Source organism: Paraburkholderia sp. RL17-373-BIF-A, from assembly GCF_046030175.1.
GTDB lineage: Bacteria > Pseudomonadota > Gammaproteobacteria > Burkholderiales > Burkholderiaceae > Paraburkholderia.
Window position 1 is genome coordinate 1 of record NZ_JARESO010000060.1, and the last position, 50745, is coordinate 50745.

At 59.7% G+C, this 50745-nt stretch carries 42 protein-coding genes and 3 pseudogenes; 23 read left to right on the forward strand and 22 right to left on the reverse strand.

Features of this window, described 5'->3' with window-relative positions; translation table 11 throughout:
• From P0D80_RS40240 to P0D80_RS40255, 4 genes are all read right to left on the reverse strand, one after another.
• A partial coding sequence (locus P0D80_RS40240) for a hypothetical protein (protein WP_408292049.1) occupies positions 1–216 on the reverse strand: 216 nt, incomplete at its 3' end.
• An 84-nt stretch (positions 217–300) separates the two neighbouring features.
• Positions 301–441, reverse strand: a complete 141-nt coding sequence (locus tag P0D80_RS40245; RefSeq protein WP_408178741.1) for a hypothetical protein — start codon at positions 439–441, stop codon at positions 301–303.
• Positions 434–2545: an acetate--CoA ligase family protein gene (locus P0D80_RS40250; RefSeq protein WP_408292051.1), complete on the reverse strand. Its 2112-nt coding sequence runs from the start codon at positions 2543–2545 to the stop codon at positions 434–436. The genes P0D80_RS40245 and P0D80_RS40250 overlap by 8 nt, the downstream gene beginning before the upstream one ends.
• 17 nt (positions 2546–2562) lie before the next feature.
• Positions 2563–3345, reverse strand: a complete 783-nt coding sequence (locus tag P0D80_RS40255) for an enoyl-CoA hydratase/isomerase family protein (RefSeq protein WP_408292053.1) — start codon at positions 3343–3345, stop codon at positions 2563–2565.
• Between the two features lie 249 nt (positions 3346–3594).
• On the opposite strand from P0D80_RS40255, the gene P0D80_RS40260 reads away from it, so the two are divergent.
• Entirely contained in the window at positions 3595–4929 is a 1335-nt protein-coding gene (locus P0D80_RS40260; RefSeq protein WP_408178738.1) for an MFS transporter, read from the forward strand.
• An 18-nt stretch (positions 4930–4947) separates the two neighbouring features.
• Here the strand turns inward: P0D80_RS40260 and P0D80_RS40265 are convergent, their stop codons facing one another.
• Entirely contained in the window at positions 4948–5739 is a 792-nt protein-coding gene (locus P0D80_RS40265; RefSeq protein WP_408292056.1) for an IclR family transcriptional regulator, read from the reverse strand.
• A gap of 403 nt (positions 5740–6142) precedes the next feature.
• On the opposite strand from P0D80_RS40265, the gene P0D80_RS40270 reads away from it, so the two are divergent.
• From P0D80_RS40270 to P0D80_RS40285, 4 genes and pseudogenes are all read left to right on the forward strand, one after another.
• Positions 6143–6943 carry a molybdate ABC transporter substrate-binding protein gene (locus P0D80_RS40270; protein WP_408178736.1) on the forward strand — a complete coding sequence of 267 codons (801 nt, stop codon included), beginning with the start codon at positions 6143–6145 and terminating at the stop codon, positions 6941–6943.
• A 225-nt stretch (positions 6944–7168) separates the two neighbouring features.
• A pseudogene (locus tag P0D80_RS40275) lies at positions 7169–8329 on the forward strand (IS30 family transposase).
• Between the two features lie 100 nt (positions 8330–8429).
• On the forward strand, positions 8430–9401 hold the full coding sequence (locus P0D80_RS40280; RefSeq protein ID WP_408178735.1) for a magnesium and cobalt transport protein CorA: 972 nt from the start codon (positions 8430–8432) through the stop codon (positions 9399–9401).
• A 336-nt stretch (positions 9402–9737) separates the two neighbouring features.
• Positions 9738–11711 carry an APC family permease gene (locus P0D80_RS40285; RefSeq protein ID WP_408178734.1) on the forward strand — a complete coding sequence of 658 codons (1974 nt, stop codon included), beginning with the start codon at positions 9738–9740 and terminating at the stop codon, positions 11709–11711.
• A gap of 227 nt (positions 11712–11938) precedes the next feature.
• On the opposite strand, the gene P0D80_RS40290 is transcribed toward P0D80_RS40285, so the two are convergent.
• Entirely contained in the window at positions 11939–13870 is a 1932-nt protein-coding gene (locus P0D80_RS40290; protein WP_408292060.1) for an APC family permease, read from the reverse strand.
• A gap of 125 nt (positions 13871–13995) precedes the next feature.
• Positions 13996–14367: a hypothetical protein gene (locus P0D80_RS40295; RefSeq protein ID WP_408178732.1), complete on the reverse strand. Its 372-nt coding sequence runs from the start codon at positions 14365–14367 to the stop codon at positions 13996–13998.
• 257 nt (positions 14368–14624) lie between these two features.
• Between P0D80_RS40295 and P0D80_RS40300 the strand changes: the two genes are divergently transcribed.
• The 3 genes and pseudogenes from P0D80_RS40300 to P0D80_RS40310 all read left to right on the forward strand — a co-directional run bounded on the left by P0D80_RS40300 (position 14625) and on the right by P0D80_RS40310 (position 15619).
• Positions 14625–15092, forward strand: a complete 468-nt coding sequence (locus P0D80_RS40300) for an NUDIX hydrolase (RefSeq protein ID WP_408292062.1) — start codon at positions 14625–14627, stop codon at positions 15090–15092.
• Positions 15093–15119: 27 nt separating this feature from the next.
• Positions 15120–15341, forward strand: a pseudogene (locus tag P0D80_RS40305) (MgtC/SapB family protein); the annotation flags it as partial.
• Between the two features lie 14 nt (positions 15342–15355).
• Positions 15356–15619 (forward strand): hypothetical protein, encoded by a 264-nt coding sequence (locus tag P0D80_RS40310; RefSeq protein ID WP_408178730.1) that lies wholly within the window; start codon positions 15356–15358, stop codon positions 15617–15619.
• Between the two features lie 529 nt (positions 15620–16148).
• Here P0D80_RS40310 and P0D80_RS40315 read toward each other — a convergent pair.
• Together P0D80_RS40315 and P0D80_RS40320 are read right to left on the reverse strand one after the other, a co-directional pair.
• Positions 16149–17582, reverse strand: a pseudogene (locus P0D80_RS40315) (MFS transporter).
• Between the two features lie 241 nt (positions 17583–17823).
• Complete coding sequence (locus P0D80_RS40320) at positions 17824–19029, reverse strand: amidase (protein WP_408292065.1); 1206 nt, start codon at positions 19027–19029, stop codon at positions 17824–17826.
• A 115-nt stretch (positions 19030–19144) separates the two neighbouring features.
• Here P0D80_RS40320 and P0D80_RS40325 point away from each other — a divergent pair, with 115 nt between their 5' ends.
• On the forward strand, positions 19145–20068 hold the full coding sequence (locus P0D80_RS40325) for a LysR family transcriptional regulator (RefSeq protein WP_408292067.1): 924 nt from the start codon (positions 19145–19147) through the stop codon (positions 20066–20068).
• A 314-nt stretch (positions 20069–20382) separates the two neighbouring features.
• Here P0D80_RS40325 and P0D80_RS40330 read toward each other — a convergent pair whose 3' ends face one another.
• On the reverse strand, positions 20383–20739 hold the full coding sequence (locus P0D80_RS40330) for a hypothetical protein (protein WP_408292069.1): 357 nt from the start codon (positions 20737–20739) through the stop codon (positions 20383–20385).
• A 239-nt stretch (positions 20740–20978) separates the two neighbouring features.
• Between P0D80_RS40330 and P0D80_RS40335 the strand changes: the two genes are divergently transcribed.
• The gene (locus P0D80_RS40335; protein WP_408292071.1) at positions 20979–21389 is read left to right on the forward strand and encodes a hypothetical protein; all 411 of its coding nucleotides are present in this window, start codon (positions 20979–20981) and stop codon (positions 21387–21389) included.
• Between the two features lie 891 nt (positions 21390–22280).
• Positions 22281–23012 carry a hypothetical protein gene (locus P0D80_RS40340; protein WP_408178725.1) on the forward strand — a complete coding sequence of 244 codons (732 nt, stop codon included), beginning with the start codon at positions 22281–22283 and terminating at the stop codon, positions 23010–23012.
• 429 nt (positions 23013–23441) lie between these two features.
• Here the strand turns inward: P0D80_RS40340 and P0D80_RS40345 are convergent, their stop codons facing one another.
• Positions 23442–24074: a class I SAM-dependent methyltransferase gene (locus P0D80_RS40345; protein ID WP_408292073.1), complete on the reverse strand. Its 633-nt coding sequence runs from the start codon at positions 24072–24074 to the stop codon at positions 23442–23444.
• Between the two features lie 450 nt (positions 24075–24524).
• On the opposite strand from P0D80_RS40345, the gene P0D80_RS40350 reads away from it, so the two are divergent.
• The 4 genes from P0D80_RS40350 (at position 24525) to P0D80_RS40365 (ending at position 28720) form a co-directional block, all read left to right on the forward strand.
• Positions 24525–24992, forward strand: a complete 468-nt coding sequence (locus tag P0D80_RS40350) for a histidine kinase dimerization/phospho-acceptor domain-containing protein (RefSeq protein WP_408292075.1) — start codon at positions 24525–24527, stop codon at positions 24990–24992.
• Between the two features lie 598 nt (positions 24993–25590).
• Complete coding sequence (locus P0D80_RS40355) at positions 25591–25860, forward strand: hypothetical protein (RefSeq protein ID WP_408292077.1); 270 nt, start codon at positions 25591–25593, stop codon at positions 25858–25860.
• A 569-nt stretch (positions 25861–26429) separates the two neighbouring features.
• Positions 26430–26669: a hypothetical protein gene (locus P0D80_RS40360; protein ID WP_408292079.1), complete on the forward strand. Its 240-nt coding sequence runs from the start codon at positions 26430–26432 to the stop codon at positions 26667–26669.
• 665 nt (positions 26670–27334) lie between these two features.
• Complete coding sequence (locus tag P0D80_RS40365) at positions 27335–28720, forward strand: O-antigen ligase family protein (protein WP_408292081.1); 1386 nt, start codon at positions 27335–27337, stop codon at positions 28718–28720.
• Here the strand turns inward: P0D80_RS40365 and P0D80_RS40370 are convergent.
• Together P0D80_RS40370 and P0D80_RS52045 are read right to left on the reverse strand one after the other, a co-directional pair.
• Positions 28714–29010, reverse strand: a complete 297-nt coding sequence (locus P0D80_RS40370; RefSeq protein ID WP_408292083.1) for a hypothetical protein — start codon at positions 29008–29010, stop codon at positions 28714–28716. The genes P0D80_RS40365 and P0D80_RS40370 overlap by 7 nt on opposite strands.
• Complete coding sequence (locus P0D80_RS52045; RefSeq protein WP_494478664.1) at positions 28922–29533, reverse strand: winged helix-turn-helix domain-containing protein; 612 nt, start codon at positions 29531–29533, stop codon at positions 28922–28924. The genes P0D80_RS40370 and P0D80_RS52045 overlap by 89 nt, the downstream gene beginning before the upstream one ends.
• Positions 29534–30544: 1011 nt before the next feature.
• Between P0D80_RS52045 and P0D80_RS40380 the strand changes: the two genes are divergently transcribed.
• The 3 genes from P0D80_RS40380 to P0D80_RS40390 are packed head-to-tail and all read left to right on the forward strand — an operon-like array spanning position 30545 to position 34225.
• Positions 30545–31834 carry an LssY C-terminal domain-containing protein gene (locus P0D80_RS40380; protein ID WP_408292085.1) on the forward strand — a complete coding sequence of 430 codons (1290 nt, stop codon included), beginning with the start codon at positions 30545–30547 and terminating at the stop codon, positions 31832–31834.
• Positions 31831–33084, forward strand: coding sequence for an LssY C-terminal domain-containing protein (locus P0D80_RS40385; RefSeq protein WP_408292087.1), 1254 nt, complete (start codon positions 31831–31833; stop codon positions 33082–33084). The genes P0D80_RS40380 and P0D80_RS40385 overlap by 4 nt, the downstream gene beginning before the upstream one ends.
• Complete coding sequence (locus P0D80_RS40390) at positions 33071–34225, forward strand: hypothetical protein (RefSeq protein WP_408292089.1); 1155 nt, start codon at positions 33071–33073, stop codon at positions 34223–34225. Before P0D80_RS40385 ends, P0D80_RS40390 begins: the two co-directional genes overlap by 14 nt.
• Positions 34226–34268: 43 nt before the next feature.
• On the opposite strand, the gene P0D80_RS40395 is transcribed toward P0D80_RS40390, so the two are convergent.
• Positions 34269–34616: a hypothetical protein gene (locus P0D80_RS40395; protein ID WP_408178775.1), complete on the reverse strand. Its 348-nt coding sequence runs from the start codon at positions 34614–34616 to the stop codon at positions 34269–34271.
• Positions 34617–36023: 1407 nt separating this feature from the next.
• Here P0D80_RS40395 and P0D80_RS40400 point away from each other — a divergent pair.
• Entirely contained in the window at positions 36024–36545 is a 522-nt protein-coding gene (locus P0D80_RS40400) for a zinc ribbon domain-containing protein (protein ID WP_408292091.1), read from the forward strand.
• Positions 36546–36937: 392 nt separating this feature from the next.
• On the opposite strand, the gene P0D80_RS40405 is transcribed toward P0D80_RS40400, so the two are convergent.
• Complete coding sequence (locus P0D80_RS40405) at positions 36938–37786, reverse strand: SDR family NAD(P)-dependent oxidoreductase (protein WP_408178714.1); 849 nt, start codon at positions 37784–37786, stop codon at positions 36938–36940.
• A gap of 126 nt (positions 37787–37912) precedes the next feature.
• On the opposite strand from P0D80_RS40405, the gene P0D80_RS40410 reads away from it, so the two are divergent.
• A complete protein-coding gene (locus tag P0D80_RS40410) occupies positions 37913–38806 on the forward strand; it encodes a LysR family transcriptional regulator (RefSeq protein WP_093645171.1) in 894 nt (297 codons plus the stop codon).
• 153 nt (positions 38807–38959) lie between these two features.
• Here the strand turns inward: P0D80_RS40410 and P0D80_RS40415 are convergent, their stop codons facing one another.
• Genes P0D80_RS40415 through P0D80_RS40430 form a run of 4 tightly spaced genes read right to left on the reverse strand, consistent with a single transcriptional unit; the run spans position 38960 to position 43670 of the window.
• Complete coding sequence (locus P0D80_RS40415; RefSeq protein WP_408292094.1) at positions 38960–39946, reverse strand: ABC transporter permease; 987 nt, start codon at positions 39944–39946, stop codon at positions 38960–38962.
• Positions 39943–40923 carry an ABC transporter permease gene (locus tag P0D80_RS40420; RefSeq protein ID WP_408292096.1) on the reverse strand — a complete coding sequence of 327 codons (981 nt, stop codon included), beginning with the start codon at positions 40921–40923 and terminating at the stop codon, positions 39943–39945. The genes P0D80_RS40415 and P0D80_RS40420 overlap by 4 nt, the downstream gene beginning before the upstream one ends.
• A complete protein-coding gene (locus P0D80_RS40425; RefSeq protein ID WP_408292098.1) occupies positions 40920–42506 on the reverse strand; it encodes a sugar ABC transporter ATP-binding protein in 1587 nt (528 codons plus the stop codon). Before P0D80_RS40425 ends, P0D80_RS40420 begins: the two co-directional genes overlap by 4 nt.
• A gap of 36 nt (positions 42507–42542) precedes the next feature.
• The gene (locus P0D80_RS40430; RefSeq protein WP_132380161.1) at positions 42543–43670 is read right to left on the reverse strand and encodes a sugar ABC transporter substrate-binding protein; all 1128 of its coding nucleotides are present in this window, start codon (positions 43668–43670) and stop codon (positions 42543–42545) included.
• A gap of 1371 nt (positions 43671–45041) precedes the next feature.
• Here P0D80_RS40430 and P0D80_RS40435 point away from each other — a divergent pair.
• Positions 45042–45569 carry a hypothetical protein gene (locus tag P0D80_RS40435; protein WP_408292101.1) on the forward strand — a complete coding sequence of 176 codons (528 nt, stop codon included), beginning with the start codon at positions 45042–45044 and terminating at the stop codon, positions 45567–45569.
• Positions 45570–45750: 181 nt separating this feature from the next.
• Here the strand turns inward: P0D80_RS40435 and P0D80_RS40440 are convergent, their stop codons facing one another.
• Both P0D80_RS40440 and P0D80_RS40445 read right to left on the reverse strand, forming a co-directional pair.
• Positions 45751–46149 carry a hypothetical protein gene (locus P0D80_RS40440; protein ID WP_408178710.1) on the reverse strand — a complete coding sequence of 133 codons (399 nt, stop codon included), beginning with the start codon at positions 46147–46149 and terminating at the stop codon, positions 45751–45753.
• Between the two features lie 413 nt (positions 46150–46562).
• Positions 46563–47084: a hypothetical protein gene (locus P0D80_RS40445; RefSeq protein ID WP_408292103.1), complete on the reverse strand. Its 522-nt coding sequence runs from the start codon at positions 47082–47084 to the stop codon at positions 46563–46565.
• Positions 47085–47453: 369 nt separating this feature from the next.
• On the opposite strand from P0D80_RS40445, the gene P0D80_RS40450 reads away from it, so the two are divergent.
• Positions 47454–47636 (forward strand): hypothetical protein, encoded by a 183-nt coding sequence (locus P0D80_RS40450; RefSeq protein WP_408292105.1) that lies wholly within the window; start codon positions 47454–47456, stop codon positions 47634–47636.
• 383 nt (positions 47637–48019) lie between these two features.
• Positions 48020–49855, forward strand: a complete 1836-nt coding sequence (locus P0D80_RS40455; RefSeq protein ID WP_408292107.1) for a bifunctional diguanylate cyclase/phosphodiesterase — start codon at positions 48020–48022, stop codon at positions 49853–49855.
• Positions 49856–50527: 672 nt separating this feature from the next.
• On the opposite strand, the gene P0D80_RS40460 is transcribed toward P0D80_RS40455, so the two are convergent.
• A partial coding sequence (locus P0D80_RS40460; protein WP_408292109.1) for an OmpW family outer membrane protein occupies positions 50528–50745 on the reverse strand: 218 nt, incomplete at its 5' end.

Sequence of the window (50745 nt, forward strand, 5' to 3'; positions counted from 1 at the left end):
GATCCTTAGCATTTCATAGCCGTTGGTTGCCGCTTCTCGGTAGGTTACTGCAGTCAAGACCTTCGGAAATGCGCAACTGAAGCGCGATTTCGCCATCCGCAGATAGTGGCTAGGATTTTGGTATGTTCCACCGCTTTGCTGATAGGACGATCCTGTTGTATCCGAAAGGGATACAACGACGATCCACCAAGCACTGAGGCAAATCTTGAATTGCAATCTTGCAGACAGTTGCCGAGACCAGGCTTCTGCTTAGCCACATTCTCACGCTCTTGCTTCCTGGTTACCGGTAGGCGCGCGCACCTACCCGATCACGGCGATCGACTCTACGACACTTGCAATCGAGAGGTCGATGTGGGTGGGATTTGCCACCTCACTCTCGGCACGCGCAAAATAGGCGAGCGGGGATGTTTCGTCGAGTGTGACCAGAGCATCGTCATCCATCGTGAGCCTCCGATTCGAGTACGGCAACGCCGTCAGCCGCCCGTACGCCTTGGCCCGCAGGCAGCACGAAGATCGGATTGATTTCTGCTTCGACAATACGCCCGCCAAGCCGCACCGCCATTCGTGCAAAGGCGACGATTGCGGTCACGAGGGCGTCAATATCAGCGCGCGGCCGTCCACGATACCCGTCTAGCAGGGGCCACGTTTTCAGTTCGTGGATCATCGCGAACGCGTCTGCGCGCGACAGCGGCGCTTCGGCGGAAAGGAGTCGCATCGTCGTGTCCTTGAACAGTTCCGCTGTGACGCCGCCCATGCCGAGCAGCAATGCTGTGCCCAACGGGTCTCGATGAAGGCCGAGAATCAGTTCCGTTCCACCGGCCACCATTTCCTGAACGAGAAACGCATTCGCGGATACGCCAGTTGCGGTTTCAACGTCGTCCCGCATACGGTTCAGGCGAGCCCCGATGCAGTCAGCAGTGACCCCAACCGCTACGCCGCCGACATCGCTCTTGTGGGTGATCGTGTTCGACAGCAGTTTGAGTACGACCTTGTCACCCAGCTCGCGAGCGGCGCTCTCGGCTTCATTCGCGTTCGTGACGACACGCTCGCGCACCGCTGTCACACCAAAGCGGGCAAAAAGCTCTTTCGCCTGCGCCTCGTTTAGTGATCCGGCTGGTAGATCGCTCACGTTGACTTCAGCTTCAGCGTGTTGTTCGTTCAAACTCACGGCGCGTTGCATGGACTCGCCGTGTTGCCACATCGCAGCCAGCGCACTCGTCACGCTTTCGGGCGAAGGGAAGGCCGGCACTCCCTGCCCATTAAGCAACTTCGTGATCTCCGGTGCGTGCGGGCTCACAAACGCCATCACGGGCTTGTCACTGCCTGGCAGCGAATCGCGGATCGCGTCAGCCATCAGGTCAGGCATCGCAAGGCCAGACGATCCAACGATAACCACGACTGCGTCGTAAGTCGGACTGTCGAGTAGCGTGCCGATCGCACCACGCAGGAGAGCCGGCTGCAAACCTGCAAGCGTCACGTCAATCGGATTGCGGTCGAGAACTGCATGGTCGCCGGTCTGGAGCGCGCGCAGCCTGGCAGCTGTTGCCTCGTCAGGAGGTGGTGACTCAAAGTTCGCCATGCCAAGGCTATCGGTGACGAGCGTGCCGGCACCGCCGGTCGAGGTCAGAATCGCCACCCGTCGCCCGGAGAGCTTGCGACGAGTAGCGAGCGCATGAGGAATGTCGAGCAAATCGGAAAACGTCTGGGCACGAATGACGCCGACCTGGCTGAAGAGCGCGTCATACATGCGGTCCGAGCCAGCCAGCGCGCCCGTATGCGAGACCGCCGATCGCGCGCCTGATTCCGAGCGCCCGATCTTGAACACGACGACCGGCTTGCCCGCGGCGGCCGCCCTTAGCGCGGCGCGGCGAAACCGGTCCGGATGACGTAGCCCTTCCATGTAGAGCGCGATAACGGAAGTCGAATCATCGTCAACCAGATAATCGACGAAGTCTGCCATGTCGAGATCTGCTTCATTGCTCGTCGACACCAGCTTTGACAGGCCAATACCGCGTGCTGCCGCCCGCGACAACAGCGAGCCAAGAATCCCCCCGCTTTGTGATACCACGCCGATGCCACCGACTGTGAAAGTGTCAGTCTCCAGCGCTCCGCTTGCCGACAGCGTGATGCGGTCAGTCAGGTTGACGAGCCCGATCGTATTCGGGCCGAGCAGGCGCATAGACCCTGCTGCCTCTATCAATTGCGCCTGACGTCTGGATCCTTCCTCGCCGATCTCTGCATAGCCACTCGCCAGCACGATTGCAGCGCTCGTCCCGCGGCTCGCCAGATCCCGCACTGCAACGTGGGCGCGCTCGGCCCCGAGCAGCACGATACCGACATCGGGCGCATGCGGCAACGACGCTACATCGGGATAGCAGGGCAGGCCATCGATCGAGTCGTAACGCGGGTTGACAGGGTAGATGTCGCCGACGAAGCCGTGCTTCCTGAGGTAAGCCACCGGGCGGCCTGAAGTCTTGGCTGCGTCCGCCGAAGCTCCGATTACCGCTACGCTCGCCGGGCGCATCAATTTTGAAATTACGTTCATGCCGATCTCCTTCGTGCTCACTTGGTTTTGTTCAGGAATGCGAGCACCGAGTCACGATGTTCACGGCTTGTGTAGCAGACGGCCTGTGCCTGGCTGCCTTGTGCAAACACTTGATGCGCGGACAGTTCGTAGCTCTGGTTGAGAATGCTCTTGCCCAGCGCGAGCGCTGTGGCCGAACCCTGGCTCAATTCGGCGGCCCACGCGTGGGCGTCGGCGATGAGCAAATCCGGCTCGCTCAGGCGATCCGCGATGCCGATTTCAAGCGCTTCCTTTGCATCCACCTTGCGCCCGCTGAAGATCAGTTCCTTCGCCCGCGCGAGGCCGACCCGTCGCGGCAAAAAGTACATCCCGCCGCCGTCGGGGATCAGCCCGCGTTTGATGTAGCTCCACGTGAAGCTCGCTTCCTGTGACGCGAGGATAAAGTCGCAGGAGAGCGCCATATCGGCACCGAGACCCGCCGCTGCGCCGTTGACGGCAGCGATGGTCGGTTTGGGCATCGAGTAGAGCAGATTGACCGTGTGATGCACGAGTTGCTGGCGGGACCAGCCATTGAACGCAATCTCGCCGGCGGGTGCTTCAATGCGCTGCGCCATACCGCTGACGTCGCCGCCAGCGCAGAACCCCTTGCCGTTGCCAGTCAACACCACGGCGCGCACATCCCGATCGCGCGAAACGGTGTCCAGCGCCCCGATCAGTTCGGCACGCATTTCGTTGGTGATGGCGTTACGTTTTTCAGGACGATTCAGCGCGATCGTGGCGACCTGCGAGTCGATAGTGACTTGAATAGTGGATGGGCTCATGCGTGTCTCGATGGTTGAATTGGAGTCGACTGACAAGGTCAATCTGCCAATGCAGCTTAGCCCCACCTGCCACCCATGACACCCCGTTAATTCCACCCTGTGGAACGGAGCGCGTTTCATCAGAGGGCCCGAGAAATTCCACTGGATGGAATTGGCGGATTGTCATCGAGCGGTAGGTGCCGATAATGGATTCCAACGCAGGACACTTGCCACGACGATCCTGCGGCCCAATACAAGCCCGGAGACATGATGCACGCAGCCCGTTCCAGTCCAATCGACGTCAGCGCCGTTGCGCAACCGCAAACAGAGGCCGTCTACCGGAAAGTCACCTGGCGGCTGCTGCCGTTCCTCTTTATTTGTTACGTCTTCGCGTATCTGGATCGCGCCAATATCGGCTTTGCGCACCTGCAGTTCTCGCGTGACATTGGTCTTTCTGACGCCGCATTCGGTCTGGGCGTGGGACTCTTCTACGTGGGTTACATGCTCTTCGAGGTGCCGAGCAACCTGTGGCTCGCGCGAGTCGGCGTGAGAAAAACGCTCATGCGGATCATGACGCTATGGGGCATCGTTTCGGCGAGCACCGCATTCGTGCAGACGCCGACGCAGTTCTACATCGCACGCGTATTGCTGGGCGCAGCGGAAGCAGGATTCTTCCCGGGCGTGATTCTCTATTTCACCTACTGGTTTCCGGCCGCGCGGCGGGCCCGAGTCACGTCAATCTTCATGACGGCGATCTGCGTATCCGGCATTATCAGTGGGCCCGTGTCGGGATGGATTCTCAATAGCATGTCGGGCTTACTTGGCTACAACGGCTGGCAATGGCTGTTCCTTCTCGAAGGATTTCCGTCAGTGATCGCCGGTGTCTTTGCCTATGTCTATCTGACCGACCGTCCCGAGCAGGCGACCTGGCTCTCGGACGACGAGAAGGCCCTCCTGCTTGCGGAGCTTAACCGGGACGCGCAAACGAAGGCCGCACGCGCTCATGGTTCGATCTGGGCCGCATTGAAGGAGCCAAAGTTCTATTTCCTGACGTTCGCCTATTTCAGCGTGCCGTGGGCGAGCATCGTCGTGCACATCTGGGCACCGAGCGTGATCCAGAAAAGCGGCGTATCGAACTACTGGCACATTGGGCTTCTTTCCGCGATTCCGTATGTGGTCGGCGCAGTCGCGATGTATCTGCTCGGCCGGAACTCGGATCGTATGCTGGAGAGGCGGTGGCATTTCATGGCAAGCGCATTGATGGCCGCCCTGGGCGTCGCGCTTCTGCCGGCGGCGGCGAATCACGCGGGCATTCTGGTAGCACTGCTTTGCATCGCGACGGCTGGTTATCTGGGCATGCTGTCGCTGTTCTGGACGATCCCACCCGCGTACCTGTCGAGCACCGCCGCAGCAAGCGGCATCGGCCTCATTAGCAGCCTCGGCCAGTTTGGCGGGATTTCGGCACCTTCGGTCATCGGCTATGCATCGACGCACTTCGGCAGCAGCGCCGTGGGGCTCTATGCGGTTGCGTTCGTCTCCATTCTCGGCGGTCTTGCAGTGGTGCTGGGTATTCCAGCGCGCGCGATCAGTGAACGCCGGGAATGAAAGAGAGGCTTGCAGTCTTCAGCCTTCCAGGCGCGCGCATGCGGCTGTAATCTCGTCGCGCAGACGCAGCAGGGGCGCCGCGAGTTCGCTTACAACGCTGTCGTTTGACGCCGCCGTGCGGACGCTAAAGTTCAGGACCAGCAAACGATGTCCGGGAATGGCGAGGGGCGTCGCGAGTGCAATCACTTCCGGCTGCCAGCTTGCAACGCAGAAGCCACTTCGGCGCACATCGTCTACAGCTTCAGTGATTTCCAGCGCAAGACGCTCCCAGCCGCTCCGTTTGCGCCGGTTGAACGCGTCCATCAGGGCGGTGAATTCCGCCAGCGGCAGTGCTGCGAGATACGCGCGCCCGAGCGACGTCAGTTCCATCGGCACGCGTTGTCCCGAGACGATCGTGCGTAATGAGGCTCGCTGGTTATAACGAATGGACTCAAGGTAGACCATCTCTTCCCGGTCGGCGCCCGCGATTCCGACATTGATGTGCTTTGCCTGGGCAATATCGCGGATTAGCGGTCCTGCAGCATTGAGTACTGTGGATCCGCTGCGCAACGCCTGCGCCAGACTGAGCACGGGCAGGCCCAGTCTGTACGCCCTGCGTGCCGCATCGTGCTCGAGATAACCCGCCTCGACGAGAGTTCGCGTAAGTCGGCTCACCGTTGCCTTCGGCAGGCCGGTGCGTTCCGCGAGTTCTCCGTTGCCGAGAAGTGCCGCACCGGGGCCGAACGCGCGCAGCAGTTCGAGCCCGCGTTCGAGCGATCGATTCGATGGTGTAGCGTTCGATTCCGGTTGTTGATTTGTGCGGTTTGCCATAGACAGTGGGTTTGCCGTGCTTAACGTGGAAAGGTCGATTATCCTGCCGAATCAGACCGCATCGTAGCGCCGCGGCCTGGTCCGCGGATCATCTCGCGATTGGCGGCCGGAACGGCAACCTGTAGGGGGCGACGTTTTATCGGCGCAGCAGATGGTACCCCTCCTGGATTTCGTGTGGATATTCGCAGACTCTCTGTGCAGTTGCGGGCTTCCCTTCCAGGAGCTGGATGGTTTTGCGCATCTTCGATCCGGCCGGGCTCCAAACCGGTCGCGCCAATTGCTGGAGCATGCGCAATTTTGCGCTTCCTGCCGGCCACATCTTCCCTGTAGCCACCGCATGTCAGTACATGCGGCGAGATTCGACACCTGAACAAACCGTAGCCTTACTAAAAAGGACAATCCGATGGCCATCAACAATACAAAGCTCCGACGCGCGACCGTGTCTGCCGCACTCTGCACCGCGTCACTATTGTCAACTGCGGTTCATGCCGCTGACGTTCATGTCCTGGCAACCGGAGCGCTGTCAGCAGCGTTTAGGGAGCTCGGACCAGGGTATGAACAGCAGACCGGGAATCACCTCGTCATATCGTGGGGGCCTTCATACGGTGCGTCCGCTGACGCGTTGCCCACGCGCATCAAGAATGGCGAAGCAATGGACGTCTGCTTCATGATCCGCCCTGCGCAAGACGAACAGATCAGACAGGGTAAGTTTCTCCCGGACACTCGCACAGATCTCGTTGCGTCCCGAATTGGCGTCGCGGTCCAGGTCGGCATGCCGAAGCCGGATGTCAGTACTGTGGAAACACTACGTAATGCACTGCTCGCAGCGAAATCTGTAGCTTTCTCGGAAGGAGCTAGCGGCACTTATATTACTGAGAGATTGTTCCCCAAGCTTGGCATCTCAGATCAAACGAAAGCCAGGAGTGTTCAGATCAAAGGCAAGGAACTGGTCGGAACGGCCATTGAGCGCGGCGACGCCGAACTTGGATTGCAACAGATCAGTGAACTTCGCGCCATTCAGGGGATCCAGTACGTCGGCCCGCTCCCGCAAGAAGTCCAGAAGGTAAGCGTCATTTCCGCTGCCTTATCAACAAACGCGCAGGAGCGCGAAGACGCCGCAGCCCTCATTTCTTATCTGAGAACGCCGACAGCGTCGGCAGTATTCGAAAGGACGGGGCTTGATCCAATCGAGCCGGGGAAATAAATCGCATTGGTGTCCTCCCGTCGTGGTACCCACGGAAGATAGGCCGCCGAGACACTCATTCCTCTCGTTGTTAGCCCCGTCGAGGGTGAACGGGGCATGACCTTTGAGCAAGATAGCCATGGTGCTTAGCTTGACCCAGTCACTTCTAGCGACGGCTCGCTCGCGGCGGATTCAACCGGTGGATGCAACACACTAGAAGCTGCGTGAGCAGTGGGAGTGTTGCAGATGAAACAGCGACGCCGGATTTATTACAGCGAAAAGCAGAAAGCGCTGATGTGGGAACGTTGGCGAAAGGGCGAATCTCTGCAGAAGATCGCCCAGCTTTTTGATCGGAACCACTCGTCGGTACAAGGGATTCTGGCTGAGACCGGCGGAATCCAGCCACCACAAAGGCATCGATCGAGATTGGCGTTGACGCTGGCTGAGCGCGAGGAGATATCACGGGGGCTCGTTGCTGGCGATTCAATCCAGTCGCTCGCCATGCAACTTTCACGAGCTCCCTCCACCATCTGCCGTGAGATCAAGCGTAACAGCGGACCGGGCGGCTACCGGGCGAGCCACGCCGATCAGCTTGCATGGGATCGGGCGCGGCGTCCTAAAGCCTGTAAACTGGTTGAGCACCGAACGCTGGCGCACATCGTGGCAGGCAAGCTCCAGTTGCAGTGGTCACCGCAGCAGATTGCCGGATGGCTCAGGCGTGCGTACCCAGAGAACGAGGACTACCACGTGTCCCACGAGACCATCTATCGCAGTCTCTTCATACAGGCCCGCGGCGCCCTGAAGAAAGAATTGCTGGAACACTTGCGGCGCACCCGGGCCATGCGCCGTTCGCGCCACCATACGCAGAAGACGGACGATCACGGCAGGATTCGCGACACGTATCGATCAGCGAACGCCCCGCGACCGTTGAAGACCGGGCGGTGCCGGGCCACTGGGAAGGCGATCTGCTGTGCGGTAGTGGCAGCAGCCAGATTGCAACACTCGTCGAGCGCCAGACACGTTACGTCATGCTGGTTAAGATAGCCAGCAAGGACAGCGAGACGGTCGTCAATGCACTCATCAGGCATGCCAGCAAATTGCCCCAGGAACTTTATCAGTCGCTGACATGGGATCGGGGAACGGAGATGGCTGGGCACAAACGCTTCACCGTGGCTACTGATATTCAGGTCTACTTCTGCGATCCCCAGCATCCTTGGCAACGCGGCTCGAACGAAAATACGAATGGGCTGTTGCGGCAGTACTTTCCCAAAGGGACCGACCTGTCAGTGTATTTCGCAGGCCAAACTCAACGCTGTGGCAAGACGACTGAACGAGCGTCCGAGAAAGACGCTGGACTACGAAACGCCCGCCGAACGATTCCAGCAGACTATTGCATCCACCGGTTGAATCCGCCGATCACTTCCCGACAGATCTGATACTCGGCTCGCACCGGTCAGAACCGAGGCAGTTACTTAAAAAATGTTCGAAATTCGAGAAGGAGAACGGGATGGACATGGTTGTCAACAGTGTTGCTTACCAGGCTGGTAAGCGCTTGAGCGATGTGACTATCGACGACATCAGTGAAGTCGTGAAAGAGCCTGACACATTTGTCTGGCTGGGGGTATGGCAACCCGACGAGGCGTTTCTGCGAAAAATTCAGGAGGAGTTCAGTCTGCATGATCTTGCAATAGAGGACGCGCTAAAGGCGCATCAGCGGCCCAAGATCGAGGTGTACGGGGAATCGCTCTTCATCGTGGTGAAGACCGCACAACTAATGGATGGGACAGTGCAGTATGGCGAGACCCACATGTTCGCCGGAAAGAACTTTCTTGTCACGGTCCGGCACGGTGCGTCGTCAAGCTACGCCGCCATTCGTTCCCGTGTTGAAGAGAATTCGAAGCTTCTAAGCAAGGGACCTGGATTCGCGCTTTATTCAGTCCTTGACTTCGTGGTCGACAACTACCAGCCGATCATTGCCAGGTTCGAGGAGCAATTCAATCGTATCGAGACGGACATGTTCAGGTCCGACTTCGACCAGGGCGCAATTGAAGAGTTATACGATCTTCGGCGCCATCTCCTGGAACTGCGCAATGCCGCAATCCCGATGGACGATATATGCAATCAGCTCATTCGCTTCCATGAAGAGGTCATTCCGAAGGAATTGCGAGCCTACGTGCGCGACGTTCAGGATCACGCTCATCAGGTGATCACCGCGACAGACGATATGCGTGAAATGCTGACCAATGCGATGCACGTCAACCTTGCGCTTGTTTCCGTGAGACAAAACGAGGTCGTCAAGCAACTGGCCGGCTGGGGTGCCATCCTTGCAGTGCCGACCGTGATTTTCAGCTTGTATGGAATGAACTTCGAGCACATGCCTGAATTGAAATTTGCATGGGGCTACCCCATCACATTACTCGCGACACTGACCGGCTGTACCGTACTTTATCGGAAGCTCAAGCGCGCGAGGTGGGTCTGAGCGCCGCCCTCCTGGTCATGGCGAGTGAACTCCCGCGCGCCGAAGAGTCCGAATGAAGCCGGAGAGACTTTGCGTTAGTGCCGGTGCGGCGACACTGGGGGCAAGCGACCGAGGTATGGGTGCATGCCGGCCTGCGGCCTCAGAGACAGCCGCATTCCTTTCAAATCGTCGGCTTCGCGCCTCCTCGGTAACACCAACTGGCGTCCCGCGCGGAACTGGCCTACATTTCCTGAGCAGAAGCCGCTAGCGCCACGGCGGCTTGTCGCTGTTGCGAGGGGGGCGCGATACTCGCGCTCACGATGGTATTGCCGCTGCCTGAACCAATCGGGAAACGCCATGCACGCCGTCAACAGGATGTGGCAATTGATCGTCGGGAAACCGCTCGATCCTCTTGATCCGCGTACACGCCATGCGATCGCTGTCACGCCGCTACTGGCGTGGGTCGGCCTCGGTGCGGACGGCCTGTCCTCGTCCTGCTACGGCCCGGAGGAAGCCTTTCTTGCGCTCGGCCAGCACCATTCGCTCGCGCTGTTCCTCGCATTGGCCACCGCGGCGACGGTCTTCATCATCGCGCTCGGCTACAACCAGGTCATCGAACTGTTTCCAACCGGTGGCGGCGGCTATCGCGTCGCGACCGCTTTACTCGGACCGCGCCCGGGGTTGGTGTCCGGCGCAGCGCTGCTCGTCGACTATGTGCTGACCGTGGCGACGTCGCTCGCGAGTGGCGTCGACGCCTTCTTCAGCCTGTTGCCGGTGGCCGCGCAGACATTCAAGCTTGCCACCGAAATGACGTTGATCGTGCTGATGACGGGCCTCAATTTCCGCGGTATGAGGGAATCGATCCTCGTGCTGTTGCCGATTTTTCTCGGCTTCGTCGTGCTGCATCTTGGGCTGATCGTCTACGGCGTCGCCGTGCACGGCGACCATCTGGCTGCCGTTGTGCCGGGTGCGGTCGGCGAGGCACGCAACATGTCGCATGCGCTCGGGCCGCTGGTGGTCGCGGCGCTGCTCATGCGCGCATTTTCGCTGGGCGGCGGAACCTATACCGGACTGGAGGCTGTCTCGAACAACGTCAACATGCTGGCTGAGCCCCGCGTGCCGAACGGTAAATGGACGATGTTCTATATGGCAACATCGCTGGCGTTTACAGCGGGCGGCATTATCCTGCTCTATATGCTGTGGCATGCGCAGCCGGTGGAGGGCCAGACACTTAACGCCGTCGTCTTCGGCAGCGTGATTGACCACCTCGGGCTCGGCTCGTCGGTCGCTCGCCACGCACTACTGGCCGCTGTGCTGGCATTCGAGGCGGGACTGCTGCTGGTCGGTGCGCAAACGGGTTTCCTCGACGGGCCGGCCGTCCTGTCGAACATGGCTTCGGATTCGTGGGTGCCACGTCATTTCCGCGATCTGTCAACGCGGCTGGTCAGGCAGAACGGCATTGTGGTGATGGGTATCGCGAGTCTGGTGATCCTGTTCTGGACGCATGGCGATGTGGCGATTCTCGTCGTCTTGTACAGCATTAACGTGTTCCTGACTTTCAGCCTGTCGCTGCTCGGCTTATGCACGTACTGGTGGCAGCACCGCCGCGACGGCAAACGCTGGGTCAGGCACTTCGCGCTATCCGCGCTCGGCCTGTCGGTGACGAGCACCGTGCTGGTCATTACGTTGATCGAGAAGTTCACCGCCGGCGGCTGGTTGACGGTGCTGGTCACGAGCGCGGTAGTCGCCCTATGCTTTTTCATCAAGCGTCACTACACCGACACGCGTGCGCAGATTGCGAAGGAAGATGCACTCTTTGTCGGTACCCCGCCTGAGGTCGACGGGACTAGCGTCCCCGGCAAGCAGGACCCCTCGCTGCCCACCGCCATTCTGCTCGTCGGCAAACATCGCGGGGCGAGCATGCATGCGCTGCTGTGGGTAAACCGGCTCTTTCCGGGGCATTTCAGGAACTTCATCTTTCTGGCTGTAGGCGAAGTCGATGCGCAGAGCTACGAAGGCGCGGAGCATCTGGAGCACTTGCGGCAAACGATCTCGTCATCGCTTGATTACTACGTTGCGCATTGCCTCCGGCATGGCATAGCAGCGGACTACCGGATTGCCTTTGGCACGCATCCGATCGGCGAGTTCATGAAGCTCGCCGAGACCACGATGGACGAGTTTCCAAACAGCGTGTGTTTTGCCAGCAAGTTGATTTTCAGGCGGGTGAACTTCCTGACCGCGTGGCTGCACAATCAGACACCTGTCGAGATACAGACGCGCCTGCATCTGCAGGGTCGGCAGATGGTGCTGTTGCCAATGAACGTCGGATGAAGAGCGGATCCGCGTAATCCAGTCTGGACGCACGTCGTCCACGCCAGCGTCGCGTGCTAACCTGGTGAGTTCCAGGAACGCGAGATGTATCATTGTGAACTTTCGCCGTTAAGGAGCCAAACCGTTTTCGGCATAGAGGCGCCAGGCACCGTACGAAGAACGGGCTTGCGCGGGGGCACCGTGTCACGCTGTATTTTCCACACGCGCGCTCGGTCGTAGGCAGCCCATCATCTCAAAGTGATGGGCAACACGACCAGCGGAATCCCGTCCAGATGCAGGCGGCGCTGAAGACCGAGAGCGGTCTGATTGTGCAGCAATTCGCTGAAACGGCGGTTTCCCGGCAACATCAATTGATTGGTGAAACAGACACGTCCCGGAAAGCGCGCGACCGACTCTAGTATCAGCCGCTCCAGCTCGGCGATGGCATCGGTACCGTGACCTACCATACGGCTCGCGCCGAGCCCCGCGCTCCCGTAAATGGCCTCAAGTTGTTCCAGGGAATTCTCAAGTCTTTCGTGCTTGCGCCGGAGGGCTTCTGATGTGCCAAGCGCGTCCGCCTGCACCTTGACGACGCTGACTAGAACGACGCTCCGGAACCGCCCCGGAAAGAGGCGCTGAATCCACAACAACGTGTGAATCGCGGAACCCCAGTGCTCGGTCACGAGGAGGACCGCCACCTGCTCGCCAGCCTCTGGCATCGACCGGATCGTATCCATTTCATTGCGCCGCTCTTCGACCCACCGATAGTGACGCCGTACAGCAACGCAGCCAGCGATTACCAACAGGGTCACGCACAACGTCGCCCACCCACCCGCGAAGAACTTCTGCGTCAGCGTCACCAACAGGATCATCGTGGCAATCAAAAAGCCCGCGCCCGCCACAGGGAGGCGCAACTGCCAGTGACGGACTTCAGCTCTGCGCGTCCACCAGTAGCGGCACAGACCGGTCTTTGCGAGCGCCAGGCTCAGGAACACGTTGATGCTGTAAAGCACAACCAGCACACCCAGTTCGCCGTGGGTGGCTATCAGGATCACGAGTGCGCAGCCCCCTACGAACACGACACCGTTCTGCCGTACCAATCGGCTCGACAGATTGCAGAACCGATGCGGCAGCCACGAGTCCGTGGCCATGCTACCCAGCAGCGACGGCGCAAAGATCAGGATGGAATTGGCGGCCACAAACAGGATCGCTCCTTCCAGTGCCAGTACGACCAGCAGCAACGTGCTTCTCGCAAACGGCACCATTGGCAGCTTGGCGATCACCGTCCCAAATGCCACGGCGTTGAGTGTTTGCCCATAGACGGGTCGCACGCCCCGTAGCGTAAAGAGAAGAAGGATGCCGCCCGCGATGAAACCGAGCATCAGTGCGACGGATAGCAAGGTTGTCCGCCCGGTCCGGTAGCGTGGCCTCGCGAGCAGATTGACATTGTTCGCAATCGCCTCGATGCCGGTAAAGGAACTGCCGCCGAGGGAATAGGCACGCAGCAATAGTGCGGCAACCAGAGGCCAGCCGATCTGCTGTGACAGACCGTGGGCACCGGTCACGGTATGCGTCACCGCAGCCGGGACACTATTCGCCGATGAGGCAATGCCGTAGACGATCAGGAATCCGTGGCTCGGCAGAAATGCCAGGACGACAGGTAGCAGGAAGCGGATCGCGTCGCTCACGCCGCGCAGATTCAGCGCGACCAGCAACATCAGCAGGCCGATTTCCACCGCCTGCTTGTGCGTCTGGGCACTGGCCGGCAGTACGCTGAAGAGGCCATCGGTGCCGCTCACCAGCGATACCACAATCGTCAAAACGTAGTCGACCAGCAATGCCGACCCCGCGATAAGCCCGATGCCGGGCCCGAGGAGTTGCGACACCACCTTGTAGTTGCCACCCCCTGACGGAAACAGCTCGATGATTTGCGTATAAGCAAGCGCCAGGATGAGGACTGTCATGGCGGTCGCAACGGCCAGGACCGGCCCAAGTTCCGGGTGACTGCCCAGCGCGAGGAAGGCCTTTTCCGGTCCATAGCATGCGGACGACAGCCCATTGGCACCGAGCCCCGCTGAGGCGAGTACTGCGGTCAGCAGGAGGCGCCGTCGCGTGCCGGGGTCAACGGGGTCATGCGGTGGTCCCACGATCCAATGCGGGAAATGCCTGGGCTTTAACATGATTCTGAGCGGAGTGTGACCGTGACGGTCGACGCCGGATCTGTCGTTTTAGCTGAAGTCCTGCCGACATCGTGGCAAGACCCTCAACCTCAGATACTTCGACAACTGGGAGAATTACGACCCGTTCAATCGCGCTTTTTCGAAGGTGCCTCACCCACACTGCCGTCCATATGTTCGTCGGTCAACACGTTGTCCGACGGATTCCTCCTTCTCGACAGCGACCTGCCAATTCGATCAGCGATGTCTCGAAGGGGGGATCGCATATACCAGGGCCACCAGGTGAGGTGGTAAAACCACAGGCACGCTCCGCGGTACCCCTTATGCCACTCCCGGGGGACTCCGTCTGTCGGGAAGCTGTCAAGGGTGCGATGCCCAAGCGAGACAACGCCAATCGTCATCCAGACAAAGGCAATCACCAGGGTTGGAAGCGACAAGGCGCAGGCCGCGACGAACAGGGCAAGCGGCAGGCAGATCTCAAGTGCCGAACGTGTTCTCATTGTTTGTTCTCCCCGTCGACCGTTACTAACGTTCAGCTTACTCCAATGCGCAAGGAGCAAAGGGCCGAGTTCATGATCTCAATTTTGCCGGCCGGTTGACGTGCGCCGCGCGCCACCTGAGGCCCCACGGACACGAACGACCATGCGGACGCATACCTAAACTTGCGATCGGGTTTTCTACGCTCCAGCGAAACGGGCGGCCGCGCATCATCCATAATCTGCCCTATAAAGCAGTCACGTGTCCTGTAGGAGAGAGCATGAAAGACAGGTCGACCATCATTTGCTGCCGGGAAGGCAAGATTCTTCTGGTCGCGCGAGAACGATCACGGTGGTTGCTACCTGGTGGCACCAGAAAGCGCCTCGAGTCGCCCCTGGAGGCCGCCCAGCGCGAGCTGGAAGAAGAGACTTCACTCGTTCGAATGGAGCTTACGTCCCTGTTCCAGTTTGGCGGTCTCAGCAAACGCCATCACGTTTTCCGCGCCGATATTCCTCGCGACGCGTCCCCCGAAGCTCGCAACGAAATTTCGCGTTGCCGGTGGTTCAATCCGGGCAAAATTTCAACGCTCGTCGCGAGCATACCGACCCGGGAAATCGTCAATCTTTTTCGCGCGCACGAAAATCGCGCCGAGGCGCTGCCGGCGGTCATCGAAAAACCGGATGGGCGCGTTAACTGGGCGGCCCAACTGTATGCCGATGTCGCCGACACGGCTTCCCGGCAGGCCTAAAACAGAACTATCGAAAGGCAACGTGCGATAGGGAATATCGAGCTTTTGTCGCGCCTCGTCCTGGCGGCTCTACTTGGGAGCGTCATCGGCTTTGAGCGCGAAAGATTGAACTGGGCGGCAGGTTTGCGCACTCACATGCTCGTGTGCGTCGGCTCGTCGTTGGCCATGCTGGTATCAGCGTTCGGATTTGGCGATGTGTTGGGTGAGAGGAACGTCACGCTCGATCCTTCCCGGATCGCAGCCCGGGTGGACGGGGTAAGCCCATGAGCCGCACCTATCACTATCACGGATTCGATATTGAAGTGGCCGTTGAGACTGACTTCAGTTGGAAGGCGGGACCCAAGGGGACAACCAGCATCGGATTTGTGGCGGTCGTGAGGATCAGCAAGGCCGGTGCATCTGTCGCTGTCTTCTCCCCGCTGCGTTTTGGCGAATCCCAAGGCAAGCCATTTCTCAGTGAGGCCGATGCGCTGATGGGCGGCTATAGTGCGGGACGACGTATTGTCGATGACTTGTTCAATTCGTAACCCTGTGCCCTGATGCCCATGCCGCGCAGCAAACCTGGCAGTCATCCATCCGATTCTCCGAGGCTCTAAATGGCTGCCATGGCGCCATGACCGGCCATTCGGTAGCGCCGGACGACTGTCTCCTCGTGGCCCGAACCCGGTGCGATGCTGAATGGATAATCGATCCACCGGAGGGCGCTCGGCGTCCGGCTCAGGTCGACCCGTTCCGGTCCTTCAACTGGTGTTCGCGAATGTCACAACTGTGAGGGAAAGCAGTCGGTCTGAGTCAATCGGACGGGGGCGGACGCAACTCGATTTAGCGAATTCGACACCGCTCCATCCTTGCACTCGGGGAACTTTTCAACGATGGTGGGCGGCCCCTAGCCGGGGTCTAGCCACATATCGTTCAGCGGAACCCGATCCTATCGCGGGACTGCGATGGGAGCGAAATTCGTTATCTGTGGATTTCTGGCTAAAAGCGTGAAGTACCCGAATGAATGTTGGTTGTCCCCTGCTTTCGTTGAAAGCGGGGGCTATCTATCTTGTCACTTCAGCGAGACACCAGGTCGAGGCTTCGTCGATTGGTCTTCGGACCAAACACGCCGATGGCAATCATCACGATAATCATGACGGCCGTGATCAGAGCGAAGACGCCGGACGTGCCGAAACTGCGAAGCGTGAAAGCGATGAAAAAGCCGGAGAACATCGCGGACAACCTCGACAGGGAATAGACGAAGCCTACTGCACGAGCTCTGATACGGGTGGGATAGAGTTCGGCCTGATACGCGTGATAGCCCGCCGACAGCAGCGTATTGCAGAGCGTCAGCAGCACGCCGAGTGCGATCAGAAAAACACCGGACTGCACGACCGCACACATCCCGCCGAACAGTGCAACGCCCGCTGCCGACAATACAATCACGGTCTTGCGTTCTATCCGGTCCGCAATGGCGAGTCCAATCAGCGGCCCGATAGGATTGGCGAATGCAATGATGAACGAATACAGGAGACTATGGGTTACCGTGATGCCTTTGGCCACTAGCAATGTCGGCACCCACGAAGCGAAGCCATAGAAGCCGATCGACTGGATCAGGTGAAACGTCAGCAGGACAAGCGTTCTTCTACGGTATGGCGGCTGCCAGATCTCGCTGAAACGCGCCGGTTTCTGCGCCGATTCGATGTGGGCGCCAGACTCATTTCCATTGTCCTTCACCGGTACGCCAATTTTCGCTTCGAGCGCGTCGAGAATCTGTCCGGCCTCCGCAAGCCTCCCGTGCTGCGCGAGCCAACGAGGGCTTTCCGGAACCCGACGACGGATCGCCCAGACGGCTATCGCGCCCAACGCACCGAGTGCAGCGGTCAAACGCCAGCTCGCGATGCCGCCGACAGGATGCTGGTCGAACCACCACGCGAAAAACGCGACCGAGGGAACTGCCGTGTACTGCACGAGGTGGACGAACGCAAATGCCCTTCCACGAAAGTGCGCCGGAACCAGCTCACTTACATAGGTATCGATCACGACGAGCTCCACACCAACCCCGATTCCCGCGATGAGTCGCCAGCGATTGATCGCCTAAGCGGAATCCTGAAACGCCATGACAAGCGTCGCCACCGAATACCATAGCAACGAAGCTGTAAATACAGTCCTGCGCCCGAACCGATCGGCAAGACCGGTCAACAGAAATGTGCCGATGAACAAACCTGCAAATGATGCCGCCACGAACGCGCCCAGCCCGCTGAAACCAAAAAACGACGCTGTAGGCACCGAATACATTCCGCTCTTGACCAGACCCGGGCCGACGTATGCAGTCATGAAAAGGTCGTAAAACTCGAACCAACCTCCGATCGATACCAGCAGCACCAGCATCCACACGGGCCGTGTGGCGGGAAGCTGATCAAGACGTTGGTTGATCCCCGAAGCAGATTCGGACGTGTGACCAGGCCTCACCTGCGCCTCCGTCACTGTCTGAGACGATATTGCATACATCAATGCTCCTCTTGGCGCTTTGACAGGGCGCCGCTTATAGGGTGATCGTCACCCGGATTTGGTTTTGTAATTGCAGTCTCGCGAAGACGGCGACGCGTCGAGCCGACTTTTGCTTTAAAAATTCATCGGATTACGCTTGAAGCCATGCGCGATTCGCTCCTTATCGTTGCGCCTTGATCTCGACGGAGGCTTTCGACCCAACTGCCCCAGCCAAGTAGTTCAGCATCTCCGTTCCACTTGCCTACAACTGGATACCGAGTGGCAAACCATGACGGGACCGCCCAAAGGGAATATGCAGACATGGCCAGCCGAGCACCGACCAGACCACGTTGAATGCAGAGGACCCCGTAGCCGCAAGTCCCAGCGGCGCTTCACCCGGCACGCTAGGAGTGAGAATCAGATCGGCGACGCCGAGGTGGATGTTCCATGTATCTCTTAGCGAGGACTGAACGTCCTTCATCCGACGATATTGGCTGCGTGAGATCGCAAGGCCCTGCCGAACACAAGCCAGTAACACCTCACTGAGCCCGCTGCGTACTACCCTCGCGACTGACGCCAGGCTGCGTGCGAACTCGTACTGCATGATGGTTCGATGTGCTTCCACCAGCAGCGTGAATTCCCATGGAAAGGCAATCTGCGTACAGGTTGCGCCGTGATCTATCAGCGCACGTTCGGCCATCACGAGTATCTCTCTCGCGTCTGCATCCAGAGCATGCAGCGAGGTGCCGCATATCACCGCGACTCGCGGACGTCTCGCCGGCGATTGCAACACGCGCTCGTCGGACAGCAGCACGTCAGCAATGGCACCAATATCGCTGACCGACGTTCCGTACCATCCGATCACATCCAGCGATTCGCACGACACCTTCATGCCGTCTCGCGGTACAGCACCGAACGAAGGTTTGAAACCCGCCACGCCGCAGAACGCCGCGGGCCGGATGATGGAACCGCCTGTCTGCGTGCCGATAGTCACGGGTACCATGCCGACAGCAACCGCTGCAACCGAGCCGCTAGACGAGCCACCCGGCGTGCGCCGGAGGTCGTGGGGATTACGCGTCGGCCCCGGGTGTTTATAGGCAAATTCGGCCGTGACGGTCTTACCGATCGGCACTGCTCCTGCGGCACGCAACATGCCCACGCATGCAGCATCAAACTCCTCGGCGCGACGCGCGAAAAGCTGTGCGCCGTACGCGGTTGGCATGCCGGCAACATGTAGCACGTCCTTGACGCCGATAGGCACGCCGGCGAGCGGTGTTGCTGTATCTACTGCACTTGCTGCTTCAATTGTGTTCGCACGTGGTGCGATGCAAGCCCACGCACGTATTTGCGAATCCAGCGCTTCGATTGACGCCAACGATCGGTGAACAAAGTAGTCTTTCGGTCTCTCTTTTCGTCGAACCTGTCCGGCGATCTCGCGCACGCCTAGTTGTCGGATTTCACCTTCCATCTTTCAGTTCCTGGGTTATCTCGCACCACCTCTTGTGATGCTGTCCCGAAGCGGATATAACGGATTATTCATAGTCCAATTCATAATGAATAGACATTTATCGAAATCTGAATTAATGGCGGCCAGCGTCGACGCGAAACTGGTCGCGACATTCTGCGTGGTGGCCGAGGAATTGCATTTTGCGCGGGCGGCAGAGCGCCTTTTCATGAGCCAGCCGGCGCTGAGCCACCAGATCAGACGGCTCGAAGAAACGGTCGATGCGGAGTTGTTCACCCGCACCACGCGTTCGGTCCAACTGACACCGGCAGGCGTCGTGATGCTCGAGCACGCGCGGGAGCTTCTGAGGGACATGGAGCGCATGGTCCGCCGTGTCAGGCAAGCTGCGCGCGGAGAAACGGGTAGGCTATCGGTCGGGCTGACACCTACGGCAGCGTGCTCTCCGCTCGCGGAAGCACTACATCAGTACCGGCTGGCGAACCCAGGAATTGAACTGGACCTGCATGAACTGAACTCCATCGAGATGCAGAGTGCGCTGAGACTGAGAACAATCGACGTTGCGCTTATGCGGCCCACCGCAGTGGACGCAGACATGCGTGTCGAAGTGATCTATCGTGAGCCGATGTATGTGGCGATGCGATCTGATCACCCGTTGACGACAAAATCCAGTGTCGATCCGGCAGAGCTTGGTAGCTATCCACTCGTCGGATACCGAGCCGATGCCTCGCCCTACTTCCGGAATCTCATTCACTCGGCCTTCTCGATTGCCCGCGTATTCCCTTCGTTTCTGCAGGATAGCGTATTGCCGACGTTACTAACGTTAGTCGAAGCAGGTGTCGGCCTTGGCGTCGTGCCGGAGTCGGTTATCAGCGCGCGCGGCGGCAATCTGGTCTATCGTAAGTTGCCCAAGCGCGAAGAATTGACCGCAAAGATCGTGGTGACTGAATGCCAAGCGCAGCCGAATCCCGCAGCACGACCATTCATCCTTTCCATTGCAAATCCAACACCACAAACCGATACCAAGGAAGAGCACACGAGTTGAATAATCTGGCGTTGTGACGACCTCAACGAGTCTCCGGTATCGTGGACGGCCGAGCTGGGCCTTGCGTGTGCCTCCGTCGACGGGCTCAGGTCCACCTCGCGCTACATCGAGTCCACTCTCCACACACCCATAGCTAGTTACCCCGATGAAAACCACCGCTCTAAGTTGGTCTTCGGCCGCTCGCGCCCCCTTTGTCGAGCGTCCCTTGATGGCCGATTGTCGTCGGAGGAACGCAAGCAAGCCAGGACTGCATAGTAGTCGGCTGATGGTCTAAGCGGGGGCGCTACAGATCTGCTATAGCAATGGTAATCACCTCAACTCAGCTTGTAGGCAATGTATGCGAGTAAGGCTATCGCCACCCATAGAAGGCGCTTGATCCTTTGCTGGTTGTTGAGAACTACCGCCTGTAGCATGAGGGTAGCAGCGACGTCTTCCCTGGTCACGCACGCGGCCCCTAGTCCCTGCTTCACCGTGCATCGCCAGTTACGATTAGGCACGTCCAACTCAGGGTGTAGCCCATCGTTCTCCGCGTTGTTAGATGCGGTCTTCGCTGCCTGCACCACGGCCTTCTCACCATAGGTGCCCTTCTTCAAGGTCTCCGCAAACACCATTTCCTGATGCTGCTTCGCCGCCTGTATCGAATCCACAAACTGGCGGTCGTATTCATCCATTGTTCATTCAAAGCCCGTCGGCAGGATGTCGCTGAGCATCACGAGAGCCTCCTCATCGGCGCCGGCGGGCATGTGATAAAGGCTCGAGTCGCCTCGAAAACTGGACTTAAGCTTTCGTTGCTTTCGCCGATAAAAAGATCGGGACGGCGATTCACTGTCGTTCTGGAAGGATCGCGCGCATCGTGGCGCGCGCCGGCCTTGAACCACGTCACGAAATACTAGAACTGAGAGGAAGAATCATGCGTCTGTCTGCGAAATCTGCTGTTGCCCTGCTTCTTTTGAGCGCCGCCGCCACAGCGAACGCAGGACATTTCACCTGGAATCTGACCAACCGTGCCAATGGGTACGGCGACGACGAAGTAAAAGCTCTCATTGCCGACGGTATCTCGGGCTCGAACGAAACCGCATCGCTCGGGAAGGACTATACGCTCGACATTTTCGTGTCTGGCGGCAGCGGAACCGACCGCACTGCCACACCCGGCTTGATCATTGTTCAAAAGGTCAAGCCGCTCAAATACGGGGAGATTGTCTATTGCACGAAGTTCGACTACGGGACGTACTCCCGCACCGAGCTCGGTGAACATTTGCGTGATTTGATGCGGGTGATGCCTAGTTACTCGGTCTCCAGCCCCGAGTGCCGTTCCAGCTAATAACGTTGGGCTAGCGACGCCGGATCAATGGCATCGCGCGAAAATCTGAGCGACTTTGACACGTAGCCGCTCCATCATCGGTGTCTGGCGGACAATCGGTTTCTCCATCGTCCGGCCAGCCCGCTCACCCCCGCTTATCTCCACCGAAATGCGCCGAAGGCGCGCAGCCAGCACGTCCTCGAAGGGTCAACCTGCGTTCGATACCGAGGTCACCCGTTCGGCAAGACAAAGGTGGTTGGCACCACGATCATCATGGTTCTTAAAGCCTGGCATGTATAGCCGCACCGCGCCGCGAAAGACGCTGCGCTCGCGACTATCCACGCCGCCATTGCGGCCCGCAAATCTCATCGACATTGGGCAAGGGATCAATCAGTACGACACCCAATGCTCGCGCCGGAGGCGAAAAGAACTTCGGAAAATTCCAGGCAAGGGCTCTGTTCGACCCGAAGCGGTCCATAGAAGCATCGTATCGGGAAGGGCGGGTCTCGAGGTCAAACGGTCATCCTCGTGTGGCGAAACGCCGGCAAGCTCTCGGCGATGGGTCCAACCGGCGCCGGGTACGCTTCACAGGGGGGGCTGCGCTTCTCCACGTTCAGATAACCGTGACGGTGGGGGCGGCGCCATGCACTTACGGGCGGGTAGAGGCCACCTAGAATTACCCGTGGCGGCGCAGCGGGTCAAGGGCCAACACATAGTTGAAGTTGTACGTGGCGAAGCGCCTTCCATCGTTTCCACCGCGCCTCCCGCGCGGGCCGGGCAGGCTGACGCAGGCCACCAGGGCGATGTGCGCCGCCCTGCCCGTTCCGCGTCACTTTTGCCACATACCGTCGATGCACGGTTAACGATTTCTTCATGTTCTGTCGATGGCACAGGCTCGCGCTTCTGACCACCATGAATCAGGTTAACGTGAGCGGCGCGGTGCGCCGCCGCTGGAAAGCCTCTGCCCGACGCTTTGTGCCTGTGCACGCGCCTCGACATCACGCGCACGCCAGCGAAGCGGCCGCGGTCGATGACAAGGAGATGAACATGATAAGCAAGCATTTAAGCATTTTGTCCGCAATCGCCGCTGCACTCCTCTCGCTCAGTGCCGCCGCGCAGGCCGGCGACCGCGGCGACCACGGCGACCACGGCGGCCTTTGCTCGAACGCAACGCTAAAGGGACCGTTTGAGTTTATCGGTCACGGAGAGATACTTGGATTGAAAGCTGCCGATGGTACGTTGCATCCGTACGCCGCCCCGTCGATCCTCGATGACGTCGCCCTGGTGACGTTCGACGGCAGGGGCACTTTTCAACGCACCGACTTCGGCATGATTGGCGGGTTGCCGAAAGGGGGGCAGACGACCTTCAATCCGAACCAGATGGGCACCTACACGGTGAACTCCGATTGCACCGGCACCATGAAAATCGTCTATACCGCCGGCGGAGCCGTGCCAGCCGGCGTCGAAACTGATTTGAACATCGTCGTCGCTGCCGACGGGACGCTCGTCGAATCCGTTGTCTACAGGGCCGTCACGGTGTCAGGCGTGAGCGGGGACGGCAACGTAAGGTGTCCACCGGATTGCGAGCAAGGTGTGCAAGAAAGTTTTGAAGGGAAAAAGGTCCTGGTCTACGGCTTCCGTTAGTCGAGTCCCGGATGGACTCGCGCTCGCTCAGGCGCTTGCTATGAGTGGCGCTGAGCCCGACCTTGGGCGCAGGTTTCCGGTCCTTTGATTCCCGCGCCTTCGGCGTGACGATTGGGTCACTTCCCCGACCTATCGCGATACGGAGGGCGCCGGCGCCCCTGATGCTGGCGGACACCCACGCCACCAAGATGATCATGGCTGCCCAAGGTTGGCGGAGCGTCGATCACATGATCGCGAGCGTAAGACCGTTGTTGGGGGCGCAGCGGATGTTCGAACGTCCGCGAGAAGGTCAGGTTGAATGTCCCTGACTGGCCGTTTCTCTGTGCGATGGACAGTGCTGCAAATCGGCTGCTTTGCGCTGCATCAAAGCGGCTTGAACGCAAGCATCTGCCAAGCCCAACACGGGCATACTTGACAGCACCTGGCGTTTCAGGCGACCGGCTTGAGCCACACGCTGGCTAGCCACGGCTGCCGCTCACGCGGCAAGCCGGCGGGCCGGTAATAGTGCTCAATTTCGACGAATCCCGCGCCCGCCACATATCGACGCCATGCGTCGAGATCATGGAAGACGCCGTAGCGGCCGTTGCTCCAGCCTTCCTGATTCGTGCCGCGCGGGTTGGAGCTGAACAGCACGCCGCCGAGCTTCAGTGTCGCGTGCAATTGCCGCAACACGCGCGGCAACACCTGACTCGGGACATGGAACAGTGCGGCGTTGGCGAAAATGCCGTCAAAGTGCGCAGTCGGCAAATCGAGGTGCAGGAAATCCTGCTGCCAGACGTCGCAGCCAGTCGTGTCACGCGCCATTGCAACGAAGCGCTCGGCGCCATCGAGGCCGATCGCGCAATGGCCGAGTGTAGTGAAGGCCTTGAGATCTCGCCCCGGCCCGCAGCCGAAATCCAGGATCGTAAGAGGGGGCTCGACTTCGATATGGTGCAGCAGCGCCGCGATGTTCTGCGTGACGTCGTGGTCGTACGTGCCGTCGCGGAAATCTTCCGCGTGCGCATCGTAGTGCTGCAACGTGACGGCACTGATTTTATCGAGGTCGCGGGGGTCGAGTTCCATGCAGGAAGTATATCTCGGGGCATTTCCCGCACGACTACGTCGTACCTCCGGTGTCATCGGTCCGTGGTCGGTTGGCGTGCCGATCAGGATGAACAACGCGATTCCGTGTGCGCAACTGATTCCTCTTGGGTTTCCGAGGAACGCGCACGGTATCAGGCGAACGGCTGGAGATGGGCCGTACCTTGCCCCTCGTCATGCGATCGACCCGTGCGTGCCACGAGCGGCAGCACGCGACCCTTGACGGACGAACGTCGCCTCGGCCACGGACGGCTGCTTCCGAGGTTCAACGGCCATTTGACCCGCCAGTTCGGAGAGTGCTCGGCGAATTCGGCCGTTCGAGCCTTTTCGAAAGTGGTCTTTTTAGCGGATGCTTTCGACAAGTTATGGATTCGAAAGTAGCTTGCAAGGGCGATGTTCTATACCGTGGTTAAACGCCAACGGAGCAATAAGATGGGCAAGTTCAGCGATTACGAGTACAGGAAACAACCCGGGTTCGATATGAATACCTTCAAGGGCGCGAACCAGTCCATCCCGATGAAGACAGTTGTGATCCACTGCTTTGACCCTCGGGCGGTCGAGATTCCACAGGCCGTCGCCGAGTATTTTGGTGACGAGGTCTGCCCGGGAGATGAAACCGTGCTTAGTAATGCGATTGCTCACGAAGTCACGCAGCCGTTGACGGCGATGATGGCCAATGCCGCTGCGGGCTTGCGCTGGCTTGATGGCGCGACGCCCGATCTCGATGAGGCGAAGACAGCGTTTAACCAGATCGTTGCTGCCGGCCAGCGCGTGGCAGCGGTAATCGAAAGAGTTCAGGCAATCCTCAGGAAGGGCGATCTGAACACGACCGCGTTCAACACCAACGAGCTCGTCCGGGAAACCATAAAGTTCCTGGAAGATTCACTGCATCGCGCGTGAGAAGAGTGACGGCTTTGGAACAGAAAGCAGTGAAAATTTGCTGGGCAGATTCTTGATGACCCTGGACACACTGCAAGTACATCGGGAGAATATAGCCACGCCATTGCTCGTCCTGAGGCGGTCTCCTCTTTGAGTTTGCAAACGCCGCTCGTTGGGTGAGTGTCTCTTATAAAATCGATTGCTGTCATCCGATCTATCGTTGCGAACGTCACCTGTTGGGCCGACTACTGCCAGATAGCCAGTAACGTCACCGGGCGGTCGATCGCTATTGTGCAAGGCCCCGAGAGGGGATAAGACCGCGAGACATTGCCACTGACCGCGATGCTTTTTCTCCGTATCGATATGCCGCTGGTCATCGCCGGCATAAAGACAGATGCTCGTTGTCTTGCTGTCTTGCTGCCCTCACGCAGAGTGAAAAGCTGCCATCCGGACTAACTACCGTTCCGATGCAATATCCGCGGCAGCTTCGCGTCAGTTAAGCCTTCGCGGCACCACTCACATAAAACGACGTCTCGGCCGCGCGTTTGTGGGAATTCTTTCCCCGGCCGCAAGTTCGGTCTCGCTAAACGCGACCCGTTGATGACGAAAAGGTGAAGAAATGAAAGTGCAACCCTCGGCTGTAATCATCGTGCTATTCCTGCTCACCGCGGCCGGCGCTGCCGACTCTCAAGAAATGCAACCGTCAGACGTCGCTAGCCACTTATCCAGTCAGCAGCCAATAAATTCATCGCAGCGGGCGATGCCGATGGACGGCGACGGTACGTGGAACGATGGAGCCCAACCGGGCGGACGAAATGGTTACGGCAAAACCCGAGACGGTCAACTGTGCGTGGTGGGCCTGTCGTGCGATATCTATCAGGGTAGTTAACCTGGACGGCTGTGTCGCGATAAGCGGACTCGATATCTGAAACGACCGATACGATCGATGAAACAGATGCTGAGTGGGGTCGAGAGTGTGCGGGCACTGATCGAGGAAGCTGCCGTCCGGCTGCTCGACACCGCCGTTAGCGGCAATCCGCCACATAGCTGACGCAGAACCGAGCCCGCTCCGACGTCAGCTATCGCCGTAGGAAGGAGCGTTCGTTCTCGACAAGCGGTTGGCCGGTTACCGGGGCGGACGCTACCGCTGAACCCAGCAAGGGATCGTGCCACGCCCCTGCGTCGTGCAAATTGCTGGCGGCGGGTCAAACTCGCCTTTCAGCCATTTGTCGAGTCGGATCTTCATTTAATTTTCCATGGTTTCGATCAGTTGTGGTTCTGCTTTGCGCCTGCTGCGCTCCCTTTCAGCGAGGTGCGCACTTTTGCACAAGAGTCAGCCGTGTGTAATGGAATTCGGCACTTCAATGCAGAGGGTTGAGCCCCCATGCTAGGCTTCCCGCAGTCCTCGCCGTGTAGGTTGTCGAGGAACCTGCGGTTCGTTCTGTGTCTGGAGGGTTTGTGGCTTTTGAACATCGTGGTTTTCGCGTGACCGCCGATGCTGCGGCGGATGAGCTTGGCGTTCAGTGGGTATGCCATGCCGTGATTGAACGTACCGACGGGGATAAGGCCAAAGGCACGCCCCCGGCAATCGAAATGGTCATTCCAAGGGCCAAAATCGACCCACTGATGGCACTCAGTGCGCTTGAGCATCGGGCTCGAACCGAGATAGATGATTGGCATGAAAGAGGGCATGCGTAGGTGTATTTCTTTCACCAGGCGAGCCACCTTTCCGCTTCTGAGCGAAGACTGCGAACGCCACCGCCTATATCCACGAGTTAGCGTCCCGTCGGAACCAGCGCGAGGCATTGAAGGTGTTCCAGAGAGTCCGATCACTATCAATGGGGCTGACTGACGCCCCTCCGAAGGATCGTTGCTGGCATTTTCGGAAAGCCGATAGGCGCGCATATCGACGGTCTCAACGTAGTCTGCGCGCCAACATTCGCTAAGCCAGTTCTTCCCGGTGGCGGAACGTGACTGGACCGGGTCCCACGACGAACTTCCGTAGGCGACCCACTTCTGCCATCGAATGCTTCACAAGGGAACAGTAGCTTCTGAGGACCAACGGTCATCCGTGAGTCCACGGGCGCCGCCGCCCCACCACCAATCTCGTATTTGACAAAGTTCTCCGCGAAGTCCGCTGATGTCGAATAGAAGCGGAAATCTCTGCCCGGCGTTAGGCGCCCTCCGTCCCCGCCACCAGTGCGGCGCCATCGCTAGTGCCGGCATTAATTCCCTTCGTTGCCCTTTCGCATCTGGCCCTTGACTAGCGCGCAATCTCGTGCACCGGTCGCAGACCGGCCGAGGACGTTTGGCGTACAATCCGCCCGACTCTAATTTCTTACCAATCTTGAATAGAAAATGAGATGAATGACCTGAGATTTCAGTCTCGGATCGGGGAAACGCTGTCCGTGGGTTGCGCCATACTGATTTTCGTGGCGATGTTCGACCACGTGATGGCCATCAAATATGTAGATCTCGGGATGCTGGTCGTGCTTGGCGCATGGTGTGCCGGCAGATCGTTGCTCAAGGACTCGCATACGCGCCCCCTCCTGCTGCCGCTCGGCCTCTGGGCAATCTGGACACTAATGTCAGCAAGCTGGTCAGCCGACCCCGCCATTAGCGCACACGCGTGGTTCGACGAAGTCGGCTATCCGCTCACAGGTTTCTACGTGTTCTGGCTGACCGCACAGCAACCACGCCACGTGCGGCGCCTGCAGACGGCCCTATGGGCTGCGTGCCTGATTCTTGCGGGCATCAGCGTCGCGTACTTCCACTTGCTCGATCCGGCGCTTCCGAAACCTGGTCTGCTGCACTTTTATCCCCGCGTTGGACACACCAGCACCTTGGCGCTGATGGCGATACCCACACTCGGCGTCATGGCCGCAAATGCCGATACACGGATCCGCGGACTTATTGGCATCCTTTTCTGCGTCATCATCGGTGGTGCCACACTGAACCGCTTCTTCTGGGTCGCGCTTGCCGCGGTCGTGGTGATATTGCAATGGCCGCATACGCCGAATGACCGCAAGCGTGCAGCGTGCATACTCAGTGCACTTTTTGTTTCCATCTTGATCGCTGCGGGCTTTAGTAACAAGCTACGTCTCGCCACGGTTGCAAGCAACGCGACGCGATCGGAGACGGTGACTACGCCCGCGACGATGGCCAAGCCCTATATCGGTATGACGCTGGCATCGCTGCATACTGAAGACCCCGCGGCGCGCCTGGCCGACGCCGATCCGCACCATCACGTTGGACTAATGTCCAGGTTTCCGGCGCTACGCGCAGCGGACCGTGTCATCACCGCCGACACCCGGCCGCAAATCTGGAGCTTCTATAGCAGTCAGGTGCTGAAACACCCCTGGATAGGTATCGGCTTCGGCAAACCGCTGCCGTCAATTGCCTACGGGAGCCTGATCCCCTCCACCCTCGTCGAACTGGATGAGAACGTGCGGACTCACGCGCACAACCTGTTTCTGAATACGCTGCTGCAGGTCGGGGTTGTCGGCCTAGCGCTCGAAATCATTGTTTTTGCGTCACTCGCTTACCGTTTTTACGTGGCGCGCAAGACACACCCACTCCTCTATCGTGCAGGTCTGGCTCTCATCATCGGCATGATCACGAAGAACCTCACCGATGATTTCATGTGGGAATCGACCATGCTGATGTTCTGGTGCAGTTGTGGCTGGCTCATGGGCCTGTCGGGTGCGCAGACAAATGCGAACTGTGCCAGCCAACTGAAAAACTACTGACGCGGTTTGTGAAAAAAACGGGCGGTGTCCTTCCATCTCGACCCGTTGCCGTCATTCGAATCGCCGGCATGGCAACGACCGCTCTCGAAGTCCACCGCAGTTCGGTCATGGTTGGTGGCCTGCGGCTTCTCCGCCTTTGCCACGGAGAGCGGCATTGGTGAGGCAGCTACAAAGAGGCTCGCGCCAAAAAGTGCTGCAAGCTCACGACCGGCTTGCGTGTTGCCTGAGGGGGAGAATGCCCAATCCAGGGCTGAGCAAACGTTGTCGAGAAGGAGACAAATTTTCTCCATGGACTCGCGAACGGGCCTCGTTAGTCCAGTTGCCATGAATAGCGCAAAACACTTTGAACAGGTACCGGGCTCGCCTCCACTCCGTCGCGTTTCGTTCTCCATTGGCCTCGAGGCGTTGCAATGCGTAGCATCGGGTGGTCTCCAACAGACTGTACTCGACATGCCCTTGTTCGAGATGTGCGGCGACGAGAGACTTCGCGATCAACGCGCAGATGGCCTCCGTTACGTCGTGAACTGAGAGGTCCTCCGATGCAGCGACAGCTTGAGCATCCTTGAGGGTAAAGGCACCTCGAACGACACCAAGCCGGCTGAGCACTTTTCGTTCGGTTTCCGAAAGAAGGTTAAAGCTCCAGTCAAATGAAGCCTCGAGTGTTTGATGATGTGGCAGGGCCGTCCTATGCCCACCTCCCAATATCCGAATAGACTCGTCGACTTTTTCGGCGAGGACTTCTATTCCAAGAATCGCCGCGCGGGCGGCCGCCACCTCAATGGCGAGCGGAACGCCGTAAAGGCGCTTACACACGCGCCCAGCGAGCGGGGCAGGAAGCTCAAGAGCGGCACGTTCAAGAATGCGAACCGTGCCCTTGCGGCGCTCGCGAACGTTTACCTGTCGCGCAAGCGATTAATGGTCGAGGTATGCCCATAACGGGCGAAAAGCGGGCTATGCGCCCGCGCGTGAGGCCCGCAAGGGCCAAAAAATAGTGGCACAAGCACGATTTGCGAACTACCAATCGTCGGAACGTCGCGAATTCAGTGCCTTGTTCAGCGTTGCCTTAGACCGACGAGTGTCCGCTACATCCTTCGATGGTTCGGATACAAGCCCTGAGAGCGACGACGCAACTACGCTATATGAAGTGCGTCCGTGACCAGTCCAGAGTCTCACGCGCGACTGCATTCTTAGGACCAGCTGATACAACGAGCAGCATTCTGAGCGGCGTGTTCTTGAATTCAGTTCCCGCCAGTCCCCACTGGGTGAGCAGACAGATGTTTTCTACGAAGATCACATCATGTCTGCGTGGGCCGGCTGTTACGGTAGCGGCAAAACCCTCCGGGGCTTTTGCGTCTCGCGCTCAAGCTCGAGACGACGGTTCTCGCGGCGCACACGCGTGAGTTTTTCGCGCTCCGTCGTCGTCAGGCCGCCGTGATGCATGCCTGCATCGCGAGCGGCCCGTAAGACCCAGCGATGAATGGTTTGAGCGGTCGGCTCGAACTCCCGGCATGTTGAAGCGGAACTGTCCTCAATACCGGCCCGTACAAACTGGTAACGCACAGACCCTCGATCTCATGGCTCACGTGGTACGGGGACATCGGTAGGAAGAACTTCACGGTGTGTCACGCCGGGCAGGACGTCGTTCATGCGCGAAGCGCCGCGCTTGTCGATTTTTAACGATGGCGCACTGTAACCCGCACACTATAATTCCACACGCATATCGGAGACAGTTACATGGAAGCAGCCTGAAATTGCTGTAACGATCAGCTCAGACTAGCCTACTAACAGGAGCGCGGCCCGGGCTCGCGGCAAAGGGGTGACGCAATGGACCGCATTGTGAATCGACTGCTGGCTGCGGTTGTCATCGCCGTCGTGTTGTGCAGTTGCGTCATTACGCTACCGGATGCCGGCGGACTAACCTATAAGAGCCGCGCCGTGACTCGCACCGAAGGAGGGCTCCGGGTTTCCGCTTCAGTGCTTTCTGCTGAAGAAAGCGCGGCGGTTTACGGCGTGCCGCTCGCGAAAAAGGGGATTCAACCGGTATGGATCGAGGTACAGAACGACGAAACGGTCAGCTATTTCCTGATGTCGCCTGGCCTCGACCCAAATTTCTTTCCGGCTTCCGAAGCGGCCGAGGCGTTTGACGGCAACAATCCGCCCGGCGGGAAAGACGAAATCGACAGGCGCTTCCGTGGGCTCGCCTTCCGCAACCCTGTGCTGCCAGGGCAGACCGTATCGGGGTATGTGCTGACCAACCTTAGCGAGGGCGCGAAGCTCGTCCAATTGGACCTCGTTGCGAGCGCGCAGGCAAAGACATTCTCGTTCCTCATAGTGGTGCCCGGCTTCTACGCCGATTACCATGTCAGCGCAGTCTTTCGGCGTGAGGTCTATCCGCCTGAAAGGATTGTCGACTACACGGACGATGAGGCTTTCCGCGTCGCACTCGAAGCGCTTCCCTGTTGCGCGACCAATGAGGGCGGTTCGAAGAACGGCGATCCGCTCAATCTCGTCATAGTGGGAGGCCTCGACGACGCGTTTCCCGCACTGGTCCGACGAGGCTGGAGTCCAACCGAACAAAAATGGTCCGGCGCAATCATGAAGATGATTACCTCCGCGCTTTCCGGCGAGCGTTACGTCAACGCACCTGTCAGCGATCTTTATCTGTTTGGCCGGGCGCAGGACCTCGCTCTGCAGAAAGCGCGCGACACGATTCACCAGCGCAATCACTTACGCCTCTGGCTCAGCCCGATGCGCTATCGGGGCAAGCCCGTGTGGGTGGGCCAGATCAGCCGGGATATCGGCGTTCGCCTTACGTTTCACTCACCGACGCTGACGACGCACAAGATCGACCCGGACGTAGATGAGGCGCGCACATCACTTACCGAGGACATGGCCTATTCCCAAAACCTCCAGAAGATCGGATTCGTAAAGGGAGTCGGTGCCGCCCCGCCAGGCGCACCGAGCGAGAATCTCACCACTGACCCCTACTACACCGACGGCTATCGGCAGGTACTCGTATTCGACCGGCAACCCACCTCGCTCTCAGGGATCGAATTTCTCCCTTGGGAGGCGGCGGCAAAGCTCAACGCCCTGCCCTCGGGAGCAAAGCGATGAGCGAATCGTCGTCGCTGCAACGTGCATTGAAGAATGCGGCTGGCGGCGTCGTCCTCTCGCTCATTTTCGCGGGCTGTGCCACGTGGACAGCCCCAACCAGCATCGACGACGCGCCGCTTCGTGAGCGTGCGGTGAGCGCGACGAAGCAGGACGCACGGGTAAGCGTGGCCGTGCTGGGGCCGGACGACAGCCAGCGCATGTTCGGCGCCGACATCAACAAGACCAACATCCAGCCGCTGTGGATCGAAGTCGAGAATCGGACTTCGCAGGTGTTATGGCTGCTGCATTCCGGCACCGATCCGGACTACTTCTCGCCACTCGAAGTCGCGTGGTCCATGCACACGCTTCTCGGAGGTGCGACGAATGCAAGCATCGACAGTCACCTGAACAAGCTTGGATTCAGGAATCCCATTCCTCCCGGGGAAACGCGCGCGGGGTTTCTTTTCACCAATCCCGACCGGCAGATCAAACTCGTCAATGTCGATCTGTTCGGAAGCAAAACGCTGATCCCCTTCTCCCTGTTTCTGCCTGTACCGGGCGATGCCGCGGACCCGCGTTTCGCGCTGACCCCGTTCCAGTATCCCGAGACTGTATTCACGGACTACCACGACCTTGCGTCGTTGCGCGCAGCGCTCGAACGGATGCCGTGTTGTGCCACTGATCAGCACGGGACAACGGAAGCCGATCCGTTGAACGTGATTGTCGTCGGTACGCTTGGGGACATTGGTGCTGCAATGGTGCGGCGTAGCTATCGTCGCGACATGCGTGAAAACGACCTCGCGCAGTGGGTATTTGGACGCAGACCCGATGTCGTCCTGCGCAAGGAAGCGCAAGCGGGCGCGCCCTCCACTTCATTGCGCGCATGGCTCGCGCCCATTCGCTTCAACGGTGACGCAGTGTATCTGGGGCAGGTCGGTCGGCCGGTCGGCGGTCGCTTCGCGCACCATCATACGGCAGGCGACGCGCTGCATGGGGACGTCGACGAGGCGCGGAACTTTCTGATCCAGGACCTGATGTATTCAGGCGGTTTGGATAAACTCGGCTTCGTGCACGGCGTGGGTCCATCATCGCAGGTACACCCGCGGACAACGCTGAATGGAGCGCCTTATTACACTGACGGACTGCGTGCCGTGATGTTCTTCGCGACACGCCCGCTCAGTTTTACGAACGTGCAAATTCTTGACTGGGTGCCTTACCTCGAGCAGCGTGAGTCCGCCGCACGCAAGGAGAACGGCAATGCCGGCAAGTAACCCCATCACGGGAGCGCCAAATGGCGTTTCGATGCGACCGATTCCAGTTCGGCGCGCGTGGAAGAATGGTGGTATCAGTTGCGCGCTCCTTACGACCTGCCTTGCGCTCGTAGCGTGCGCAACGAAGCCGCTCGTTCCCTACACGACGGACACGCCGCCGCTCGCGCTCGTTCCCGCATCCGCAGCGGGCGTGCAGGACAAGCGGGCGCGGTTTCGCGAAATCTACTGTGCGGTGCTTGAAGCGCACGGCCCGGCGCTTCCTGACTACCGTGCTTGCGAAGACGCACTGACGCGCGTCGGCACTGAACCTGCCGGCTCCGGCGCGAGCGTCGATCTCGGTCAATCGAGGCGCCACCTCATCGCGGCAGTGGTCCCTGGCATCGGGTACGACTGCTTCAAGCCGTGGCTGAATTCGCCCGGAACCGTCACTAAGCAGCTACAACAATTTGGCTACGACGGGGTCATGCTCGACGTCGACGGGCTGTCGAGTTCCACCCACAATGCACATCAGATCCGCGACGCCATCATGGCAATGCAACTGTCCGCTGGAGCAGCGCAGCTCGTGTTGGTCGGTTACTCCAAGGGTGTCGCGGACATCTTGGAGGCTGTCGTCGCGTATCCGGAGATCCGTAGCCGCGTGGCGGCTGTCGTCAGCGCAGCGGGAGCGGTTGGAGGCTCGCCGCTCGCCAACGATGCCGAGCAATATCAGGCTGACATGCTGCGGCACTTTCCGGGCGCGACTTGCACCTCGGGAGACGGCGGCGCCGTGCAAAGCCTGCGCCCCGCAACACGCAAGGCGTGGATGGCACAGAACCCACTTCCGAACGAGCTACGCTACTACTCGCTCGTGACGTTCCCTCAGCCGGAACGCATATCGTCGATACTAAAATCGAGCTACGACAAACTCTCGCGGGTCGATGCCCGCAACGACAGCCAGGTGATCTTCTATGATCAGGTCGTGCCCGGAAGCGCTCTCCTGGGCTATGTTAATGCCGATCACTGGGCATTGGCCGTGCCTGTTGCTCGAACACACACCATGATCGGCTCCCTGTTCGTCACGCAGAACGCTTACCCCCGCGAGGCGCTGACTGAGGCGATTCTGCGCTTTGTGGAGGAAGATCTGGCGACATCCGGAAAGTGAAACGGCGCACGTGCGCAATGCCGAACGCAGACTGACCCGCTGCCTAGAGGCAGCCGCTAACATCACCGCCGGTGTTGCCGCCTGTCCCGCTGCCTGCGCGGAAACCGACCGACGTTTTGCTGTTACCCGTCCACGACGGCCGCACGAGAGCGGCTGCGCCATTCGGAGGCTGCTGTCCTGGGACATAGACGTCCATCGCCTGGTTGTTCGCCACAATCACCTGCGATATGACCGTCTGTTGAGACTGGTCTGCCCATTTCTGGGCGATGCATTGCGAGACTGCGGGGACGGGCTGCTGGCTTTCTCCAAGCGATTGTGCGCTCGGCGGCATCGGTTGGCTTGCACAGGCTGAAACAGCGATGGTCACGACGAGAAGCGGTAACGGTTTCATTTCTTCACCCTCCAGTTGGATTTCCCGCTTCCGGGCGCGCAGGCGCGTCAATCTGTACGTCATCGCGGCGGGAAGCTTTGCGGCTCTGCGAGTTCGTACGACCCGACTCAAGCTCGAACGGAGCGGCAAACCAGCCGACTTGACATTGCCGTCAACAGGCCTGTTGACGTTGTCATGGCAATCTCCGAACAAAAGTACGTCAGGGAAAGAATAGGACTGGCGCACGCCGGCAGGTATTGGACCTTGGTTCAATGTCGCGGGAGCGGCAATCTGGACTTGCCCCTGCAAGACCGGCTCATCCATCTCATCGAGACCTTATCGAGCAATATGAGGTTTTGATGAAGGCTGATCAGCAATGGACGCTGGAGGCGAGTTTTTTTAGTCAACACTGGAGAGATACGAAATAAGAACGTAAGCAGCAATGGAAACGTTTGGATTACATACAGAGATCCCACGAAAATCTGCGCAAAAGCTGACGCTTCTGTGACCGCTAGTGGCAAAGGTAGCGGGGCTTCCGGCACGATCTACGCCGTTGAAACTGCGGCATCATCACCTAAATAAGACTACACACAGTCGACAAGGTGACAATCTTGGCTCACGGCAACTATTGACCACTCTTGGCCGGAGCTGCCATGGTCGTCTGCGTTGAATGCATCGGTGGTCCCCTTTTCCACCTCTGCACCCTACGGCGCGACCATTCCATTGTGAGGAAAACGAACATATTGAGCGCTTGGAGTCAACTTTCTTGGTCGATCACTTGTCGGGCACCGCCCAAGGTGGGTTCGCGTAGACATGATGCAGCATCGTGCGCCGAGCCGGGACCAGTACGAAAATCGACAACCACATGTTTCGCGCAACCGGCATCACCGCGTATCCGACGCACGCCACGTAGCGCTACAATCAAATCCCAACTTATATTCGACGTCGTCTGCGCGTCGAGCCCCGGTCATTCGATAGCGTTAGTTGAATGTCCCTTGATGGCCGACCTCTTACCGACGACACCCCGTACCTGGATCCCGATCGGTACATCGCGCGGAGGACCGTAGCCGACCCACTGCCGCCGGTCGAACCTTCGTCCCTCAAGGGCAACTACTGGATGACAACGGTCATCCATGTCGGCTCATTGGCCGACAGGTACGCTCGAGGGTGGCTCGACGTGCACCCGTTGCGCGGGGTGATGACCACGCAGGACGAATCCGGGACCATCCATTGTTCACTGGACCAATAATTTTCTTGCGGCCTGGCGCGTTACCTCTACTCTGGAAAGGTGTGTTATTTGCTCATGGCCGCCAAACCATTCGCAAAGAGAGTTGTGACGAAATAAGGGGTGAGCATTTCAGAGTTCTCGGGATAAATCTCATCCGTTGTTGGAACAACTGCCCGATGAGATGTGGATCGGAGGAATTCATGGCGTTGGTCAAATGCAAGGAATTCGGGAGCGAGGCTCGCAGCAAGCCGACGAAGTGCGTCAAGTATGGCGCGCCCGGGGTAAAGCAGCAGACCGGCGCGAGAAAGATAAGGGGTGGCTTCGGGATTCTTATAGTCGGATCGTTGATCAGCGGGTGTTGCGTTTCGACCTATGGCGCCAAAGATGGCCACGACCCGATGAATCAAGCCCAGTCGTGCTGCAAGGACGACCTCCAATGTCTCGCAGAGAAAGCGATCGTTGCGGCCGACACCTATTGCAAGGATCCGATCGAGCGACTTGCGACGCACGCTGTGAGATGGACTGAGGCACCCAACGAGATGAAATTCAGTTACTTTCGCTGGACCGATCAGCCGGGCGGCGCGATCACATACGTTGGCGATAAGGCCGAGTTCCAGAACGACGTCGGCACCTATACGCCGATCATTTACCAATGCGACCTTGCCAGTGATGGTCAGACAGTGCTTGCCGTCAATGCGACCGCCGGCAGGTTGCCGCGCTGACGACGTCCGGATCCAACCAGCGAATCGAATCATCCCATTCGGTCGTACGTGCTCGCTTAACATCGTTCACTGCTGCGGGAAGCGCTATCGGGAACCGGATTAAGTATTGACTTGAATCGGTCATCCCGCATTCCGTACTCCCGGACGACACCACAGGCATAGACAGAGCGCGAAGGCCCGCTTTCTGGTTCCGAATGATAATCATCTGAAAGGCCTCCTGGCCGCCCCGGAGAAAGTGGCCGCACTGAGTCGGATGACGACCGACCCAGATCGACCCACAGCCGCCCTGTAGGCTACGATCACGAATGGCCGTTGCCCGGACAAAAGCCGACATCGTACGGTTTCATCCGACACGCTTCGCTAGTGTTCAGATTTGTATATGGCAGGACGGCTTAAATGGTAAGGGAACGATGTAACTCAGGCGGGCCACCCATCGCGTAGCGATCAGAGAGTGGCCGGCTACCGTCGATGTCGGTCACGCCGAGTGTTGCGCCGATCTCCGCGCCGATCAGCGCCCTGCCTGAAAGTGCCATCATGGACTCAAATTCATAGAGCGCGGCGATAGTGCGGCCTGTAAATTGTGGAGACTCGCGCTTTTGCTTGGGGCGCTTGTCTTCGAGGAGCGTAGCGAGATAGGCGCGAGCACGTTCGGTATCTAAACCGCCCATCCAGACGGAAACCACGGCGACATTGTATGGCCGTAGCTCCTTCGCCATATCGGCCGCCATTTTGTCCGCGCCTGCCTTTTGGGCGCCGTAGGCCGGGTTCTGATGGTAGCTGACGGCACCGTAGTGTCCGGTGTTGACAATCAACCCACGGCCATTGGCAATCAGAAGCGGCGCAGCATAGTAGCTAGCCACGTAGTGCGAGCGCAGGCCGACAGTAATCACATCGGCCGTATCCAACGGCTTCTGCCAGAAGCCGCCTTGAGCGGGTGCACCAACCTTTGCAGCGTTGTTCACGAGGATATCGAGACGGCCGTGTTGACGACGGATGTCGGCGAAGAAATCTGCCACTGCCAGATCGTCTGCGTGATCGAGCACAACTCCTATTCCTGTCCCGCCTGCGCGAGACACGAGTTCTGCTGTTTCATCTACTGAACCGCCGAAGGGCGTTTCGCCCCCAGTGGCACTGCGCCCGGTGACATAGACCGTGGCCCCGGCTTCTCCAAGCGCGATCGCGATGCCCTTTCCGGCGCCTCTGCTCGCACCCGTCACCACTGCGATCATGTTTGCTGTCATCGATCCTCCTGCGCACTGCACGACGCCTTATTGCGTCGGACTGTCATCAGTTCCAGCAGTCTAGTGCCTGTCGGCTTTGTTGATTAGTGACATAATTTTGTATGAAATCATGAGTGAGACTCAACAATGAACCGCGAGGATCTTGCCGATCTGCTAACTTTTGCAACCATCGCCGAGGAATCCAGCTTCACGCGTGCAGCTGCGCGGCTCGGTGTTTCCGCTTCTGCTCTCAGTCATTCCATTCGCTTGCTGGAGGCGCGCCTCGGCGTCAAGCTGCTCAATAGAACCACAAGGAACGTCGCACCGACCGCTGCGGGAGAAAAGCTGTTGAGCCGGTTGCGGCCCGCTTTCATCGAGATCGGGGCAGGCTTGACAACGCTTGCGGACAATCGAAGCCGGCCAGCAGGCCGTGTCCGTATCAGTGTTCATCGCACGGCAGCGCTTATGTTCGTCGTGCCGAAGCTGACACAACTTCGGCGCGACTATCCTGAGGTCGTAGTTGAATTGTCGGTAGATGATTCCTTGGCAAACATCGTCGCGGCTGGCTTCGACATGGGCATCCGAAATGGCGAACTATTGGCTAAGGACATGGTGGCGGTTCGCATCGGTGCTGACTACCGGACCGCGGTGGTTGCATCGCCCTCGTACCTGAAGAACAATGCCGCGCCGCTCACTCCGGACGATGTGGCCGGCCATGCATGTCTGGGATATCAACGACCAAGTTCGAAGGCCCTCCATTTCTGGGACTTTGAGCGAGAGGGCCGATCCGTCCAGGTGCCAGTCGATCCGGTCTTTATCTCCAATGACAGCGATATCCTTATCCATGCCGCCCTGGCGGGAAACGGCCTCGCCTATGTTCTCAAAGAACAGGTGCAACCCCACCTGAAGTCAGGCACATTGACGCAAGTGTTAGAGGGATGGTCTGTCACGCTAGCGGGAAGCTTCCTCTATTATCCCGACCGACGCCAACTTCCGGTCGCTGTACGTGTCGTCATCGACTCGCTTCGTTATCGTTCTTGATTTGGTATGAGACATTAGCTCCCGGTCCGAATGTTGCGGAATAAATGTCCATTGCCGACCCAGTTGCGGTCATTCGAATAACGCCGGTAACTGACCGCTCCTGGCCCGGTTGCACTCGTTGATTGCGCGCGACTGGCGGGCCAGCGGCTCGACCTACGCCTCTCGCTTGCTTCGCCCATACAGCAGGAGCATCGCCGCGATCACCACGCCGTAGATGATCTGACGCCCCGCCTCCGGCATCTGCGCGACCGAGAGGATCGATTGCAGCAGTGTGATGAGGATCGCGCCGGCCACCGTGCCCAGGTATGAACCCCGTCCACCCAGAATCGACGTGCCGCCGAGCACGACCGCCGCGATCGCCGGCAACAGGTAAGCATCGCCCATCGACTGTGCGGCTTTCGACGCATAGCCCGCGAGGAGCACGCCGCCGAACGCGGCGAACCCGCTGCACACGGCGAAGGCGGTCACCGTGACGAGCCGCGTATCGATGCCAGAAAGATACGCCGCGCGCTCGGTGTTGCCGATCGCGTAAAGCGTGCGGCCAAAGGTCGTGCGCGACAGCAGGAACATCGTGGCGCCCCCGATCACCACCCACAGCGCGACGGCATTCGGCACGCCCGGTACGAGCCAGCCCGCCGCGAGCCAGCGCATCACCTCCGGCGCGGAATCCTGCGGCGACGATCCGCCCGTATAGACAATCATGATGCCCTGCGCGACCGCATTGGTCGCAAGCGTCGCGATCATCGACGGAATGCGCAGCAGTGCGACGAGGATGCCGTTGACGATGCCGATCAGCACGCCGCAACCGATCCCGACCGGAATCGCGAGGACGCGCCCGAGATCGCCGTGCCCCGCGACCGCGCACGCCATCATCGCGCCGACGGTGATCGTCCACGGCAGCGACAGGTCGATGTGGCCGAGCAGGATCACCATCATCAGGCCGGTCGCAATGATGCCGAGGAATGCGCCGACCTTCAGTTGCAGCAGGATGTATTCCGGCGACGTGAAGTTGCGCGAAAACATCCCGCCGACGAGCAGCAGCGCGACGATGCACGCGAATGCGATCACGATCGGTTTGTCGATTCTGCGGGTGAGCCTCGACACGAACGTGGTCCGGCCGGTCGCGGAAGCGTGGCTCATTGAAACCACTCCAGACGGTTGCGCACCCTGAACAATCCGCACGCGCCGATCGCGACAGCAAGCAGAAGAATCATGCCCTGAAATAGCGGCTGCCACAGCGCATCGACGTTGAACACGAACAGCAGATCGCCGATGCAACGGAACGCGAATGCGCCGAAGATCGCGCCGATCGCGCTGCCCTTGCCGCCGAGCAGCGACACGCCGCCGATCACTATCGCGGCGATCGAAAACAGCGTATATGAGTTCGCGCTGCCGAGGCTCGCGTCGCCGGTGTCCGTGAAGAACGTCAGAAACAGGCCGCCGACTGCCGCGAGCAGGCCGGCCAGCGTATAGCTCGCGAACTTCGCGCGGCGGATCGGCATGCCGGACAGGAAAGCCGCGGGTTCGGACGACCCGGTCGCGTATGCCGCTCGCCCGATCGCCGAGCGTTTGAAAGGAATCCAGACGATCACGATCACGGCGAACAGAATCACCAAGCTCGCTGGCAGAACGCCGGCGACCTTGCCCGTCAGTGTGTCGGCGAGGTCCTCGTTGATCGATCCGCCGGGCACAGGGCGCAGCAGCAGCGCCAATCCGTAGTAGACGGCGCCCGTCGCAATCGTCGTCACGATCGGCTGCAGCCGGCCGAAAATGATGATCACGCCGTTCAGCGCGCCGCACAGCGCACCCGCCCCGAGCACGCCGGCGATGCCGAGCGCGCTGTGCAGCGAGTCGCCCGTGACGATCCACGACCCGATGCAATTCGTCAGCACCAGCGTCATGCCGATCGACAGGTCGATGCCGGCGGTCAGCACGACGAGCGCCTGCCCCATCGAGACGAGCGCGAGTAGTACCGCTTTGTTCGCTGCCGTCTGAAATACGTTGGCCGACAACACCGACGGATAGTTGACGAGATAGATCGCGAACATCAGCGCGAACAGGCCGAACGCGAACACCGCTCCGCGATTCTCCGCATACCAGTAACGCAGCCCGCTCATAGCGCCACTCCCGTGGAAGGCACAATCTGTCCGACGGGCAGGTCGAGAGCACTGGCAATCAGGTTCTGCTCGGTGATCGCCGAGCCGACGAGTTCCTTCTTGATCCTGCCTTCGTACAGTACGAGCACGCGGTCGCAGCAGCCGATCAGCTCGTCATAGTCGGTCGAATAGAAGACGATCGCGGCGCCTTCGTCGGCAAGACGCCTGAGCAGCTGGTAGAGCTCCTGCTTGGTGCCGACGTCGATACCGCGCGTCGGGTCGCTGAGCAGCAGGATTCTCGGCTGCCGCATCAGCCACTTCGCGATGACGACCTTCTGCTGGTTGCCGCCCGACAACGAGCCCACGGGCGCGTCGAGGCTGAACGACTTGATCGCAAGCAGCTCCATCATCTGCTCGACGAGCGACTGCTGGCGGTCGCGATCGATTATGCCCGCGGTGGACATGCGATCGAGTGCGGCAAACGACAGGTTCTCGCGTACCGACATCGGCAGCATCAAGCCTTCGGTCTTGCGGTCCTCGGGTATCAGCGCCATACCGATTTCGTTGGCGCGCGCGGCCGTCGGGCTCCCGATCGACACGGCTTTGCCGTTGATCTCGATCTTGCCAGCGCAGCCGCGCAACACGCCAAACAGCGCGAGCAGCAGTTCGCGCTGGCCTTGTCCGTCGAGGCCGCCCAGTCCGAGAATTTCACCGGGCTGCAACGAAAAGCTGATGCCCCGCAGCGTGTCGCTCCATGCGAGATCATGACAGGCGAGAACCGGCGCGGTGCTGCGGGCGTCCGCGGGCTGGTCCGCCGGTTTGGCCGCGGGTTTGGCAGCGGGTTTGGCAGGAAACGCATGCTGGTACTTCCGGCCGATCATCATTTCGACAACCTCATTGTCGGAGCGCGTGCCGGCTTCGAAGCTCATCACATGGCGACCGTTCCGGTAGACCGTGCATTCGTCCGCGAGCGCCTTCACCTCGTGCATGCGGTGCGAGATGAACAGCAGCGCGAGCCCCTCTTCGCGCAGGCGCTTGAGCACCTCGATCACGCGCGCGACGTCGGCCGCGGTCAGCGCCGAGGTGGCTTCGTCGAGGATCAGAATGCGCGGCGCGTGTGCCAGCCCCTTCGCGAGCTCGACCATCTGCTGGCGCGACAGCGGCAGGTCCCGCACTTTCGCAAGCGGATTGATGTCGGCGGCGCCCGCTCGCGCGAGCGCCTCCTCGGCCTGGCGGCGTTGGGCCCGCCGGTCGATCATCCCGAAACGTCGCGGCGGGTTCGCAGCGTAGATGTTATCCGCCACGCTCAAGTCGGGGATCAGCGACAGTTCCTGATACACGCAGACGATACCGGCCGCGTTCGCCTCGGCAGGCGACGCGAACGAGACCTCCCGGCCATCGAAATGCATCGTGCCCTCGTCCGGCTGCACGACGCCGGACATCACCTTCAGCAACGTGGACTTGCCCGCGCCGTTCTCGCCGAGGATCGCGTGAATGCGGCCTCTGCGCACCGTGAGTTCGGCGTGATCCAGCGCGACGGCGCCGCCGTAGCTTTTCGACACGCCAGACATCTGAAAGAACGGCTGCTCTGCATCCTGCAGCATGCTTCGTCTCCGGTCACAGCGCGGGCCATCATCCGGTCACTGGTTGCCCTGGTTCTGCTTCATGATTTCCTGCGCAGAGAAATTGATGCCGCATGTCGGAAACGAGTTGCCGACGAAAAAGTTGTCGGAGTCGTTCGGAAAATAGTTGACGCCCGACTTCAGCATCGAATCGTCGGTGACGTCGAGCGGCAGCTTGATCGCCACGGGAATCGTCTGGCCATCCAGTGCAGCGAGTGCCGTCTTGATTGCCACGGCCACCTGCGCGGGCCCGGTGCCCGCCGACGTGCACTTCAGGCCCTGGCTCCCATACTGCGCGCAGAACTTGCGAAAGCCGTTCTCCGTCTCGCCGCCGAAAGGCACGAACGGGTGTTTCGCATCGATCATCGCGCGCACGACGCCCGTGTCGCCGCCTTGCGCCGATATGCCGTCGAAATGACCCTGCACGGCAATCGCGTCGGCGGCGACCTTTTGCGCGACCCCGTCGTCCCACTTGCCGTAGACCTGGACGACGTTCCACTTCTTGCCGGTGTCGTCCAGCGTTTTCGTGAAACCATTGTGCCGGTCCGTGTCAACCGACGTGCCCGCCACCCCGCGAACTTCGAGCACCTTGCCTCCGTTCGGCAGATGGCCCGCGAGCCATTTGGCCCACAGCGCGCCGAGCCCATATTGGTCGACGTTGACGTTGATCGCGTCTGCGCTGTCGAGCGTGTTGTCGAAAGCGACCAGCACCACACCGGCGTTCTTCGCGCGGCGGATCGCGGGGCCGAATGAGGAGGGATTCTGCGCGTTCACGATGACGGCGTCATAGCCGGCATCGATGAAGTTGTTGACGGCCGAGATCTGCGCCGGAACGTCCTCGCCGGTCGAGACGACCTTGAATTCCTTGAGCTTGGCGGCAACGGCCGGTTGCGCGGTATAGGCCTTGGCCGTCCTGATCATCTGGATACGCCAGGTGTTCGCGATATAGCCGTTCACGAGTGCGATCCGGTAAGGCCCGTTCTTCTTCGGATACTTGATGAACTTCGTGTCGCTCTTCCAAGGGACCATGCAGGTGGGATCGCTGGGCGGCCCTGAAACGATCGAAGCCTGCGCGAAAGCCCCGCTTGCGCAGAGCGCCAATGCGGCGCTCGCCGCCGCTCGAAGCACGTGGATTCCTGAAAGCATGTTGCCTCCTTTTTGTTCGATTGGACGTACCGATTGCCTGCGCACATGGCTGGTCGTGGACTGCCGGCACGGTGTGCGTGAAGCACGGAACCTTGCGGAGTTGCTATAGCGGGACTGGATCGGACTTGCAGAAGGAGCTTTTCAATGGCGCCTCCTCGAAGCGAAAAGAAGGGCATGCGTATACGCGTTCCCGTCTGACAGTACTGGCATACCAATCCACGCGCGATAGTGGTTTACCAGTGATTCCAACGCACCGGGCGACCGGGCTGAAACCCTTGGTGGATAAGGACTGGGCTGCCGTGAACGGAGGCGGCGCTGCACGGGGATGGGGGGGCCATTTTGACGAAGTTCAGCGGTCGCCAGGTGGCTTCGACCATTTCGAGAGCCGCAGATGGGCGATCTTTCGCACACGTCAACTGACCCAGCCGCCGACGCGGTCGCGGCCGACCGGGCCCGGCTATCGACCCAAAGACCGCAATGGCCGACTTGCTCACGTTCGATCATCTGGCGGACATCGGAGCGAACCGGCCGTTGGAATGACGCCTTCGCATATTGCGTCAACGGCAGCTAGTGGTCGAATGCGGTCCGATGCTGAATGGATAATCGATCCGCCGCAGGTCGCTCGGCGTCCGGCTCAGGTCGACCCACAGAAGTCTTTCACAACAAGCCGGAAGCGGACGTCCCACGCAATGGAGGCCGCATCGGACGTGTCTCACCGGCTTTGCGTCGATGCGACGGCGAACGCGCCTTGGGGATACGATTCCAATGGGGGTATCGTCGGCGCAGTATGGCGAATCGCTTTTCACACGCTCGCCGTCGCCATAGATCCTGGACAGTACTTCGCACATCCTCTTCGGCTCAAGGCTCACCACGCCGAATGATGGGACGCCGATCTGCATGTTCCTTCCCATGAGTCGAATCATCGGTGTTACGTGGTGCTTTGCCGATTCGCCCGAACAAGAGATGCCCCACGCAAGCTCATAGCGTCGAGCGCGAGTCGTCGACTGAAGTCCCCTACGCCTGGCAAGACTGAGAAGATGGCCGGCGTACTCGGCGTGCACCCACTCATGCGGCGGGTTGCCGCCGATACGGACCGGTTGACGCCCGCTGAAGTGAACGGCCCCGACTGGCACCAGCGGCAGGTCCGATACCCGAGGCGGTCTCCGGCGCACAGTGCGCCAATGGCCTTCGCCAGCTGGTGAGCGTCGACCGGGGTTTGCGGCGATAAGCGCAGTTATCGCGGCAACCGGTGCCATTCCCGGCCGGAAAACGGTTTTCTGGCGTCAGGCGCGTAATCTAAAGTGGAATTTCCCGCCTGCGCTGCATGGACTGCCGTCCCGGCACCGCTGGTCAGCACGCTGGAGACCCGCCATGCCGCGCCCCGCTGCCGTCGCCCGTGACGACATCCGTGCTGCCGTCCTCGCGAGGGGTTGTCCGTCGCTCGCCGACGCGAAACGCGACCATCCCGTCGTATTCGCGCTGCTCCTCGATGACGATGCGGCCGTCGAGTACTGGGAGCGCGGACGGCTCAGGGTGGTTGCCTCCGATCGCGCACCGGCGCCCGCCACGGTGCTGATCCGCCTGCTGAAGCAGCACCGGCGCTTCAGGTTCGCCCCGCCGGACGAGCCGGCCCCGGCGGAGAGCGCAGAAGCGCCCACGCCCGCCATCGCGGTACCGGAAACGACCAGCCCGTCGGCCTGCCCCAACGTCTGGCTGACTGCGCTTGCACCAAGCGCGGATCCATCCGGCCACGTTTGGCTGGCGCGCACGGGACGCTTCGTCAACGAAATGGTTCAGCCGTCGGGAAGGAAGCGCTGGACCGAACGCCGCCTGAAGTGCCCGGCGGGTGAGAGTGCGCGCACCGGCTCCGTCGTATGGTTGCTCACAGAACTTTCGTAGCCCAAAGGGCGAGCAATCCCGATAGCGCTCGCTCCGTCTGGTTTGCGGTGTGTATCGTGGCGAAGCCGATAAACGGTCACCAAATGCGGCGAAAAACAACGCGCTTCGGCTCACACTTTTCTTCTGCCTGCTTGACTGCAGCTCTCGCGGTTACGCAGCGCGATTGCGGAACCTGGGCGGTTCAATGGCCATGCCCGCCTCCGTGCCCGCCATGACCGCCCCAGTGGCCATGTCCACCACCCCAGTAGCCGAAGTTGAACGACACCGACGGCCCCCACCAGCCGGGCCAGCCATACCACGGGTAAGGAGGATAGTACGCAGGGTAGTAGGCGGGCACGACGTACATGGGCGCCGGGAAGACATACGCGGGTTCACTCGGCGATGCGGGCGGGATGTTCTGGGCGTCCGCGCCGTTCGACAAGCCGTAGCTTTGAGCAGGGACTTCGTGCTGGGTAGCGACACCAGGAACGGCGGGATAGTATCCGTATGGATAATAGCCGGGGCCGACGTAGTAGCAGCCGGACAGCGCAAGCAGTGCAAGGGCGCTACCGCCGCGCGCCGTTGCCGGGAAGGGCTTCATGACATGCTCCTGTCTCGTCGCGACGCCACGATGTGATGCGGCGCGCACTTATGAGCATACTTCAGCGCTGGAACAGAGGAAATGGAGCGCGTACGGGCGGATGCCGGACTGACCCCCAACCACAATGCCTGAGGAGGAAGCAGTGTTCCAGGCGGCACTTGCGCGCTACGAAAAGCCCGCTGGCGGAGCTTACCCGGAGGGTGGTCTCGTTCCCACCTGAAACTGTCGTTCGCCTCTTCCTGCCAATTGAGTCCTTGCCATTCTCTGCACCGGTAGGCGCTCGCTGCCGCCCTCCGTCTGTACCCTCACGGGGACGGTGAATTGAGCAGCGAACGAAGGAAACACAAACCTGAGTGCCCCGGACTAAAGCTTCCGTTTGTCTCTGGTTCTTTCCTGGTGCGAGCAGCAGTGCATCAGGATGTCGAGCCTGGCTGGGGCCAAGGCCAACCCTTCTTCTCGTCGGGCGCATCCCACTCAGTAGCTGGCGCTGCCCCGACAGACGCTTCGACCGGACTCGCATCCTCAGCGGCATCGAGCGTCAGTCCGGACGGGGCGTCCGCTTTTATTTCGGGAAGCCCAGCTCCATACCACTTCACCCTCTTCTGCATGTGGGCGACATACGCCTTCCAGCCGTCGCGGTTGCCGTCAAAGAGGTCGTGCTGAACGGTTGACCCCAGCAGATTCCTGTTGAGCTCAGAGTCAAGCAGCTCTTTTGGCCACAGGAAGAATGCGCTGGCAACGCGTGCGCTGAACTCGGCTACCGTCATCTTCGGGGCAAGCGCCCGGAGGAACCCGAAGTCCTGCAACGAATCTTGCTCCTTCGCAAGTTGAGCCACCAGCGCATCCGGCCGACCTGCCCTGGTCAAACAGCTCAAAGCTTCGAGCATGTCCCCGAGATGAAGCAGCAGTTCTCGTCTATCAAGTCGGTCATCCATTGCAGAATCTCCATTCATTGCGCCCCTATGAATGATACTAGCCGTTCTCACGGTGACGGCCAGCGAGCGCGTTGCGCATCGTTCGAGGACGGGGATGGTCGACGGCCCACGGCGGCGGGATGTCGACGCTGCCTCCCTGGACCCTGCTTCAGTCTGGAGGGAAGCGGGCAAGATGCGCATGCCTCCATCGATACGACCACGGCGCCGAAGGCATGAGAGTCGCGCAGTTTCCAGCACCGACAAAGCGCACGCACCGAAGAACACTTATTTTTTCGTGGCAGGTCGTGCGGATGTCTGCAGACCCTGGTCATCCGCCCCAAGCCTAATCAGAAACTGCTCAAGCTTGCTTGCATCGACGGGCTTGGGCACATGGACATCGAAGTGCTTTTCGAGGGCTGCCTTCCTGCCTGCGTCATCGGCATGGCCGGTAATCGCCGCAAAGGTCGTCGCGGCAAGGCGCTGGAAAGCGCCGATTCACGGGTATGTGAAGGTTCTGTCCGAGTCAGCCTGGCGAATGTCTTGCACATCTGCAGCAACTCCCTACGCTGGTGAGCATGCTTGGGGTACTCCGCTCAGTATCCGGGTAAGCCGTTGGGTGTGAGGTTACGCGTGAGCATACGCTGTCAAGGCGCAATTCCTGTGTTGAACCGAAAGCAGTGACTGCGGGTAAACGTGGAAGTTTCCCGAACAGGTTTCCGCCGATACGGAATCAATGGTAAGCACTGAATTGATGGAAACTTCGCATTAGTGGTGGCCGCGGACAACTTGAGGTCGACTTGTAGTTGCATGTCGGTGCTTCGTTCACAATAGCCTGAAAGAACGGCGCGATTCAAGGAGGCGTCCGCCCGAGTTCGCAATAACAAGAACCTGAGAGAAGACAATTGGGACAGCCATCCGAGAAGCCGCCTACCCGGTCGAGCACACTGGTCGAAACAATGCTGCCACCAGGCTGGGACAACGCTGTCCGGGCCATGGTGCTCGCATTGGCGGTGACGACGGCGACGAGCCTGGTCAGCAGGGCGCTCAAGGCAACAGCTGGAGAAATCGGTCCAATCTGGTTGACCAATGCCGCCCTCCTTGCGCAAATATTAGTGGCACCGCACAGACAGCGATGCTGGGCATTTGCCGGGGGCTTACTGGGCTATCTAAGCGCCGGCCTTCTGGTTGGTGAACGTCTATTCGTGTCCGTCTCATATTTGTGCGCCAACCTCCTCGAGGTGCTGGTGGCGTTGGCATTCGCCCCGCCTATCTCAACGGTCGCCGAACTGTTTCGTCCAAAGCCTCTCGTGAAATTCATGGCCGGTGCAGTGTTGCTCGCGCCGGCTGTGTCCGGGCTGCTCGTGACGTCCATGCTGCACGAACAGCTGGTCGGCCATCTGCTGCAAAACTTTTGCAACTGGTTCCTCTCGGATGCCTTGAGCCTCGCCATATTGACGCCCGCCGCCATCGTCTTCTGGACCGGGGAGGTGACCCAACTGCTGCGTGTCGAGCGTCGGCGAAGGACGGGGTGCCTCCTGCTCCTGGTTTGCGTCATCACGACCGGCGTATTCGGGCAAAATCACTTTCCGCATTTGTACTGGGCGCTTCTGCCCATCGTGTTACTGGCGTTTCAGGCAGACATGGCAGGCTTGATGGTCGGGTTGCTCCTGTGCCTGGGGATTGCGATGTCGTTCACCGTTAGCGGGTCGGGACCGCTGTGGACGTTTCCCTATGGGGACATGCACAGCCGCGTCTTTGCGGTCCAACTTTTTCTCGTCGCGGCAATGGGCATTGCCTTACCTATCAGCGCCACGCAGACGGGGCGTAGCCGCCTCCTTGCAATGTTCCGTGACCTCGAGCAGCGATATCGGATACTGGCAGAGAACGCGACCGATATCGTCATGAGCATGGCGCCCGATGGCAGGCTCACGTACGTTTCACCACGCGCTACGGCGGTGATAGGAATCGCCCCTGAAAACCTTGTTGGTTTGCACCTCCCGGACCTGGTTCTGTCCGACGACCGCGATGCCCTCGCTGCGACAATTAGGAGCATGGCGATGGGTGCGGCCGAGACTTCCCAGGTGATTCGCTTCCCGCGCATAGATGGCCAGGTGCTGTGGATGGAATGCACCTTCGCCATGTCATCGAAAGGTTTCGCGGCAAGCCCTCAGGAGCTCACGGCGACAGCGCACGACATTACGGAGCGCCGGGCGGCAGAGGAACGCCTCGCAGATGAGCGAACTCAACTGCATGCGTTTGCCTTCCGGGACGGACTGACCGGCGTTTTTAACCGTCGGTACTTCGACCGCGAACTGGCACTTCAATCGCAGCCGGAGTTCTGGAAAGAAGGCCGCAGTTTTGTCGCGATTGTCATGGTCGATATCGACGGATACAAGAGCTACAACGACCGATACGGTCATCAGGCTGGCGATGAATGTGTGCGCGCAATAGCGCAAGCTATTGCATCCTCGGCGAAACGTCCTGGAGACACCGTCGCGCGCTACGGTGGGGATGAGTTTGCATTGATTCTGAAGGAAACGGACCCGGACGGAGCGCGCGTAGTTTCCGAGCGCATCCGGCAGGCCGTTGAAAGTCTCCAGATTCCACATGTCGCTTCCGCCGCCGGTATTGTCACTGTCAGTTGCGGAGTGGCGGCGCAACAAGTGGACAGTGGCGGAGACAGCCTTAACCTGGTTGCAACCGCGGATAGAGCGCTATATACGGCAAAGCGGCGAGGACGCAACCAGACTTGTGTGGCCGGGGCTGACGACAAAGATGGCCCAGGATTGTGACGCGGACAGTGCATAGCAAACCACGGACAGCGGCCCTCCGTACTTGACGTGGCGAGTGCGGGCAAGGATGTTGCCGAGCGCGCAGAGCATCGGCCGTCTGGCGCTGGCAAACTTTAAGGCAATTGTTGCTCAGTTTTTTTAGGCATCGTGCTGTCATCGGGAGTCATGCCAGGCATATCCATATGCGCCGTGTCCATGTCGGTCTCCGGTATCATTGGATGATTTGATGCGAGCAAGCCGTATTCCCTAAACTCAGGATGAGCCTCGTTCCTTGCAAAGTGGCCCATTTGCGCTGTACCGTCGACCTGCAGAGGGTGGCCACGTCGCCAGGAATGGCTTCGCGTGGAGGCGCCCATTCTCGCGCTCACAAAATATTGACCTCGAGATTTTGCGGCCTCGGTGAGACAGCGTTTGCAGATCGGACAATGAGCGGCATTGGCACCTCCTGCGTGACGACGTCTAGTTGTATAGCAGAAAGCCACGGCAGAGCCAAGCGTCCAATCAATGGCTACGCGGTCGTCGGAATGACGGCCTTCTGTGTTGCGCGAACGGCACCTATTGTCCGAGTGCTCCCAATCACCGTTCGGCCGATGCTCCCGTACCTCAAACGGCAGCACCCGACCCTTCGATGACGTTCAAACCCGCGATTGGCGCATCGACGACCTGTGCACGCTAGAACGTATAGGCGACGTTCAGGAAGACGTTAAGTGGATTGAGCCGGAGCGTCGATCTGGAAACGATCTGCGTTCCCGTCGCGGTCTGCCCGTATAACGTAAGGTGGGTCTTCACCGGAACGTAGCCGAGAGAGGTTCCGACCGACCAGTGTTTTGTAATCGCATAATTTGCCCCGACCTCGAATACAGGATTCCATGATGAACTGAGTGTCGCAT

Bases quoted from the DNA above. Each gene is read 5' to 3' on its own strand.
- P0D80_RS40245 (WP_408178741.1), bottom strand. From the start codon at position 441: ATGGATGACGATGCTCTGGTCACACTCGACGAAACATCCCCGCTCGCC.
- P0D80_RS40250 (WP_408292051.1), bottom strand. From the start codon at position 2,545: ATGAACGTAATTTCAAAATTGATGCGCCCGGCGAGCGTAGCGGTAATC.
- P0D80_RS40255 (WP_408292053.1), bottom strand. From the start codon at position 3,345: ATGAGCCCATCCACTATTCAAGTCACTATCGACTCGCAGGTCGCCACG.
- P0D80_RS40260 (WP_408178738.1), top strand. From the start codon at position 3,595: ATGCACGCAGCCCGTTCCAGTCCAATCGACGTCAGCGCCGTTGCGCAA.
- P0D80_RS40265 (WP_408292056.1), bottom strand. From the start codon at position 5,739: ATGGCAAACCGCACAAATCAACAACCGGAATCGAACGCTACACCATCG.
- P0D80_RS40270 (WP_408178736.1), top strand. From the start codon at position 6,143: ATGGCCATCAACAATACAAAGCTCCGACGCGCGACCGTGTCTGCCGCA.
- P0D80_RS40280 (WP_408178735.1), top strand. From the start codon at position 8,430: ATGGACATGGTTGTCAACAGTGTTGCTTACCAGGCTGGTAAGCGCTTG.
- P0D80_RS40285 (WP_408178734.1), top strand. From the start codon at position 9,738: ATGCACGCCGTCAACAGGATGTGGCAATTGATCGTCGGGAAACCGCTC.
- P0D80_RS40290 (WP_408292060.1), bottom strand. From the start codon at position 13,870: ATGTTAAAGCCCAGGCATTTCCCGCATTGGATCGTGGGACCACCGCAT.
- P0D80_RS40295 (WP_408178732.1), bottom strand. From the start codon at position 14,367: ATGAGAACACGTTCGGCACTTGAGATCTGCCTGCCGCTTGCCCTGTTC.
- P0D80_RS40300 (WP_408292062.1), top strand. From the start codon at position 14,625: ATGAAAGACAGGTCGACCATCATTTGCTGCCGGGAAGGCAAGATTCTT.
- P0D80_RS40310 (WP_408178730.1), top strand. From the start codon at position 15,356: ATGAGCCGCACCTATCACTATCACGGATTCGATATTGAAGTGGCCGTT.
- P0D80_RS40320 (WP_408292065.1), bottom strand. From the start codon at position 19,029: ATGGAAGGTGAAATCCGACAACTAGGCGTGCGCGAGATCGCCGGACAG.
- P0D80_RS40325 (WP_408292067.1), top strand. From the start codon at position 19,145: ATGGCGGCCAGCGTCGACGCGAAACTGGTCGCGACATTCTGCGTGGTG.
- P0D80_RS40330 (WP_408292069.1), bottom strand. From the start codon at position 20,739: ATGGATGAATACGACCGCCAGTTTGTGGATTCGATACAGGCGGCGAAG.
- P0D80_RS40335 (WP_408292071.1), top strand. From the start codon at position 20,979: ATGCGTCTGTCTGCGAAATCTGCTGTTGCCCTGCTTCTTTTGAGCGCC.
- P0D80_RS40340 (WP_408178725.1), top strand. From the start codon at position 22,281: ATGAATCAGGTTAACGTGAGCGGCGCGGTGCGCCGCCGCTGGAAAGCC.
- P0D80_RS40345 (WP_408292073.1), bottom strand. From the start codon at position 24,074: ATGGAACTCGACCCCCGCGACCTCGATAAAATCAGTGCCGTCACGTTG.
- P0D80_RS40350 (WP_408292075.1), top strand. From the start codon at position 24,525: ATGGGCAAGTTCAGCGATTACGAGTACAGGAAACAACCCGGGTTCGAT.
- P0D80_RS40355 (WP_408292077.1), top strand. From the start codon at position 25,591: ATGAAAGTGCAACCCTCGGCTGTAATCATCGTGCTATTCCTGCTCACC.
- P0D80_RS40365 (WP_408292081.1), top strand. From the start codon at position 27,335: ATGAATGACCTGAGATTTCAGTCTCGGATCGGGGAAACGCTGTCCGTG.
- P0D80_RS40370 (WP_408292083.1), bottom strand. From the start codon at position 29,010: ATGGAGAAAATTTGTCTCCTTCTCGACAACGTTTGCTCAGCCCTGGAT.
- P0D80_RS40380 (WP_408292085.1), top strand. From the start codon at position 30,545: ATGGACCGCATTGTGAATCGACTGCTGGCTGCGGTTGTCATCGCCGTC.
- P0D80_RS40385 (WP_408292087.1), top strand. From the start codon at position 31,831: ATGAGCGAATCGTCGTCGCTGCAACGTGCATTGAAGAATGCGGCTGGC.
- P0D80_RS40390 (WP_408292089.1), top strand. From the start codon at position 33,071: ATGCCGGCAAGTAACCCCATCACGGGAGCGCCAAATGGCGTTTCGATG.
- P0D80_RS40395 (WP_408178775.1), bottom strand. From the start codon at position 34,616: ATGAAACCGTTACCGCTTCTCGTCGTGACCATCGCTGTTTCAGCCTGT.
- P0D80_RS40400 (WP_408292091.1), top strand. From the start codon at position 36,024: ATGGCGTTGGTCAAATGCAAGGAATTCGGGAGCGAGGCTCGCAGCAAG.
- P0D80_RS40405 (WP_408178714.1), bottom strand. From the start codon at position 37,786: ATGACAGCAAACATGATCGCAGTGGTGACGGGTGCGAGCAGAGGCGCC.
- P0D80_RS40410 (WP_093645171.1), top strand. From the start codon at position 37,913: ATGAACCGCGAGGATCTTGCCGATCTGCTAACTTTTGCAACCATCGCC.
- P0D80_RS40415 (WP_408292094.1), bottom strand. From the start codon at position 39,946: ATGAGCCACGCTTCCGCGACCGGCCGGACCACGTTCGTGTCGAGGCTC.
- P0D80_RS40420 (WP_408292096.1), bottom strand. From the start codon at position 40,923: ATGAGCGGGCTGCGTTACTGGTATGCGGAGAATCGCGGAGCGGTGTTC.
- P0D80_RS40425 (WP_408292098.1), bottom strand. From the start codon at position 42,506: ATGCTGCAGGATGCAGAGCAGCCGTTCTTTCAGATGTCTGGCGTGTCG.
- P0D80_RS40430 (WP_132380161.1), bottom strand. From the start codon at position 43,670: ATGCTTTCAGGAATCCACGTGCTTCGAGCGGCGGCGAGCGCCGCATTG.
- P0D80_RS40435 (WP_408292101.1), top strand. From the start codon at position 45,042: ATGCCGCGCCCCGCTGCCGTCGCCCGTGACGACATCCGTGCTGCCGTC.
- P0D80_RS40440 (WP_408178710.1), bottom strand. From the start codon at position 46,149: ATGAAGCCCTTCCCGGCAACGGCGCGCGGCGGTAGCGCCCTTGCACTG.
- P0D80_RS40445 (WP_408292103.1), bottom strand. From the start codon at position 47,084: ATGGATGACCGACTTGATAGACGAGAACTGCTGCTTCATCTCGGGGAC.
- P0D80_RS40450 (WP_408292105.1), top strand. From the start codon at position 47,454: ATGGACATCGAAGTGCTTTTCGAGGGCTGCCTTCCTGCCTGCGTCATC.
- P0D80_RS40455 (WP_408292107.1), top strand. From the start codon at position 48,020: ATGCTGCCACCAGGCTGGGACAACGCTGTCCGGGCCATGGTGCTCGCA.